Raw genomic sequence first — 56483 nt, forward strand, 5'->3', positions numbered from 1 at the left:
GGGCCGTAGCCGGGCGGGGGCGTCGGTATGGATGCGGGCCGTCCGGCGGGGGGCGGGGCGTGGGAGGCGAGCGGCCGACCGGCCGCGGGCGGGGCGGTCGCGGGCCGGGGGGTCGCGGGCGGCGCCGTCGACGGGCCGGGTGCCGCCGGAGCCGCGCCGTGCGCGCTCCTGCCCTCGGCCACCGCCTGCAGCATCTCGCGCGCCCGGCCGGCGGTGGGCCTGCTCTCCGGATCCTTCGCCATGAGGGCGTGCAGTACGGGCGTGAGCACGCCCGCCCGGCGGGGCTCCGGCAGCGGCTCGGTGACGATCGCCGACAGCGTGGACCAGGCCGACGTACGGCGGAACGGGTACGTGCCCTCGACCGCGGCGTACAGCGTCATGCCGAGCGACCAGATGTCCGACGCGGGGCCGGGTTCCCGGCCCTGTGCGCGCTCCGGCGGGAGGTAGTCCAGGGAGCCGATGATGTTGCCGCTGCGGGTCAGCTTGGCCATGTCCTCGTCGCCCGAGTCCTGCACGGTGGCTATGCCGAAGTCGGTGAGCACGACGCGGCCGTCGCGCTCCAGCAGCACGTTGGCCGGCTTGACGTCGCGGTGCAGGACCCCGGCCCGGTGCGCGGCGTCGAGCGCGTCCATCAGTTTGGCGCCGATCGCCGCGGCCTCGCGCGGTTCGAGCGGGCCGCGCTTGTCCAGCACGTCGTCGAGCGAGGGCCCGTCGACGAGTTCCATCACGATGACCGGGAGGCCCTCCTCCTCGGTCACGTCGTGCACGGTGACCACACCGCCGTGCCGGATGCGGGCGGCGGCCTGGGCCTCGCGCTGCATCCGCGCGCCCAGATCGGCGAGTTCGACCGCGGAGGCGTCGGTGTAGGCCCGCATGACCTTGACGGCGACTTCCCGGTTCAGCAGTTCGTCCACGGCGCGGGCGACCACGCCCATGCCGCCGCGTCCGATCATCGCGGTCACCCGGTACCGCCCGCCGAGCACCCTGCCGACCAGCTCCGCGCCGTTCGCCTCCCCCGCCGTCACCGCACGCCCCATCCATCGCCGTTCGTCAACTCGCGTACCGAGCAGGCCCAGCGTAGTGGTACACACATTCGGATCGGCGCAGGACGCGGACGACACCACGGGCGGTCCGCACGTCGTCAACGTGTCGGACCGCCCGGGGCCGGGGCCGGACCAGCGGTCAGTCGGTGCCGAACTCCATCGCCGCGCGGTCGAGCAGCTCGTCGTCCTCGGAGACCTCGCCACGGGAGGCGATGGCCTCGGCGCCGCCCTCCGGCATGGCGCCGATCAGGCCGGTCGCCGCCGCCTGCGCGGCGCCGATCAGCTCGGGGTGCGCGGTCCCGACGATGCCGAGGCCCGCGTACTGCTCCAGCCGGGCGCGCGAGTCGGCGATGTCGAGGTTGCGCATGGTGAGCTGGCCGATCCGGTCCACCGGGCCGAACGCCGAGTCCTCGGTGCGCTCCATGGAGAGCTTGTCCGGGTGGTAGCTGAAGGCCGGGCCGGTGGTGTCGAGGAGCGAGTAGTCCTCGCCGCGCCGCAGCCGCAGGGTCACCTCGCCGGTGACCGCGGAGCCGACCCAGCGCTGGAGCGACTCGCGGACCATCAGGGCCTGCGGGTCCAGCCAGCGGCCCTCGTACATCAGCCGGCCGAGGCGCCGGCCCTCGTTGTGGTAGTGCGCGAGGGTGTCCTCGTTGTGGATCGCGTTGACGAGGCGCTCGTACGCGGCGTGCAGGAGCGCCATGCCGGGCGCCTCGTAGATGCCGCGGCTCTTGGCCTCGATGATCCGGTTCTCGATCTGGTCCGACATGCCCATGCCGTGGCGGCCGCCGATGGCGTTGGCCTCCATCACCAGGTCGACCGGGGAGTGGAACGCCTTGCCGTTGATCGTCACCGGGCGGCCCTGGTCGAAGCCGATGGTCACGTCCTCGGCGGCGATCTCGACCGACGGGTCCCAGAACCGCACGCCCATGATCGGCTGGACGGTCTCCACGCCGGTGTCGAGGTGCTCCAGCGTCTTGGCCTCGTGGGTGGCGCCCCAGATGTTGGCGTCGGTGGAGTACGCCTTCTCCGTGCTGTCGCGGTACGGCAGCCCGTGGGCGACGAGCCACTCGGACATCTCCTTGCGCCCGCCGAGCTCGTGGACGAAGTCGGCGTCGAGCCACGGCTTGTAGATGCGCAGGTGGGGGTTGGCGAGCAGGCCGTAGCGGTAGAACCGCTCGATGTCGTTGCCCTTGAAGGTCGAGCCGTCGCCCCAGATCTGTACGTCGTCCTCGAGCATCGCCCGGACCAGCAGGGTGCCGGTGACGGCGCGGCCGAGCGGCGTGGTGTTGAAGTACGCACGGCCGCCCGAGCGGATGTGGAACGCACCGCAGGCGAGTGCGGCCAGGCCCTCCTCGACCAGCGCCGCCCGGCAGTCGACCAGGCGCGCGATCTCGGCACCGTAGGTCTTGGCACGGCCGGGGACCGACGCGATGTCGGGCTCGTCGTACTGGCCGATGTCGGCGGTGTAGGTGCAGGGGACGGCACCCTTGTCGCGCATCCACGCGACCGCGACGGAGGTGTCGAGGCCGCCCGAGAAGGCGATGCCGACGCGCTCGCCGGCGGGCAGGGAGGTGAGAACCTTTGACATGGGAAGAGTATGCACTGAAACGCATGGCTATGCAAACTCGCTCCGGCCCGGCAGCCGACGGGTACGGTTCGGCCCATGGACGTTTCCACAACTGCAGACGATGAGAACGCCGTGCGGCCGGAGGCCCTCAAGGCCACCGCGCGCCAACTGCTCGTAAAACTGGGCGCCCCGGGACTGTCCCTGGAAGCCGTCGCCGAGGACAGCGGCCTGGCCGTCGCCGACGTGGAGGGTGTCTTCCCGCACCGCGACGACCTGTTGACCGCGCTCGTGATCGACGCCTACGACGCATCCGCCGCCGCGATGGAGGAAGCCGACCGGAGCGCCGGCGCCGCCGGTGCGCCGGCCGGGGCGCGACTCCTCGCGGTGACGCGCGCCCTGCGGACGTGGTCCTTCGAGAACTCCGCGGAATTCACCCTGATCTACGGCTCCCCGGTGCCCGGCTACCACGCCCCGCAGGACACCGTCCCGGCCGCCTCGCGCACCCCCGTGGTACTGGCCGGCATCGTGCGTTCCGCGCTGGCGGCCGGTGAACTCACCCCGCCCCGCCGGGCGGTGCCCGGGCCGCCGCTGCTCCTGCCGGAGGCCGTGCAGCTCTTCGGCGGCACGCCCGAAGCCCCGTTCTCGGACCTCATCGAGCGCGGCATGGTGCTGTGGAGCAATCTGATCGGGCTCCTGGTGTTCCAGGTCTTCAGCCGTACGCACGACAGCGTCCGGGACGAGTCCGCCTACTTCGACTTCGCCGTCGCCGTGGCGGCCGAAAGCATCGGACTGGCCGTTCCCCTGGACGCGGCGGCGGAAGGCGAACGCGTCCGCCCGACGTAAGACCGGTCGAGCGGGTCGAGGGCTTCGGGGGGTGTGTTCCGGCCGGGCGGGCCCCCATCCCCCGAGGGCCGGCCCGAGCCGGGTCGATACGGCCGGCGACTCACTCGGCTACCCCCGTGAAGCAAAGTTAGCTGCCAGCTATCGACCGGGTCCACGGTGGCGGACTCGCGCCAGATTGTCAACTGACCGCTAATCTGCAAAACTGGAAAATAGCTGAGAGCAATATCGGGGAGGTGGCGGGAGGAAGATGCGCAGTGTCCGAGACTGACGACCGGCCCGCACTGGCAGCGCGCCTGGACGACCTCTTCAAGACGGCCCGCCCCAAGGGCAGGCGCTGGACCAACGCCGAGGTGGCCGAGGAGCTGAAGCGGGCCAACCCCGAGATCAAGGCCGGGGGCGTGTACCTCTCGCAACTGCGGACGGGCAAGCGGTCCAACCCCTCGCCGGACCTGCTGGCCGCCCTCGCCCGTTTCTTCGGCGTATCGGTCGCCTACTTCTTCGACGACGAGGCCGCCGAGCCGGTGCTCGACGAGATCGCCGTCATCGAGGCCCTGCGACAGGCGGGAGTGCGCTCGGTGGCGATGCGCGCGGCCGGCATGAAGGCGGAGAACCTCCAGGCCATCATGGCCATCATGGATCAGTACCGGCAGCTGCAGGGCCTCCCTCCCGTCACCGACCCCGCAGCGCCCCCGGGACCCGCGGGCTCCTCGGATCCGGAGTGACGGGCCGCCTTTCCGGCCCGGACGTCACCGGGTGGCTGCCACCCGCCCACGCCACCAGTCCACCGTCGCCTTGACCTGCTCGTCGACAGGGGTGGCGCGTGCGTCGAACTCGGCTTCGTACGCCGTCGAATCGACGACGAACGGGCGGTCGAACTGGTAGCGGACCTCCTTCAGTTCACGGAGCAGCGGCGAGAAGAGCGAGGCCGCACCCAGTACGGCGGACGGCAGCCGGCGCACCGCGACCGGTCCCGTTCCCGCCTCGGCGGCGAGCCGGTCCACCATCTCCCGGACGGACAGCGCGGGTCCCGTCGGGGCGTGCCAGGCACGCCCCCAGGCCCGCTCCTCGCCCGCGGCCTCGACCAGGGCCCTGGCCACGTCGGGCAGGTAACTCCAGCTGTGCGGGGCGTCCGGGTCGCCGAGGGTGGAGATGGGCTTGCCGCGGAGCAGCGGCGGCATGACCCGGCCCGCCAGGTGCCCGCCGTCGGTCACACCGGGCCCGAAGAAGTCCGAGGCCCGCACCTCGACCGCCTTGATGCGGCCCTCCTCGTGCAGCTTGCGGGCCGTCGCCCAACCGGCGGCGCGCACCCGCCCCTTGGTGCCGGTGGCCGCCAGGGGCAGCCCTTCGGTCAGGGGGCCGTCGACGGGTCCGTAACCGTAGAGGTTGCCCAGCATGACCAGAACGGCTCCGCTCCCCTCGGCCGCGGCGCAGACGGAGGAGACCAGCGGGGGCCATTGGCTCGCCCAGCGGTGATAGGGCGGGGCGGCGCAGTGGTGGATCGCGGCCGCGCCCCGCGCCGCTTCGGTCAGCCGCCCGCCGTCCGTGGCGTCCAGCGCGACGTGCTCGATGCCGGGCTCCGCGCCGCGGCCCGATCTGGTGACGACCCGTACCGAATGCCCCTCCTCCGCGAGGAGTCGAGCGGTGGCGGCCCCTGCGGGCCCGAATCCGATGACGACATGAAGGCTCACGGGCGAACACTAGCGCGACCGGGGCTATCCGGATGAGCCATCCAGTTACCATGTGCGCATGACGACGACGCCACTGCGCAAGGACGCGGCCCGCAACTGGGAGCGGATCATGGCCGTCGCCCGTGCCCTGGTCGACCAGGGCACGCCGCTGCAACTCAACGACGTCGCCCGCCGCGCCGGACTCGGCGTCGGCACCGTCTACCGGCACTTCGCCACGCCCGAGGCGCTGCTGGAGACCGTCGCCGCCCCCTGTCTGGAGGCCCTGACCGCCCACGGCGAGCAGGCCCTGTCCGACCCCGACCCCTGGCACGCGCTGGAGGGCTTCCTGACCCGCACCATCGAAGCGCAGGTCACCGATGCCTCCCTGGCGCCGGTCACGGCCGCACCCGAAGACGCCCTGCCGCGCACCACGGAACTCAAGACGGCACTCTGGTCGACCGGCCGGGTCCTGCTCGACCGGGCCCGCGAGGCCGGGGCCGTCCGCCCCGACCTGGCCCCGGGGGATCTGGTCCCGCTCATGTGCGGCATCGCCTACGCCGTGGACGTCCACGGCGGCGATCCCGCCGGCCGGATCGATACTGCCCACCGCTATCTGGCCACCCTGCTCGGAGGCCTGCGCGCCGCCGCACCGCCGAGCACGTGACCACCTGAGTCCGGTCAAGCGCCTGGTCTCCTCGACCAGCGAGCTGCCACTGTTCGTTCGGACGAACAACAGGGAGGGTTTGGGATGCGCATCACCGGATCAACCGTTCTCCTCACCGGGGTCACGGGCGGCATAGGCCTCACACTGGCCCGTACGCTCGCCGCGAAGGGCGCGAAGCTCGTGGTCACCGGGCGCCGCGAGGACGCGCTCAAGGCCGTGGCCGACGAACTCGGCGCCCGGGCCGTCCTCGCCGATCTCGCCGACGCCTCCGATGTCGAGCGGCTGGCCTCGGAGTGCCCCGAGACCGACGTCCTCATCGCCAACGCCGCGCTCCCGTCGAGCGGCGACCTGCTCGACTACACCCCCGAACAGATCGACCGGGCCCTCGCCGTGAACCTGCGGGCGCCGGTCATGCTGGCCCGGCTGCTCGCGCCCCGGATGGTCGGTGCGGGGCGGGGCCACATCGCGCTGATCGGCTCGGTCTCCGGGAAGGCCGCCACGAAGTCGTCCTCGCTGTACGACGCGACGAAGTTCGGCCTGCGCGGCTTCGCGCTGGCGTTCCGTCAGGACCTGCGCGGCACGGGCGTGGGGGTGTCCGTCATCCAGCCGGGATTCGTCCGCGACGCGGGCATGCACGCCGCGACCGGAGTCAAGACCCCCGGCGGCGCGCGGACTTCCTCCCCGGATCAGGTGGCGCGGGGCGTCATCCGGGCCATCGAGCGCAATCTGTGCGAAGTCAACATCGCTCCGGCCGAGTTGAAGGTGCTCATCGCGATCGCCGGGCAGTTCCCCGCCTTCTCGGAATGGGTGCAGAGCCGCGCCGGGGTGGACGACACGGTACGGAGCATCGTCGAAGCGCAGAAGAAGAGCCGCTGAGCGCTGACCGGTACCGGGCGAAGGGCGGCGGCCGGGACGGCCCGGCCGCCCGGCCGCCCGCCGCGGCGGGGGCGCCCCTTCCTCAGGCCTCGCCGGGGAGACCGGGGAGGCTGACGCCCTTCGCCTCGCCGTGCACCGTGACGGCGCCGGCGTCGACGGAGATCCCGGACGGGACGAGGCCGAGCGGCAGGGCCGGTATTTTGCGTTCCGCCGCCTTGAGTGCGGCCACGATCCGCGGATCGGCCGGGTCGAGGGGACGCCCGGCCAAGGACGCCGCCGTCGGTTCGAGCGTGACGGTGTCACCGGTGAGCGTGAGCGCGGCGGTCACGACGAGCGGTACTCCCAAGACGGAGCGGGTGATCTCCAGCCGCCCGTCGTGCCCGGTCAGCCGGACACCGGGACCGCGCTTCGCCCCGAGCGCGTCGAGGGGGACCGTGAACTCCGCCCGCGCCCCGGCCGCCGAGTAGCCGCCCGCCGTCTTGGACACGTCGTGCAGGTCGACGGAGGCGGTGACGGGCAGGCCGTCCTCCGTCCGTGCCCGGCCGTCGACCGCCACCTCCGGGTAGGTTCCCGACGCCGCATTCCACAGGAACGGGAAGCCGCCGATCGAGACGCTCGGCGCCGCCACCAGGGCGCTCTGCCGCGCGGCGATCCGGTCGGCCATCCGGCCCTCGACCACCCCGGCGGCGACGCGGTCGGCGAGTACGAGGCCGGCGAGCAGCGCGCACGCGCCGGCCAGCGCCCACCGCCGCCGCCGGGTCCGGTGCGGGCGGCGCACGGCAGCGCCGCGTACGGCAGTGGCGCGCGCGGTAGTCCCTCGTACTGCAGTCCCTCGTACGCCGGCCTGTGCGCGGGCGTCAGCCCGGGCGGTGCGGTGGTTCATGTGTTCCTCACGGGTTCGGGGACGGAGGAGGTACGGACGGCGTCCTCCTCGCCGCCTTCGATGTGCATCTGCGGCAGCAGCCGGTCGAGCCATGACGGGAGCCACCAGTTGGCCTTGCCGAGCAGGACCATCGTGGTGGGGACGAGGAGCCCGCGGACGACCGTCGCGTCGAGCGCGACCGCGGTGGCCAGGCCGATCCCGAACATCTTCACGACGGGGTCGTCCCACAGGAGGTAGCCGAGGAAGACGCACACCATGATGAGCGCGGCGGAGGTGATGATCCCTCCGGTCCTCGCCAGCCCCGTGATCACCGCGGTGCGGTTGTCGCCGCTCGCCAGCCACGCCTCACGGACGGCGCTCAGGAGGAAGACCTCGTAGTCCATGGAGAGCCCGAACAGGACCGCGAACATCAGCAGCGGTACGTACCCGGGGACCGGCACGGGTCCGCCGAGCCCGAGGAGTGCCGCTCCCCAGCCCCACTGGAAGAGCGCGGTGAGCACGCCGTAGGCGGCGGCCACCGAGAGGAGGTTGAGCACGGCCGCTTTGGCGGCGACCAGCGGGGAGCGGAAGGCCAGCAGGAGGAGCAGCCCGGCGATGGCGAGGACGACCCCGATGACGATCGGCAGGCGCTGCGCGAGCCGGTCGCCGAGGTCCGACTGCGTAGCGGGGATGCCGCCCACGTGGACTTCCCGGCCGGTGCCCTTCGTGACGGGAGGGAGGGTGCTGTCGCGCAGGCGGTGCACCAGGGCGGCGGTACGCGGATCGCCGGGCGCGGTGGTCGGGGTGACCTGCCAGCGCACGGTCCGGCCGTCGCGGCTCAGCTGGGCGGGGCCGACCGCGGCGACGCCGCTGGTGTCCTTCAGCGCCTCGGCGACGGCCGTGACGGCCGGGTCCGCCGGTCCGGACGCCGGCTTCGGCAGGGTGCCGGTCACCTGGAGCGGTCCGTTGACACCGGGGCCGAACGCGGATGCGAGCCGGTCGTAGGCCGTACGGCCGGCCGTGCCCGGGGACTTGTCGCCGCCGTCGAGCTGCCCGAAGGACAGCTGGGCCGCGGCGAGCGCCGGCAGGGCGAAGAAGGCCAGGCCCGCGAGCAGGTACCGCCACGGCCGGTCGGCGACGTGCCGGGCGATGCGCGCCCAGCCGCGGGGCGGCGGGGAGGTCCGCGGCCGGTCCGCGGAGACGGAGACGGAGACGGGGGCGGGAGCAGGGGCGGGAGCGGCGACGGGAGCGGGAGCGAGACGCCGTCCCAGCAGGCTGAGCAGCGCGGGGAGCAGGGTGAGGGTGGCCGCCATGGCGACCAGGACGGCGACGCCGGGGGCGAGCGCCAGCGCGCGGAGCAGGGGAAGACCGCCGAGGGCCAGACTGGCGAGTGCCGCGATGACCGCGGTGCCGGCGAAGGCCACCGCCTTGCCCGAGACGCCGATCGTCAGGGCCGCGGCGTCCTCGGTCTGCTTCCCGGTGGCCAGGAGTTCACGGAAGCGCGTGAGACAGAAGAGGCTGTAGTCGATGCCGACGCCGAGGCCGATCATCGCCGCGATGGTGGCGCCGGAGGACGGCATGTCCATCACGTGGCCGGTCAGGCCGATGACTTCGAGCGAGATGCCGAGTCCCACGACGGCCGTGGCCAGCGGTACGGCCGCCGCGATCGCCTTGCGGAACCCGAGGCAGAGGACGGCGAAGGCCGCGACGAGCCCGATGATCTCGCTGCTCCGGGTGGACTTCTTGTCGGCGGCTTCGGCGAGGTTGCCGCCGGGGGTCACCTCGATCCCGGCCGCTCGGGCCGGTTCGGCGGCGTCCATGAGGTCGTGGACGACGTCGGCGGTGATGTCCCGGCCCGCCAGGTCCAGTTCGACCGCGAGGTAGCCGGTGTGTCCGTCGGGGGCGAGGGCCGCGCGGCCGGCCGGCTCGTACGGGGTGGTCAGGGCGACGACGTGGTCGCGGGCGGCCAGGGCGCGGGCCGCCTCCTGGACGGCGCCGCGCGCGCGGTCCGAGGTGAGGGGCGGGCCGTCGGCGGGCGTGTGCAGGACGAGGGGCTGACGGCCGGAGGCGGAGTCGGCGAACGCACGGGCGGCGTCATGGGCGGCCTGGCTGTCGCTGCCGGGTATGGAGACCGTCTCGGTGGTGGCGCCGCCCAGCACGCCCACCGCCGCGGCCAGGGCCACCAGCAGCAGGAGCCAGGCGGCGACGACCCGCTTCGGCCGTCGGGCGCACCAGCGCCCCAGGGTGACGAACATGCGTACGGGATCCCCCTCGTCGGCGTGGCTTGCCCCCTCATCATTGCACTCGTGGTGCAATCAAATCAACGCGCGCCCCCCTTTGCGACAATGGGGACGAGCGAGACCGGGAGGGGTCAACGTGCAGCAGTCGGCGGGGCGGTCAGAGGGACGACTCGCGGACGGCCGCGCCGAGCGCGCCCGCCAGTCCCGCGTGAAGATCGCGGATGCGGTGCTGTCCCTGCTCGACGAGGGCGAGTCGCACTTCCCCGCGGACCGCGTCGCCGAACGCGCGGGGGTCTCCCGCCGCCTGGTCTTCCACCACTACGCCGACATGTCCCAGCTGGTGGAGACGGCGATCGCACGGCGCCTGGAGCAGCTCATGGAGCAGACCAGGCCCCTGCCGACCGACGGCCCGAGAGCCGCACGGGTCGCCGCGCTCACGGAACAGCGCTCGCGGATCCTGGAGTGGATCACGCCGGCCCAGCTCGCGCTGATGCGGCTGGAGCAGAACGGGGACCGGATCAGGGAGGTCACCCGGCAGGTCCTGGACTTCGCCCGGGGCCGGCTGGCCGACATCTTCCGCGAGGAGCTCGACCGGCTGCCCGCCGAGCGCAGGACCGAGGTGGCTCCACGGGCTGGACGCGGTGACCACCTGGGGCGCCTGGTACCACTGGCGCAGCAGCGGCCTGAGCGTCGAGGCGGCCGCCCGGACGATGGAGACGGCCGTACACGCCCTGCTGGCCAGTACGGACCCGGCCGGGCCGGCCCACCGGCCGTAAGGGCGCCCGTCGAGGTCGCCCATCCACTTGAGGGCGCCTATTCCGCGTCGGCCCCGGTCAGGACGCGGCGATCCGCCGGCGCGGGCCGCCGGCTCCTCGTACCGCCCCCGTCCCGCGCGAGCCGCCGGTGCAGGGCGGGACCGCCCGCCGCGATGCCCACGAACAGGACGGCCGCGGTGATCAGGCTCGGCTCGGAGACCCACAGGCCGAGCAGCTGGTCGAGGAGCAGGGCCGCCGCGACCAGCAGCACCTTCCCGAGGAGCAGGCCGGAGTGCAGCCGGCGGTCGACCGGCCGGCCGAGGCGGGCCCGGCGGCGGTGGGCCAGCGTCATCGCGACCGCGGCACACGCGACGAGCGCGAGGAGACGCAGTGCGTGTTCCCAGGCGGGCGCGCCCGAGCCCCACGCCCAGACCAGCCCCATGACGGCCCCCGCGACAACGTAGATCCGGCGCTCCGGCATGACTGCCTCCTGACCCTCCAGGGCCGTACGACACACAAACATCTTGCACTTTGAGTGTCATAACTTCGGACGCATCCGTCAAGCCCGGCCGCTTTCGGGCCGCCGGAGGCGTTCGACTAGGGTCGGCAGGGCAGCGCACCCCATGAATCACCATCGACCACGAGGAGCAGCCGTGAGCCGGCCGGCGTCCACCGTTCTGCAGCAGGAGATCGCCCGGGAACTCCAGGTGTCGGAGACCTTCGACGCACACCAGGAGATCGAGCGCCGGTTGGCCTTCCTGGCCGAGCGGCTCACCTCCACCGGCCTGCGCTCCCTGGTCCTCGGCATCAGCGGCGGCGTGGACTCCACCACGGCCGGACGGCTGTGCCAGCTCGCCGTGGAGCGGGCCCGCGAGGCCGGCCACGAGGCGACGTTCTACGCGATGCGGCTGCCGTACGGCGTCCAGGCCGACGAGAAGGACGCCCAGCTGGCCCTCGGCTTCATCGAGGCGGACCGGGTGCTGACGGTGGACGTGAAGCCCGCCAGCGACGCCGCACTGGAAGCCGCCCTCGCCGGCGGCACCGTGTTCCGGGACGCCCACCACCAGGACTTCGTGCAGGGCAACATCAAGGCCCGCCAGCGAATGATCGCCCAGTACGCGGTGGCCGGCGCCCACGACGGCCTGGTCGTCGGCACCGACCACGCGGCCGAAGCGGTCTCCGGCTTCTTCACGAAGTTCGGCGACGGCGCGGCCGACCTGGTCCCGCTGACCGGCCTCACCAAGCGCCGGGTGCGCGCCGTCGCCGACGCCCTGGGCGCCCCCGCGGAGCTGGTCTGGAAGACCCCCACGGCAGACCTGGAGACCCTCGACCCGGGCAAGGCCGACGAGGACGCGCTGGGTGTCACGTACGACGACATCGACGACTTCCTGGAGGGCAAGCCGGTCGACGAGCGCGCCTTCGACACGATCGTCCGCCGCTACCGCCTGACCGACCACAAGCGACAGCTCCCGATCGCGCCGTGACGACGACGGCTCGGCGCCATCGGTCATCCGACTCGGAACGGGGGGACAGCAGTGCCGCGAGGGGTCTGGCGTTGGGTCGTGGCGGGCTGGGTCGCCGTCGTACTGGCCGGCGGCGCGTACACGCTGTACCTCGATGACTCCCCGGGCCCCACATCGGAGCCGAAGCACTGGGAACGCGCCCCGGCACCGAGCGACGAGCCGTTCCCGTGCCCCACGCAGAGCGGCGGCGTGGCCCCCACGACGCACTCCTGCACCTACTGGGAACGCAGCTAGCGGGCTTTCACGTCGGCACGGGGAATCGCGGCGGGCCGGGGGCGCTCCTACGATGAGGGGAGCGCCTCGGGGGCTTCGGGGGTTCGTCGAGCCTGGGCAGGGGTGACCGGTCATGGGCAGGTGCCGTCCGTCGCGCGGGCGCCGGGTCCGGCGGGCCGGCGTGCCGGCCGGGGTGGCGCTGCTGCTGGCCGCCCTGTGCGCGGGTACCGGTCCCGCCGCCGTACGCGAGGACTTCGATCCCGCCACCGTGCAGAAGCTGGACGCGGCGATCACGGACATCATGAAGCAGACCGGTATGCCGGGCCTCGACATCGGCCTGTGGATGCCCGGCCGCGGCGTGTACGAGAAGTCCTTCGGCATCGCGGACAAGCGGACCGGCACGCCCATGAAGTCCGACCTGTACTCGCGGATCGGCAGCGTCACCAAGACCTTCACCGTCACCGGGGTCCTCCAACTGGTCGACCAGGGCAAGGTCGGCCTCGACGACCCCATCTCGCGGTACGTCTCCGGCGTCCCCGGCGGGAACTCGATCACGCTGCGCCAACTGGCCCAGATGCGCAGCGGCCTCTTCGACTACACGACGGACAAGGCGTGGCTGGCGGGCCTGCGCGCCGACCCGCACCGCACGTACACCCCGCGCCGGCTCGTGGACGTGGCCTTCCGCCATCCTCCGAACTTCCGGCCCGGCGCCAAGTGGCAGTACAGCAACACGAACACCGTCCTGCTCGGGATGCTGGTCGAGAAGGTCAGCGGGCAGAGCCTCGCCGACTACCTGCGGGAGCACGTGTTCGCGCCGCTGAAGCTGGACGACACCTCCCTGCCCGGCGACGGCGCCCTGCCCGACCCGCACGCCCACGGGTACACCGACTTCACGCCGGAGGGCACCGTCGCCGACGCCACGAACTGGAACCCCTCCTGGGCCTGGGCCGCCGGCGGGATCGTCTCCGACCTCGACGACCTGCACAGCTGGGCCCCGGCGCTGGCCGACGGCCGGCTGCTGACCCGCACGACGCAGGCCGAACGGCTCCGGACGCTCCCGGTCGGGGCGATCCCCGGCGCCTCGTACGGCCTCGGCATCCTCGACTTCAACGGCTGGCTCGGCCACAACGGGGAACTGCCCGGCTACGAGACGATCGCCGCCCAACTCCCCGCCGAGAAGGCCACCCTGGTGGTGCTCATCAACAGCGACATCGACCACCGGGGCAAGAACCTGTCCAGCATGATCGGGAACGCGGTCACCTCCATCGTGACCCCCGGCCACCTCTGGCCCGCGCCGGTGAGCACGGAGGCCGAGGCGGAGTAGCCCCGCGCGCGGTCCCCGGGCGCCGGTACGGGGGCTCGCGCGAGGGGCGGGCAGGGTCCGTGTGACCATGTCCTCCTTCGGCACATCCGTATTTCCGCATTTCCGCATTTCATGGGGGGACCATGCGCACCCGTACCACCACCGTCTCCGCCGGCCTCGCCGCCGCGCTCGTGGCGGTGCTCCTCCTGACCGGCTGCACGGCGTCCGGCGGCACCACGGCGGGCAAGGGCGGCAGCAGCAGCGCCGCGGCGCCCGCTCCCGTCGCTCCGGGCGGCGGCGGATCGGCGTTCGAGGGCCCCCGGCCGCAGGACCAGAACCTCCTCGCCTGGACGGGCGACCCGAACGACGCGGGGCACGTCACCGCCCAGTCCGCCGCGGGGGTCGGCGGACGGGTCACCCTCGTACGGATCGTGCTGCGCGAGCAGATCACCTGGTCCAACATCTGGCTCGGGCTCGCCGGCATCGACCCGGGCGCCCAGCTCTCCCAGAACTACCTCGGCGTCTACGACGCGAACGGCACCCTGCGCGCGTCCACCGCGGACATCTCCCCGCTGCTGATGACCGACGCGATCGCCAAGCCGTTCCCCCTCGCCAAGCCCTTCACCGCCGCCCCGGGCACCTACTTCATCGCCCTGCTCCTCAACGGCACCTGGGCCACCAACGCCCTCACCCTCAAGTCCACGGGCGCCGGGATCTCGGTGAACGCGGGCCTGACCCCGCCGAACCTCCGCTACAGCACCGTGCTGACCGGCCAGACCTCCCTGCCGGCCACCGTGAACCTCGGCGAGCAGTCCACCAGCACCATCAACACCGGCTGGGCCAGCCAGTGGTACGCCATCTCCTGAGCCGCCGCCACGCCGCCGCACCGGGCGCCGCGCCCAGCCGCCACGCCGCCGCACCGGGCGCCGCGCCGAGCCGCCGCGCCCGGCTCAGCGGGTGCGGGGTTCGGCCGGATGAGCGAAGCTGGGGAAGGTTGTAGCCACGAGGCGGCACCAGAACCCGGCCGCCGATGCGAGGAGGGCTGCGTGGACGCTTCACGAGTCAGTGGGACCGCACCCGCCACCCGAACCCGGGCACGGACGGCCACCCTGCTGTGCGCGGCCGCGGCCCTCGCGGCAGGCGCCGTACCCGCTTCGGCGCAGCCGGCCCGGGCCGTCATGGATCCGAATCCGGTCGTGGTCGTCGACTGCTTCTCCCAGGCCCAGGTGCGCCCGCAGGAGTACCTTCTGGCCTGCGGCGACGGGAACAACCGCCTCATCCGGCTGCGCTGGGACACCTGGGGGCAGCGGACCGCGACGGCCACCGGCACCGACATGGTGAACGACTGCACCCCGTACTGCGCGGCGGGCCGCTTCCGCGCCTACCCGGTCAAGGTGACCCTGAGCCACCCGCGGCCCTGGCCCGACCACCCCGACGTGCAGCGCTACACCACCATCCGGCTGCTCTACACCGACACCGCTCCGCCCCCGGTCGCCAAGGACGTGACGTACAAGCTCGTCTACTGACCGGTGCGATCGGCCCGTCCGCCGAGGCGGGCGCTGATCAGGTAGTCGGCCTCCTCCGACAGCCGGGCCCGCCGCTCGTCCTCCTGGGCGCGTGCGAGCTCCCCCCTCAGCGCCAGCTCGGTGCGCAGTACGGTCGCCCGCGGCACCGGGATCCGCTGCCCGGGTCTCTCGGTGAACGGCTGGAGCTCCGCCGCCGAGACCTGGGCGTCCTCGGAGGAGCCGCGGCGGAGCGAGAGGAACACCCGGGCCAGCCAGTCGGCCGGGATCTGGACCATCAGATCAGTCATGTCCGGGAAACGACGGGCCGCCCCCACCGTGACTGCCCCTCCCCCGACCGGCGCAGTCCTGACCTGCTCAGTGGACCTCCCCGGGCGCCTGGCAGGCGGTGGAGATCGACGACATCCATGCGATGACGGCGTCGCGCTGCTCCGGGGCCAGCCCGGCCTCCAGCTCGGCCTCGCGCCGCTGTACGGCCGGGAGCGCGTCCGCGTAGCGGGCGGCTCCGAGGTCGGTGAGGTGCAGCTGGTGCGTCCTGCGGTCGGTGGGGTGGGGGGAGCGGGTGATCAGGCCGTCGCGTTCGAGCGCCGCGAGCATCTCGTTGGCGGCCTGACGGGTGCTCCCGACCGAGCGGGCCAGCTGCGCGACCGACTTGCCCGGGGACTCCTTGACCATCATCAGGGTCGCGAACTGCGGCACGGTGAGCCCGAACTCCTCCAACTCGGCGCCGATCGCCGCCCGCATGCTGAGCCAGGTGTGGCGGACCAGGAAACTCAGCACTCGGTCGTGGCTCTTCTCGCCCACGAGGCGACCTCCGAACTCATATTGATTGACAGGAACTTGACGAGTTTGCCAGGATGACGCCGCGCTGGATCGTCAGGTCCTTGTCGATTCTAGCGCCAAACCCCTCCTGACCGAAGGTAGTCACCCATGCCATCCGCCACGCCACCGAGAGCCCGCCAACGGCTCATCCTGGGCGTCCTCGTCTTCGCCCAAGTCCTCATCTGGCTCGACGGCACGATCCTGTCCACCGCCTTCGAGACGCTGACCGACCCCGTGCGCGGCCTGGGTGCGACCCCCGGCCAACTCCAGTGGGCCACGGGCGCGTACACGCTGGCCTTCGCCGGGCTGATGTTCACCGGGGGCGCGCTCGGCGACCGGTTCGGGCACCGCAACACGCTGCTGGCGGGCATGGCCCTGTTCGGCGCCGCCTCGGGCTTCGCCGCGTACGCCGCCACACCCGGCCAACTCATCGCGGCGCGGGCGGTGATGGGCGTCGGGGCCGCCTTACTCGTTCCCGCCACGATGGCGGTGGTCAGCTGGACCTTCGAGCCCGCGCAACGGCCGGCCGCCTTCGGTACGTTGTCCTCGTTCGCCGGGGTCGGGATCGCCGCGGGGCCGATCCTGGCCGGCGGGCTGCTCTCGCGCTTCTGGTGGGGCTCGGTGTTCCTCGTCAACGTGCCGGTGGTCGTGCTCGGCCTCGGCTTCATCGCGCGGTACGTGCCGAACTTCCGCAGCCCGCAGGTCCGTCGCCTCGACCCGGCCGGGCTGCTCCTGTCGACCGGTGGCCTGGGCCTTCTCGCGTACGGCCTGATCCGCGCGGGCCAGGAGGCCTCGTTCACGGAGCCGGGCGTCTGGGGAAGCACCGCCGCGGGCATCGCGCTGATCGCGGCGTTCGTCGTCACCGAACTACGCATCGCCGAGCCGAGTTTCGACCCCCGGCTGCTGACGCAGCGCCGCTTCGCCGCCGGGAACGTCGCCCTGATGACGGTCTTCCTGGCGATGACGGCGGGCTCCTTCTACCTCGCCTTCTACCTGCAAGGGGCGCGCCAGTACTCGGCGCTGGACGCTTCCCTCCTCGGGCTGCCGGGCGCGCTGGGCGTCGTCGTCGGCTCGCCGATCGCGGTGCGGCTGACCCGCAGGACATCGGTCCGGCTCGTCGGCGCGACCGCGCTGACCGCCGCGGCCCTGGCGATGGGGGCGGTGGCGCTGTTCGACGCGACCACGCCGATCGTCTGGTACCCGCTGGTCATGCTGGTGCAGGGGACGTCGATCGGCATGGTGATCGCTCCCGTCACCGGCGCCGTACTGGGTTCCCTGCCCCTGGAGCGGGCCGGCGCGGGCAGCGCGGTCAACAGCACCCTGCGCCAGACCGGCAGCGTGCTGGGGATCGCGGCGGGCGGCACCATCACGTCGATCGTCTACCGGCACGCGATCGAGGGCTCGCTGACGGGCCTTCCGGATCCGGTGCGGGACCAGGCCCGGGTCTCGGCGGAGCTCGCCCGCCACGTCGCGGCCGCGACGCACGACCCCCGACTCGCCCGGGCGGCCGACGCCGCCTTCGTCCACGCCATGCACGTCGGCGCCCTCTGGACGGCGGGATTCGCCCTGATCGGCGTGGTGGTCCTGCTCATCGGGTTCCGCGCGACCCGCCGCCCGAACCCGGCCGACGAGGCCCGCCCGGCCCTGGCGACGAGCTCCACCGGGGCATGAGGGCGAGCCCGGGCCGCGGCCTGTCGGTGGGCCGCGGCCCGGGGTGCGGTGGGCTCAGCTCTTCTTGATCTCGTCGATGCAGAGGACGAACTGCTTGCCGGAGCTGCGCCGGGAGCCGCGCATCTGCTCCTCGTAGCCGATGTCCGACACGCCCTTGCACTGGTTCGTGTCGAGGCTGTCGGCGATCACCTTGACGACCTTGTACTGGGCGGTCGCGCCACCGCACTTCACCACCTGGAGGTCGGGGCTCACGGTGTTGCCCTTGTTCGTCAGGCAGTCGCCGACCTTGGCCTTGTCGGCGTCGTCGCGGCTGGCGTAGTAGCCCACCGCGGCCGCGATGACCACGACCACGGCGACGATGATCTTCAGGATCTTCATGACCCCCATGCGCTTGCGCGGCGGCGCCGGCGGGGCGGCGAACTGCTGCTGCGGGTAGGGGTACTGCTGCGGCGGGGCGCCGTACGGCGGCTGGCCCGGCTGCTGGGGCTGTCCGTATCCCGGCTGGGGCGGGTAGCCCTGCGGCGGCTGCGGGGCGTGCGGGGCGGGCTGGCCGTACGGGCCGGGGCCCGACTGGGGCGGGTAGGTCATGCGGGAATCCCCCGTGAGCGTGTGCACTGTGCGTTGTTTGACGTGCGCACGCTATCTCAACGCACTGACACGACCCTCATCACGCCCCGGCGTCCGCGGGCCTACCCGCGGAAGGCGGTCGCGCGAACAGTGGTGCCGCAGAGTGCGAACTCACTGCCGTCGCTGGGCGCCAGCTGGTGGCGCCCGCCCGCAACGCCCACCACCATCGACGGCGCGACGAAGGGATCCGCGCCGGAGGCGCAGTAGCCGTCCGCCTCACCGAGTACGGGCGTGAAGGTGAGCTGCGCCGAGGCCCGGCCTCCGGGCGCCAGCTTCACCGGCCGCGACTTGCCGACCCGGATCACCTGGAGCGGCTTGTTCTTGTCCGGCGAGCCCTGGCCCGCGAGCGCCACCGTCGGGAAGCCGTTCAGTACGCACGGCTTCGACCCCTTGTTGGTCACCGTGATCCGTACCTGGGCGGACCCGGTCGGCTGTGCGCTGTCGGCCACGACCTGGGTGCTCGTGCACGGGGCCACCGGCGCCCGGCCCGGCTCGTCCGCGCCGACGGCAGCCCCGGAACCGGTCACCAGCGTTCCGGACGCGAGGCCCGCCAGCAGGAGTACGGACGAGGCCTTGACCGCGACGCATCGCGTTGCGCGTTTCATGGGTTGTCCTCCACGGTTCGCCCCTCCCAGCGTCCCACCAACCCGCGTCATCGGCGCGGGCGGCTCACGCCCCCGCGTGGAGGTGCGCCGCCCACAGGAGCGGGGCCCGCCTGCGGTCACGGCCGGGCGGCAGGTCGTGGCCGTCCCGGACCTGGCGTACGGCGGCGTGCAGCGCGCGGGCGGCCCGGTCGGGGTCGATGGCCCCCGAATCCGTCGCCAGTCCGTCGTAGAAGGCCCGGGCGATGCGGACGGCGATCTCGTCGTCGATCTCCCACAGTGTGCCGATGACGTGGGGGAATCCGGCGAGCTGGAACGCGGTCGTGAGGTGGATGGCCTCGTCGGGCAGGTCGGCGGTGTCGACGGCCGCCGTGCGGCAGGCGGACAGGTAGGCCAGCCTGGCGTGGTCGAGGGTGACCGGGTCCAGGCTCTTGACGGTGAGCGGGTCCTGCGCGTGGTCGCGGAGCAGCAGCCGGCTCTGCGAGGGGTCGGCGGGATCGCTCGTTCCGTGGCAGGCGAAGTGCGCGATCGCGCAGTGGGGCAGGTGCGCCAGTACGTTGGCCTTGGTGGGGGCGGCGTCCTCCTCCGCCTCATCCCGCTCCCTGAGGACGACGCGGTGCGCGAAGCGCTCCTCCAGCACGGCGGCCTCGGCGTCGGCGAAGCGCAACCGGCCTCCCCCGGGCAGGCCGGGCGTGGTCGGCATGGCGACGATCAGCGCCCGCCCGGCAGCGGCGGTCGCACCGGCGCCGGTACCGGCGCCCGCGACGAGGCGCCGACCGCGTTCGCGGGCGTCGCGCAGCGCGCGTACGGTCGGGGTGTAGGAGGAGACGACCCGGTCCATCACGGTGCGCCGGTACGGGTCCTGCGGCGTGTCGGCGTGATGACCGGCGGCATGCAGCGGCAGGAGTCCCAGCAGTCCGCCCGGCGCCCACCACACGCGGGGCAGGGCCTCGGCGCCCTCCGCGTCGGACGGAGGCGGGCCCTTGTGCCCCAGGGCCTCCAGTACGGGGCCGGCGGCGGCGTCCCACAACCACTCCAGGACGTCGACGAGTACGGCCTGCGCCTGCGCCCGTTCGGCCGGGTCGTCCCCCGAGAGCGCCGCGTACCGCGCTTGCCGGAAGGCGTTGATCCGGTCGACCACGGTGGCGGGGTCGAGCCGCGGCAGCGGAAGGCTGGTGAGCCCCTCGGCCGTGAGCAGCAGCGCGTCGCTGCGGTAGCCGCTGACGTTGAACACGACGATCGGCCCGTGGGACGCCTCGGCCCTGAGTTCGTCGAGGGTGGGCGGAAGGGCGAAGGAGGTGAAACCCTCCCGTCGGCGGATCTCGGCCAGGAGGGCGGTGAACTCCTCCGCCAGTCGGCGCCGGTCGTGCGCCGCCCTGTCCGCGGGCCGGTCGAGACGGTCCCGCAACTCGGCGAATCCGAGAGCCAGTTCGGGGTGACGGTCGCGCAGGTCGGTCAGGTCGCCGTGACTGTCCAGTGCCCGGCCCAGCATGACGGCGCGCCCCACCTCCAGCAGACCCAGGGCGCGCTCCGCCCGCGCGTTCGCGCTCCCGCCCGGGGCCGCGAGCGCGAGCGCGGCGGCGGTACCGGCCAGGCCCGCCACGTCGCCGATCGCGTCCTGCCGGTCCCGGCGTTCCGGCCGGCGCCCGGCCATCTGCGGCATCAGGCGCACGGCCGCGTCCGCTGCCTGCGCCGCGCGTTCCGCCGCACCGGACTTCGCCAGCAGACGGGCCGCGGACAGCCCCGCCTGGATCCGGACGGACACCGTCGACTGCACCGTCGCCGACGCCGCCGTCCAGGCCGCGACCGCCGCGTCCCGGTCCGTCGCGTCCCGGTCCGCTCCGTCCGCGTCGTGCTCGAACCGTGCCGCGTCGTGCGCGAACCGTGCGAGCAGCGCGTCCCCGAGGTGCTTCAGGTGGACGGCTCGCTCGGGGTGGTCGGCGGGAGAGGCCTCCACCGCCTGCCGGCCCACGGCGATCGCCGCGTCCAGGTCCCCGGGGACACCGAGCCGCTCGAACCGGATCCGGAGCGCGGCCCCGAGGTTCGCCAGGAACATCGCGCGATGGAGGTGGGTGGCGGGCGCCGCATCGACCGCCTGCCGGCCCGCGTCCACCGCCTCGTCCAGGTCCCCGATGGTGCGGGTCCGTTCGAAGCGGAGCCGCAGGACGTTCCCGAGGTCGGACAGGAGCTCGGCGCGGCCGGGCTGGTCCACGGGGAAGACGGACGCCGCTTCCCGGTACCGGGCGATGGCGCCGTCCAGATCCGGCGGCGCTCCGGCCCGCTCGTAGCGGGCGCGCAGCGCGCCCGCGAGCCCGGCCAGGACCAGCGCGCGGTAGGGGCCGTCATCGAGGCCCGCCCGTACCGCCTCCCCGAGCAGGGCGATGGCGCTTTCGAGGTCCTCCGTCGCTCCGGCCCGGTCGTACCGGGCACCCAGCGCGTCCCCGAGGTTGTAGAGGTACATGGCGCGGCCGGGACCCTCGGGGACCGCCGACAGGGCCTCCCGGAACCGGTCGATCGCGGCGTCGAGGTCTGTCGGCGGGCCGCCCCGCCGCCACTTGATCCGCAGCACGTTGCCGAGGGCGGTCAGGTGGACGGCACGGTGGGGATGCCCGACGGGCACGGCCTCCACGATGCGCTGCCACAGGTTCGCCGTACCGGAGAGCCGCTCCGGGTCGTCCGACCCGTCCAAGCCCGCGAGCAGTCGCACGGCGTACCCGGCCGCGTTCTCCGCGAGGACGGGCACGAGCGGTTCCGGCAGGTCGTCGTCGCCGGCCAGGAAACACGCGGTGAGTGCCCGCACGGCGATCCGCAGGTCCGGCCGGTCCTGGCCGCGCCCCGGGTCCCGGTCCGTCCGCGCAGCTGTCGCCCGGTGGCGGAACCAGTGGAACCAGCCGAGCAGATGACGGACGGCGAGGTCGTCGTCCACGGGCAGCAGCTCCGCGAGCCGCCGCGCTTCGCGCAGGGCTTCGGCCTCCAATACCGGTGTCACGTCACGCAGTTCCACAACACGCCGCAACCGCGCCGCCATTGCGTCCATCGCCGTCTCCGCGGCCGGTCGTACCGTGCGCGCTGGGTCCCCCGGATGACTCACGTCGGGTGATGCTAGTCCTACGATCCCCGCACCGCCGGGTAGTTCCCCGGATACGCACCGCGACAGCGGCAGCCGCTCGACGCCGGAGCACCGGGCCGTGGGGCCGGCGGCACCCCGGGCCTCCACCTGGCGCCGGGCCCGCCGCCGCGACCGCATGACGGGGGCCCGTGACGCGCGGAGGTTCCGCTCAGACCGTCTCCACCGTCTCCCGGTCCCCGACGGCCTCCCGTGCCCCGGAGGCCGGTTCGTCACCGCCGGCGGGGACGAACACGAGCCGGGCGCCCGACGGCATCGGCGCATCCCAGGCGGTCTCCACGTCGGCCATCGGCACGGCGACCGTCTCGGTGGTCGGCACCACGTCCGGCAGCCGGGCGAGCAGTTCGCGCAGGGCGGCGTCGCGGCGTGCGCCCGAGATCGAGCCGAGTCCGCTCCCGCAGACACTGACGTCCGCCTTGCGGAGCCACGCGGACGGCACGGTCATGTCCGGCCCGGCCGCGGAGCCGACCTGCACCCACCGCAACGTACGGCTGAGATCGGCACGGTGGCGCAGGATGCCGTCGAGCGCCAGCTCGGCGGGGCGGTCCCACAGGTAGTCCAGGACGACGTCCACGTCGGCGGCCGCCGCGCCGAACGCCGCCGCGATCTCCTCGTCCGAACCCGCGAGCCGCACCGTACGGTGGGCTCCCAGCTCCGTCGCGGCCCGCAGCGCTTCCGGGTCGCGCCCGGCCGCCACGACCGCGCCCGCGCCCTGGTCGAGGGCGAGCCGGATGGCGGCCCGCCCGGCGTTGCCGGTGGCTCCGAGTACGAGCACCGACTCGCCCTGGCGCAGCCGGCCCCGTTCGCGCAGCGCGATCCATGCCGAGGACGCGGGGTTCATGGCGGCGGCGACGGCGACCGGATCGAGCCCGGCCGGTACGGGCATCAGCGCGGCGGCCGGTACGGCGACCCGCTCGGCCATCGTCCCGTGCGGGGGCTCCAGCCCCGGGATGTAGACGAGTTCACCGTCCTGGGTCCGGCCCACCCCGTCGAATCCGGGGATCAGCGGAAGCGCGTCGCCGCCCGTGTAGTGGCCGCCCGAGGCGAAGGAGCGCACCAGCGGGTACAGCGCGGCCGCCAGGACCTCGACGACCACCTCGCCGGCCGCGGGGACGGGTTCGGGCACGGACTCGTACCGGGGCGGCTGCCCCAGGGCGTGGACCAAGGCTGCGTACATGAACTGGCCCCCATATGGGTGAAAAGGCGGCATGACGGACAGTCTGATTGTGACGGCTGCCCGCCGGGCTCGCCGGCTGCGCCACGCGGCGGGGCTTCGGCGGGCCGGGCTCGGACGGGCTCCGGCCGCCCGGCTTCAGCGGACCGCCGTGGCGAGGCCGTGCGCGCCGCCCGAGTGGACGAAGTCCGTCAGGGAGACCGTGTAGTCACCCTCGCCGGGGCGGTACGCGGTGCAGTACTTCGTGGGATACCAGCCGGGGATCCGCCAGGCGGCCGGCTGGGGAATGGCCTCGCAGCTCCGGTGGGCGGGTACCGTGCGCTGCCGCTGGAGGAAGTCCCTGGTGAGCATGGGCTCCATGAAGATGAGGTCGCCCGCGTACGCCCCGTAGATGAAGGTCTGGCCGCTGAGCGTGCCGGTGGACGGGGGGCGGCTGTCCAGGTGCGCGCCCATGGCGCCTTCCGCGGTCTGGGGGCTGCTCGCGGGGTAGCCCGCCGGCAGGTACGCGGCCGGGACCGGCTCGCCCGCCGCGGCCAGCTGGTCGCAGGCGATCAGCAGGGCGCAGCCGCCGGTCTTGATCGCCGACCGGACCCCCTGGGGGGCGAGGTAGAAGTGCACGTCGAAGTGGGCGACGTCGTAGCGTCCGTGCGGGTTGTGCCCGTGCGGGTTCCAGTTGAACAGCACCCACTGGAAGGGCACCTTGGCCGCGGCCGCGGGGGTGGCCGGGAGCCCGAGTTCCAGGCTGTGGCCGCCGACGCATTCGTGCATGCCGTCGAGGTGCCCGTCGGCGTCCGCGTCGTAGCAGTGCTTTCCGTCGGTGGCGGCGGAGGTGGGCAGTCCGGAGACGGCCGGGGCGGTCAGGGCTATGCCGAGCGTTCTGGGTATGCCGCCCTGGTACTCGCTGTACGTACGGACCGTGCCGCCGCCGAGCCGGGCGGCGCGGCCGTACACGGAGCAGGCCGCGCTCCCGGTGTCCTCGGCGCAGGCGGGCATGCGCGCGGCGGAGCCGGAGGGCGGTGCCGGGGCCGCGGGCCGCCCGGTGGCGGACAGGAGCGCCGCCAGCAGAGCGGCGGAGCCGAGCACGGCGAGGGAGGTGGAACGCATGCGGGAGACGTTCATACGGCGACGCTCCAGGAGGTGCGGGCGTTGAGCGCGGTGGCGTCGACGCCGGTGACCTGGCGGGTGCAGGACCTGATGCCGTCGAGGCTGTACTCGGGCAGGACGTGGCGTATGTCGTGGAAACCGTCCGGGGCCAGGGCTTCCACCTGGCGGAGCACCGGGTCGGGTTCCAGCCGGCGGTGGGCCGCGAGGAGCTTCGTGGTCTGCGGCCTGCGGTCCGCCTCGTAGCGCGCCGGCGCCTCGTCCACGCCGTGGCGGGCCAGCTCGTACGCCAGCACGCGGGCGTCGACGATCGCCTGCGAGGCGCCGTTGGAGCCGGTCGGGTACAAGGGGTGCGCGGCGTCGCCGAGCAGGACGACCCGGCCGTCCGTCCAGGTGGACAGCGGGTTCCGGTCGATCATCGGGTACCGGCCGATGCGGGGCGCCCGGGTGATGATGCCGTGGAGATCGAGGAAGCCGCTGCGCCAGCCCTCGATGTGGGTGAGGACCTCCTCCGGGGGGACCGCGCGGTCCCAGTCGGCGCCGCCGCGCGCGTCCTCCTCGCCGAGGCCGTCGTCGGTGCGGCTCTCGACGACCCAGTTGAGCAGGCACCGCCCGCTCTCGTCGGGTCGGGTGACCGGGTAGGCGACGGCCTTCACCCGGGCGTTGCAGCCGAGGATCACCATCGTGCGTCCGTCGAGGAAGGGCGGGCCCTCGGTGACCCCGCGCCACATGCATATCCCGTTGCCGAGGGGCGGTCCTTCGTTCGGATGCATGGTCGCGCGCACGGCCGAGTTGATCCCGTCCGCGCCGATGAGCAGGTCGCAGGTGTACGGGCTCGGCCGGTCCGCCACGTACGCCCGGACGGGGTGCCCGTCCGGCTCGCGGCCGCTCGCCCGGTCCTGCTCGTACCGTATGAGGCGGCCGCCGGTGACCAGGGCTTCGGGGCCGAGCCGGGCCAGGACGGCCGACAGCAGGATGTCCTGGAGGTCGGCCCGGTGCACCGAGTACTGCGGCCAGTTGTAGCCGGCGGCGCGGCCGCGCGGCTCCGACCAGATCAGGCCGCCGTAGCGGTGGTGGTACTCCAACCGGGCGGTCGCCACGGCGGCCTTGTCGAGCGCCGGCGCCAATCCGAGTTCGGTCAGCTCCCGGACGGCGGCGGGCTGGAGATTGATCCCCGCTCCGACGGCGCGCATGTTGGGGCACGCCTCCACGATGAGCAGATCGTCCAGCCCTGCCGCGTGAAGGCTCAGGGCCGTCGTCAATCCGCCAATTCCGGCACCGGCTATGAGGATGCGCGGAGAATTCTTTCGGCCGTACGGAGACATGCCCTCTACCTCCTGGGAAAGACGCCTTCCGTGGAATGTGCGGCGTTGAAAGCGGGGTGTTGAAAGCCGGGGGTTGCAAGCCAGGTTTTGAAAGTGCAGGTCAGGCGCCGCCGTTCACCCGATCAGGCTACGGCCAAGTGCCGCCTGATGGGTGACGTGGCTTTAATCGGGTGTCGGCAACAGAAAGGCTGCGACATGCCTGAAGTGACGTTCGAACCGTGCGACGTCCAGCGCCTCCAGCATGCTGTTGACTACGCCCTCCACGCCTCCAAGAAATCACTGGACGCTCTCCTGCCACCCTGGATGCCGGGCGATCTCAAACGGGAAATCAAGAGCGGATGCGTTGTATCGCATTGCGCAACGCTACTGTTCCCGGAAACGGTGGAATCCGCTCTCGCGTACTTCGACGAAAACGGCTGGCCCGCGTCGACCACGATACCGAGCGTGCTGGTCAAGCGCCGTCTGGTGGAGCGCCACTGGCTTCCGGACGATGCGGACATACGGGTGACGCGGCTGCGCGTCACGAGCGGACTGGCGCCGGAGGTCGAGGTCTTCCTCTTCCCCCGGTGCAGCCCCGGGTACACGGACGCCGTGGGCGCGCAGGAGCGCGTCCACGGTTTCGAGAACCACGTCGGCCTGTTCATGGACCGGCCCGACGCGAGGGCCCTGACCCGCCTGGCGGACCGGCTGGAGACCAGCGGCCGGATGGTCTACGAGGGTTCGGCCCACAACCCCCACGAGAACACCACGATGCTGTACTTCGCCCCCAGTGCCGCCGTGGCCATGTCACGCCGCCGCTTCCCGCGATGGGAGCTGCAGTGCGCGGGAGATCTGACGGCGTGCGCGGACCTGCGCCCGGTCCGGACGGACGCGGTGTGCAGCGCGTACGCGGCGCTCAAGGCGAACCACGTGGACGGCGGCAGCGCGGCGATGCCCGCTCGCCGGCCCGTTCCGGTGGCGGCCCGCGAAGGCTGACCGTCGGCGCTCGGACTCCCCGCCCGCGATTCCGGTTCCGGACGCGGCGGGGAGTCCTTTCGCGTTCCGCGGTGGTCGATGCGGCTCCGGCGAATTAGATGGATGGGGCACTGATCAGGCGTTCCGGCCGTTCTGATACCTCTTCAGGCCATGAAGAAGATCACCCGCCGACAGGCTTTGGGTACTGCTGCCGGCGCGCTCACCGCCGCCGGAGCGACCGCTGCCGTCATCAAGGTCTCCGGCTCGTCCTCGCCGGGCGCCGACCCCAAGGGGGCGGCCGCGGCCTCGTCGCCCGGCCCCATACCCACGGGCACCATCGACGAGGTCTACGAGGGCCGCCGCATCCAGATCGGTTTCGGCGGCGGCGAGCACCAGGGCGGCCACCACTCCCCCGGGCTGCCCACCGTCCGTATCGACGGCAACGAACTGCACGTGATGCGCAACGCCGACGGCAGCTGGGTCAGCGTCGTCAACCACTACCAGACGTTCCCCGATCCGGTCGCGGTCGTCCGCGCCGCCGTACGGGACCTGCAAGGCGCCGCCCTCGCTCCGTTCGGCCCCACGGGGAGCACGTCATGACCGTCCGCAAGAACCAGGCCAAGCTGACCGCGGACGAGAAGCGCGCCTTCACCAACGCACTCCTCGAACTGAAGCGGAACGGCACGTACGACCGCTTCGCCGCCGTCCACAACACCTTCCTCATGACCGACAGCGACTTCGGCGACCGGGTCGGCCACCGCTCCCCCTCCTTCCTCCCCTGGCACCGCCGCTTCCTGCTGGACTTCGAAGCCGAGCTGCAGAAGGCGGACCCCAAGGTCTCGCTCCCCTACTGGGACTGGACGGAGGACCGCACCCCGGCCTCCTCGCTCTGGGCCGCCGACTTCCTGGGCGGTACCGGCCGGGAGCGTGACGGGCAGGTCGTCGACGGTCCGTTCGCCTACGGAGGAGGCAAGTGGGCCGTCACCGTGGGGGTGGACAGGCGCACGTACCTGCGCCGCACCCTGGGGACGGGCGGCACCCAGCTGCCGACCAAGGCCGAGGTGAACGCCGTACTCGCCATGCCCGTGTACGACGCGGCCCCCTGGAACAGCGCCTCGGACGGCTTCCGCAACCATCTGGAGGGCTGGCGCGGCGCCAACCTGCACAACCGGGTCCACATGTGGATCGGCGGTCAGATGGCCAGCGCGGCCTCGCCCAACGACCCGGTGTTCTGGATGCACCACGCCTTCATCGACCTGCTGTGGTCCGAGTGGCAGCGCCGGAACCCGAAGTCCGGCTACCTGCCCACCGCGGCCACGCAGGACGTCGTCGACCTGCACAGGCCGATGCGGCCGTGGAACAACGTGACGCCCGCCGACCTGCTGGACCACCGGAAGTTCTACACGTTCGACACCGAGCACTGACCGCGGCGGCGCGCCGGCCCGGTCCGGGGCAGGCGCGCCGCGGCGTGGCACGTGGTGCGGGGGGCGGTGTCAGCCGAGCCGCCATTGCTGGGCCTTGCTCCCGGAGCAGTCGACGACCGTCAGCTGGTTTCCGGCGCCGTTGTCCGTCAGGCATCCGCCCTGGAACGCGATGTCCTTGATGTAGTAGGCGCCCGCCGTGGGGGCCTTCTCCAGGTTCCACCACACGCCTCCGTCGAAGGGGCCCGCGAGCTCGACGCGCGTGGTGTCCCCGAACTGCGTCAGCGCCCGCGACATCGCGGAGCCGGACGGGCCGCAGGTCTTGAAGCTGTCGTAGCTGTTCTTCTCGTGGAACCAGCCGAACGCGGTGGTGCCCCCCATGATCACCTTGCTGTTCGCCTGCGGGGCGGAGCCGCTCAGGCCGATCTTGAGCCCGTCGCCGACATTGGTGATGGCGCTCCAGCCGGCTCCGCCGCAGCCCTGCGGCGGGTTGGTTCCGCCGTTGCCGGAGCCTCCGGGCGTCGAGCTCCCGCCGCCGGGCGCGGCCCCGCCTCCGGCGGCGCCGCCGCCCGGTCCCGAGCCGGGCTTGTTCCCGGTGTTCCCGGAACCGCCCGCGGCCGGCGGGGGGTTCGGTACGGGTGCCGCGCCTCCGATGCCGCCCGCGGCGGCGCCCGCGCCGCCTGGCGCGCCGGCGTCCCCGCCCGCGTTCCCGCCCGCGGCCGGGGCCGAGGCATCGGGCGTACCGGCCGGCGCGCCCTGCGCGGGGGCCGCGCCGGGGCTCTGGCTCCCGGCGCCGGACGCCGGGGCGGACGCGGAGGTGGAGGGGTGCCGTCCCGGGCCGCTCGCGTCGCTCTGCCGCGCGCCGGCGTCGATGTAGAAGACGGTGACGGCCACCGAGACCGTGATCGTCACGCTGAACCCGATCGCGAGCGGTGCGGAGACGGACGCGGGGATGCGCAGCCGGTCCCGCCAGGACCGCCGCAGCTCGGTGGCGGCACCGGCCGGCTCCCGGCCGGCCCCGGCGACGACCGGTCCGGCCGGGGCGTCGAGCTCGCCGAGCGGCCGGCCGGCGGCCGCGCGCCGCGCCGCGGCGGCCATCACCGAGGCGTCGGCGTACCGCTCCTCGGGCCGCTTGGCCAGCGCCCTGGCGACGAAGGCGCGGACCGGCGCGGGGAATTCGGCGGGGAGGTCCGGCACCGGTTCCCTGATGTGCTTGAGCGCGATCTCGACCACCGACTCACCCGTGAACGGCGGTTCTCCGGTGAGCAGTTCGTAGCAGACGACGCCCATGGAGTAGAGGTCGGACGCCGCGACGGCCCCGAGCCCCTCCGCCTGCTCGGGAGCCATGTAGAGCGCCGTGCCCAGTACCGCGTGCGAGTCGGTGATGCCGGTGCTGGCCGCGCTGGAGCGGGCGATGCCGAAATCGGTGACCGTCACCCGGCCGTCGTCGCCGAGCATGAGGTTCGACGGTTTGATGTCGCGGTGCGTGACCCCCTGGAGGTGCGCGGCGTGCAGCGCGTCCAGGGCCTGGCCGGCGATGTCGAGCGCCTGCTCGACGCCGAGGGGCCCGCCCTGGGCCCGCACCTCGGTCAGCGTCCGTCCCTCGACGAGGTCCATGACGATGTACGCGACCTGCTCACCGGAGTCGATCCGGCTCTCGCCGTAGTCGTGCACGTCGACGATGCCCGGGTGGCTGAGGGAGGCGAGGACCGTGGCCTCCCTGCGGAAGCGCGCGGCGAACGAGGCGTCGTCGAGCAGCGCGGGCAGCAGGACCTTCACCGCGACCTGCCGTCTGAGCACGTCGTCGTCGGCGCGCCAGACCTCGCCCATGCCGCCACCGCCGATCCGCTCGGCCAGTGTGTATCGGTCCCCAAGGACCGTCCCCCGCCCCCACATGTGTCCCCCTCGTGGTCCGGTGCGCGCTGGTGGTCAGCCGAAAGCCCGTCCGGCTGAGGATACTTGGGCGTCCGGGAGCGCCCGGCCCGGGCTAGGGCCGGGCTTGCGGCCAGTGCTGCCGGCCCGCGTGGATCAGGCGGAGCTGGCGGCGGGCGGTGCGCGTGACCGCCGCCCGCTCCCCGTCGTCCGGGCCCGCGGCCAGGTAGGCGGACACCGTCATCACCATGTGGTCGACGTAGAGCCGCGCCAGCATGAGCAGGTCCTCCGCGCTCCATCCCCTGCTCAGGGGATCCGCGCCGAGCCGTTCCGCCACCTCGCGGGCGAAGGCGTCGAGCTGTCCCGCCACCGCCTCGCGCACCCTGCGTACGCCGCCGTGCCGTTCGCGCACGATGAAGCGGATGTGCGCGGGGTACTCCCGTACGAGTTCGGCCATCAAGTCCACCGTCGTGTCGATCCGCTGCGCCGCGTCGCCGGACGCGGCGAGGGTCGAGCGTACGGCGGCGTGCAGGCTCTGGAGCGCTTCGTCCACCAGGGCGATGCCCAGCTCCTCGGTGTCCCGGAAGTGCCGGTAGAACGCCGTCGGGGTCACCCCGGCGGCCCGGGTCACCTCGCGCAGGCCGAGGCTGCCCAGGCTCTGTTCCTCCAGCAGCGACAGGGCCGCGTCCAGCAGGGCCCTGCGGGTTTTGTGGCGTTGGGCCTGGCGCGCCCCGATGGTCTCACTCATGACGAAAAGTCAACCCCCGATTCCCGAAATCCGCGCGCTTGCATTTAGACTGAGCAGTCAGTGCACAACTGTCACCCATTTTGGAGGAAGCACGATGCTCTTCCTGATAGCGGCCCTCATGCTGATGGGGATCGCCCTGGGAACCGTGGCCCACGTGCCCGTTCACGTATCCCTCGCCGCCGCTGCCGCCATCGCCTGCTGGCTGCTGGTCTTCGCGGTCCGCGAGCGGACGACCCGCCGGCACCGGCCGGCCGGCCGACAGGAGGGATGATCATGAACGTACGCGACACTGCGCTCCGCTCCCCCGCCGACGCCCGCACCCCCGAACCCGAACCCACTCCCGAACCCGCCCCTGCCCCTGCCCCCACCCCCGCCGTTCGTCAGGCCGACGGGATGGCGGTGGCCTCCTTCGTGTTCGGCCTCATCGGCCTCCTGGCGATGAACCTGCTCCTCGGCCCGGCGTCGATCGTCCTCGCCGCCCTCGCCCTGCGCCGCGGTACGAGCCGACCCGGCCGCGCCCGGCTCGGTCTCGCCCTGGGCGTCGCGGACCTCGCCGTCCTCGCCTGGGTGGTCAGCGCGGACCAGACCTGGTCGTGGAGCATCGGCTGAACCACCCGCCCGCCGGCACCGCTACGGGAGCGGAGCCCCGCGGGCGGTGAGCCACAGGTCGTACCACTCCTCGTGCGTGAGGTCGGGCTCGCGCAGCGCGGCGTCGCGGCAGGCACGGATGCGCTCGGGGCGGCCGCTGCCCACCACGGGGGCGATCCGCGCCGGATGGCGCTGGAGCCACCACAGCAGGACCGTCTCCGGCGTCGTGCCCTTGGCGTCGGCCAGCTCCCGTACGAGACGGGCCGTCGCCCGCTCCTCGGGGCTCTCCTGCCGTCCGGTGAAACGGCCCTGCGCCAGCGCGCCCCAGGCCTGGAGGCGGACCCCGTACTCCAGGCAGTACTCGACGGTCCCGGACGGGAACCCGCCCGCCGCCGCCGCGGGCGTGTTGACGAGGACGCCGTCCTCCAGCCAGTCCCTGCGGTCCAGGCTCATCTCCAACTGGTTGGCGACCAGCGGGAACGCGAGGTGCCGCTGGAGGCGGGCGATCTGCGCGGCGTTCATGTTCGAGACGCCAAAGCGGCGGACGAGCCCCTGCTCGCGCAGCGAGGTGAGCGCCGCCGCGACGTCCTCCGGGTCGGCCAGCGGATCGGGCCGGTGCAGGAGCAGGACGTCGACGGCGTCGGTGCGCAAGCGCGCGAGGCTCTCCTCCACCCGCCGCACGATGGCGGAGCCGCGCAGGTCGTAGATGCCGGGGCGGTCCCCGTCCGCCAGCCGGATCCCGCACTTCGTCTGCAGCACGATCCGCTCCCGCAGGCCGGGGGTGCGGGCCAGCACCTCGCCGAAGACGGCTTCCGCCTTGCCGCGGCGGTAGATGTCGGCGTGGTCGAAGGTGTCGATGCCGCTGTCCAGCGCCGCCTCGATCGCCGCCTCGGCCGCGTCGATGTCGGCCGGCCCGTACGCATCCGTGTCCCAGCCGCCGCCGAGCGCCATGCATCCGTACAGCAGCCGGGTGCCGTCCTTCTCCGGTGGTGTGATCGCCATGCCTCTCACCCTACGAGGCCGCCGGTTTCGTGGCGGGCCGGGGGCGGGGGGCCTCCACCGGCTTCTTCTGCGGCGGAGGCGTCCTCGGCGGGTAGGAGGGCGGCACCTTCGGTCCGCTCGTACGGGTCGGCGTCGTCGTCATGCGACCACGCTACGGGCTGGGGCGCCTTCCGGGCCGGTGAGCGCCGGTGAGTTCCCGAGGGGTACCGCGTCGGGGCCCACCGCCGCGCGGGCGGCGCGGTGGTGGGCCCCGACGGCCCTTGCGGCTCCTGCGGCGTCCTCGTTACGGGGCCATCTCGTACGCCCCGGACAGCGCCTCGACGCGGTCCCAGACCCGGGCCGAGCGGGCGGCGTCGACGACCGGGCGCCGGACCGCGCCGAGCGCCCAGCTCTGCTGCTGCTCGGTGGCGGAGTCCTTGCCGTGGAGTTCGACGGCGTGGGCCGAGAAGTCCCGTACGAGGACGGCGAACAGCTCGTCCAGCACGTCCTCGTCGAGGCCGGTCAGCCGCGCCTGCTCCAGGATCAGCTGGCCGTGGACGACGAGCGCGAAGAGCTGGCCGACGGCGAGCAGGAGGTCGAGGTCGCGGCTCTGCTCCTCGTCCGGGGCGGCGGTGGTGACGAACGCGCAGAGCGCGTCGGCCTGTTCGCGGAACCGGGCGACGTTCGGCAGCGCGGCGTACGCGTCGAAGGCGGGGCGCCAGTCGTGGAAGCGGACGGAGCCGAGGCCGCGGGCCGGGCCCTGCCGGAAGAGGAAATCGTCGTCGGCCGCGTCGAGGCGGGTCGGCACGGCCGGGTAGTCCACCGGGTCCAGCAGGTGGTTGCGCATGAACTTGAGGATCAGCGCGAGGTTGACGTGGACCGTGCCCTCCAGCTTGGGCAGTCCGCGGATCTCGACGGCGGCCTGGGCGAAGTAGTTGTCCTTCTCGAAGCCCTTGGCGGCGATGACGTCCCACATCAGGTCGATGACCTTCTCGCCCTCCGTGGTCACCTTCATCTTCGTCATCGGGTTGAAGAGCAGGTAGCGGCGGTCGTCGGGGCCGGCGGTGCGGAAGTAGTCGACGGCGCGGTCGCTGAACAGCTTCATGCCGACGAGGCGTACGTACGCGTCCGCCAGCTCGCGGCGCACGTGCGGGAAGGCGGTGACGGGGCGGCCGTAGAGGATGCGGTTCTGCGCGTGGGTGACGGCCTCGTACATCGCGTGCTCGCAGATGCCGATCGAGGCGGTGCAGAGGTTGAACTTGCCGACGTTGACGGTGTTCAGGGCGGCGTCGAAGGCGGCGCGGCCGGTGTGCAGGACGTCGTCCGCGCCGACCGGGTACTCCTCCAGGCGGAACTCGCTGACGTACTTGGAGGAGTCGACGACGTTCTTCACCAGGTGGTAGGCCGGGTGGCGGCTGTCGGCGGCGAAGAAGACGTACCCGTCCGGGCCCTCGACGTCGGTGCGGCGGCCGAAGACGGAGACGAGGCCGGCGGCGTTGCCGTTGCCGATGTAGTACTTGGAGCCGGTGGCGCGGAAGCCGCCGTCACCGTCGGGCTCCAGCAGCATGTCGGTGGAGTAGATGTCGGCGCCGTGGGTCTTCTCGGAGAGGCCGAACGCGAACACCTCGCCCTGGGAGAGGAGTTCGGCGGCGCGGGCGCGGGCGGCGGCGTTGTCGCTCTGCCAGACGGGGCCGAGGCCGAGGATCGTCACCTGCCACGCGTACCAGTAGTCCAGGCCGTAGAACCCGAAGATCTCGTTGAGGGCGGCGATCCGGGCGGTGTCCCAGCGCTTGTCCGGTGCGCCCCCGGCGTCGGCGGACGGGGTGAGGAAGGTGGCGAACAGGCCTTCCTTGGCGGAGAAGGCGATGAAGTCGCCGAGCCAGGCGCGGGTGCGGTAGTCCTCGATCAGCTTGCGCTTGCCGCGCTCCTCGAACCAGTCGACGGTGGCGCGCAGCAGCCTGCGGGTCTCGGGGTCGAAGTGCTGCGGGTCGTAGGTGCGCGGGTTGAAGAGGAGGGAGTCGGCCATGGAGGTTCGCCTTCCGGAGCGGGTCGAGGGGTGGAGGTGCTGGTTCCGAAGGTGCTGGTGTCGAGCTGAGGGGGTGGCGGCTCAGGCGCGCGGGCGGGGCGCGGCGAGCCGGTGGACGGTGGCGAGTACGTCGTCGAGCCAGGCGATCGTCATGCGCTCGTACGCGATGCCGCCGCGGAGGACGACGTGCTGCAGTTCCTGGCCGGCGTCGAGCGGTGCGGGCGCCTCGGGTCCGGTGAAGTCGCGCAGTTCCCCGGCGAGGTAGCGGGCGAGCCGGTCCGCGTGGGCCCGGCGGTGCCGCTCGACCTCGCGGACCAGCGCGGCCGGGTCGTCGAAGGCCGCGCCGCGGATCTTGACGGCGAGGTCGTGGCGGAGGCTCTCGGGTTCGATCGGCTCGTGCAGCCACCGCGCGAGCGCGGCGCGGCCCGGGTCGGCGACGGAGTACTCCTTCTTGTCCGGCCGGCCCTGCTGGGCCACCTCGCGGACGGCGAGCAGGCCGTCGGTCTCCATGCGCTTGAGGACGCGGTAGATCTGCTGGTGGGTGGCGGTCCAGAAATAGCCGATGGACCGGTCGAAGCGCCGGGCGAGCTCATAGCCTGACCCCGGCTTCTCCAGCAGCGAGACGAGGATCGCGTGTTCGAGCGCCATGCCCCCGATCCTTCTATGCAACTCGTTGCATAGACAAGTCGCAGCGCCCGGGTGAGACGCGGCTCACCCGGAGCGCGGGTGGAGCGGACGAACCTTTACCCGCCCCTGATGGCATGCCCAGGTCAAATCTGCCAGGCTCTTCCGGCAGTCGTCGCCCCGACCCAGGGGGACACGGCACAGACACGCACGGCACAGCAGATCTCACCCAGCGTTCGTGCACACGACACGCACAGCCCGCGGCTGCCCTCCGGCGCACCCGAGCCGACCGGGCGGCCACCGAGCAGGCCGGAATCCGGCCGCCTCAAAGGAGTTCCGCGTGAGACCGACCCCCCACAAGGCCCTCGCAGCGTGCATATCCGCCTTCGCCGCGCTGGCCACCGCCGCACTGTCCATCACCCCGGCCACGGCCGCGCCGCACCGGGCGCCCGCGGCGGCCGCCGCCTGCACCCCGGGCCAGGTGGTCGCCAACGGCGGCTTCGAGAGCGGCACTTCGCCGTGGACCCAGTCGCAGACCGGCATCATCACCAGCCGTGCCGGCCAGGCCGCGCACGGCGGCACCGCCTTCGCCTGGCTGAACGGTGTGGGCCGTACCCACACCGACACGCTCTCCCAGAGCGTCACGGTCCCGTCCGGATGCAGCACGGCCACCCTCACCTTCTGGCTGCACATCGACACCGCCGAGACGACCACGTCGACGAAGTACGACAAGCTGACGGCGAAGATCGGCAGCACGACACTCGCCACGTACTCGAACCTCGACAAGAACACCGGCTACGCCCAGAAGTCGTTCGACGTGTCCGCCTTCGCGGGGCAGACCGTCACCGTCGCCTTCACCGGCACCGAGGACTCCAGTCTCCAGACGAGCTTCGTCGTCGACGACGTCGCGCTCGACACCTCCGGAGGCACCACCCCGCCCGGGGACTCCACGCGCACCCCGGCCGCCCCCTCGTACACCGTCAACCTCAGCAGCAACACCAGCGGCACCGTCTGGACCGGCCACGAGAGCGCGAGCTTCACCAACGCCTCCCCCACCCCGCTCAGCGAGGTGTACCTGAGGCTGTGGGACAACTACCACGGCACCTGCTCCGCCATGCCGATCGCGGTCAGCAACGTCACCGGCGGCACGGCGGGCGCCCTCTCGGTCGCCTGCACCGCCCTCAAGATCGACCTGCCGACGCCGCTGACTCAGGGTCAGACCACCACGATCGGCTTCGACCTGGGCATCACGGTGCCCAGCGGAGCCGACCGCTTCGGCTACGACGGCGCCTTCAGCATGCTCGGCAACGCCCTGCCCGTCCTCGCGGTCAGGGACGGGGCGGGCTGGCACCTGGACCCGTACACCAACAACGGAGAGTCCTTCTACTCACTGGCCTCCGACTTCCGCGTGGCCCTCGACCACCCGAGCACCCTGCTCGTCCCGGCCACCGGCGCCTCGGTGGACACCCCCGGCACCAGCGGGCGTACGGTCACCACGGCCACCGCGACCAAGGTCCGTGACTTCGCCTGGGCGGCCGGCCCGTTCAGCAAGATCTCCGGCACCTCGGCCGCCGGCACCCCGATCAACATCTACTCCGTCTCCGGCATCAGTTCGGCCGACTCGCAGTCGATGCTGACCACCGCCACATCCGCCGTGGACGCGCACTCGGCGCGGTTCGGCGCCTACCCGTACGGCGAACTGGACGCCGTCATCGACAACAACTACTGGTTCGGCGGGATGGAATACCCGGGGTTCGTCCTCGACCTGGTCAGCACCACGGCACTCACCCACGAGATCGGCCACCAGTGGTGGTACGGCATCGTCGGCGACGACGAGTACACCAGCCCGTGGCTCGACGAGGCGTTCACCGACTACGCCACCGACCTCGCCCTCAACAAGACGGGAACCAACTGCTGGAGCAGCGTCTCGTGGGCCTCGTCCGCCGAGAAGATCACCAACTCCATGGGGTACTGGGACGCCCACTCCTCCCGCTACTCCACCGTCGTCTACGGCTACGGCAAGTGCGCCCTGCACGACCTGCGGCGCACCCTCGGTGACACGGCCATGGCCAAGCTGCTGAAGGACTACGCCACTTCGCACTGGTACGGCGTCTCCACGACCGCCGAGTTCAAGGCCGCCGCGCAGGCCGCCACGACCACGGACCTGACCGCGTTCTGGACCCAGCACCGGATCGACGGCTGACCTGACGAAGGCCGGGAGCCGGCCTGACGACGATTCGCCGCGGTGGGCGCCTTTCCGGCGCCTGCCGCGGCGAACTCATGCGTGCCGTCGGCACCCTAGCCGTCACCTGTGACATGTGAAATATTACCTGCGCTTCGACTCCGACCGAACTCCTCGAAAGGTCCGTCACGTTGCGCAGACTCCCAGCGGTGGTAGCGGCGATATCCCTCGCCCTCCTCGCCACCCCCGCGCTCGCCGCGCCCGCCGCCCCGCCCCCCGCGGCGCAGCAGGCCCCCGAACTCTCCCCCGCCCCGCCGTCCGCGCCGCTGGAGGTCCAGCGCCAGAGCCTGCGCCGCCAGGCCCTCGAAGGCGTCGCCGCCGGCACCACGGCGGCTGAGGCCGACGGCACGCTCCCCCGCAAGGCCGCGGTCGGCAAGCGGTACGTCGAACTCGCCCAGGAGCGCAAGGACAAGATCTTCGTGATCCTGGCCGAGTTCGGCGACCAGGTGGACAACACCACCGAGTTCGAGGGCAAGCCGCGCTTCGGCGGCACCCCCGGCCCCCGGCACAACACGATCGCCAAGCCGGCGAAGACCGACAACCACACCCTGTGGCGCAAGGACTTCGGCCAGGCCTCCTACCAGCAGCAGTTCTTCGGCGCCGATCCCGGAGCCGACTCGCTCCGCAACTACTACCGCCTGCAGTCCTCCGGCCGCTACGACATGGACGGCCAGGTCAGCGACTGGGTGCGGCTGCCGTGGAACGAGGCCCGGTACGGGTCGGACAACTGCTCCGAGCCCGGCCAGTGCCGCACCAACTGGGACCTCGTACGCGATGCCACCAACGCCTGGTACCACACCGAGCGCGCCAAGGGCCGTACGCCGGAGGAGATCAAGGCACAGCTCGCCGAGTACGACGTGTGGGACCGCTACGACGCCGACCACGACGGCAACTTCGACGAGCCGGACGGCTACCTCGACCACCTCGTCGTCGTCCACGCGGGCAAGGACCAGACCTGGGGCGGCGGGGACCAGGGCAAGGACGCCGTATGGGCGCACCGCTGGTTCGCGTACTGGGACCAGGCCGGCAGCGCGGGGCCCGCGGGCAACAAGGCGGGCGGCGTCCCGGTCGGGGACTCCGGCATCTGGGCCGGCGACTATCTGACGGGTGGCGAGAACAGCGGAGTGGGGCTGTTCGCCCACGAGTTCGGGCACGATCTGGGACTGCCCGACCTGTACAGCTCCGACGGGGACAACAGCGTCAACTTCTGGTCGCTGATGTCCACGGCCTCCTACCTCGGCAAGGGGCGGAACACCACCGGGGACTACCCCGGCGACCTCGATCCCTGGAGCAAGCTGCAACTGGGCTGGCTGGAGTACACGGAGGCCGACGCGGGCCGCAAGACGCGGGCCGTGCTCGGGGTCTCCGGCTACAACACCGAGGATCCACAGGCCCTGTTGGTGCACCTGCCGCCGTCGGTGACCCGTACCGATCTGACCGACCCGTACGAGGGCGGCAGCCAGTGGTGGAGCGGTACCGGCGACCTCATGGACAACACCCTGACCCGGACGGTCGACCTCTCCGGCGCCGCGGGGCAGCCCGCCCGGCTCGACGCCCGCGTCTGGTACGACATCGAGCAGGACTTCGACTTCCTGACCGTGGAGGCGTCGACGGACGGCGGCACCGCGTGGTCCCCCCTGCCGGGCACGGTCCGCGGCGCGGCGATCCCGCCGAAGGGGATCTCCGGCACGTCGGGCGGATGGGCCGAACTCGCCGTACCGCTCGACCAGTTCGCGGGCCGCTCCGTCCAACTGCGGCTGCGGGTGACCTCGGACGGCAACACCCACGGCAAGGGGGTCACCTTCGACGACATACGGATCACGGCGGGCGAGCGGGAGCTGCTGCGCGACGGCGCCGAGGCGGGCGCGAACGGCTGGACCGCGCTGAAGTGGTCGCGCACGCAGGGGCGTACGGGCTCCGCCGAGCACCCGCGCGCGTACCTGGTCGAGAACCGTCGCTACACCGGCTACGGGGCCTACCTCAAGACCGGGCCGTACAACTTCGGCGCCGGGAACGACACGGTGGAGTTCTACCCGTACCAGCAGGGCGTGCTCATCTGGCTCTGGGACACGGCGTACAGCGACAACACCACCAAGGCGCACCCGGGCGCGGGCCTGCTCCTGCCCGTCGACGCGCGTCCGGAGCCGCTGCGAAACGCCGACGGCACGCTGCTGAACGCGCGGGCGCAGACCTTCGACGCGACGTTCTCGACGCGCCCCAGCGACGAGATCGTGCTGCACAAGGCCGGCGTGCCGGTGCTGATCCCGTCCCGTCCCGGGGTCCCGGTCTTCGACGACCGGCGGGGCGGCTACTGGAACGCCGACCTGCCGCAGGTGGGCGTGAAGGTACCGGACACCGGGACGCGGATCGCGGTGGTGAAGGAGGCCTCGGGCGGCGCCCTGACCACCGTCCAGGTCAGCCCTTCCCCCTGACGGACGACTGCGGGCAGCCGTCCGGGCCGGACGGCTGCCCGCACGAGAACGGCTTCGCCGGCCGGGGGGATTACAGGGCGAAGGGGCCGCTCGGGCCGAAGGCCCGGTCGGCGAAGCGGGTGCCGATGCGGTGGTGGGAGGCGGCGTCCGGGTGGAGGTCGTCGGGGAGCGGCAGTTCGGCGAAGTCCGCCTCGCCGTACAGTTCGCGGCCGTCCAGGTAGTGGAGGTTCGGGTCTTCGGCGGCTCGCTGCTCGACGATGCGGGCCAGTTCGTCCCGGATGACGCCCAGCGTCAGCTTTCCGGCGGCGCGCTCCGCCGGATCGCCCGCTGCGCGGAACCGGAGCCTGCCCTCGCCGAGGGTGCTGAAGTCCGGGGCCGTAGGGCCGGGGGTGTCCTCGTGGATGGGGCACAGGACGGACGAGACGACCAGCAGGGGCGCGGTGGGATGGCCCTCGCGGAGGGTGTCGAGGAAGCCGTGCACGGCCGGGGTGAAGGCGCGCAGCCGCATCAGGTCGAGGTTGACCAGGTTGATGCCGATCTTGACGCTGACCAGGTCCGCCGGGGTGTCCCGCATGGCCCGGGCGACGAACGGGTCGAGCAGGGCGCTGCCGCCGAATCCCAGGTTGACCAGGTCCACGCCGCCGAGGGAAGCGGCCAGCGCCGGCCAGGTCGTGGAGGGGCCGGCGGCGTCCGATCCGTGGCTGACCGAGCTGCCGTGGTGCAGCCATACCCGGCGGCTGCCGTGCGGTACGGGCTCGACGGGGGCGTCGGTGCGCAGCGCGACGAGCTCGGTGAGCTCGTTGTACGGGAGCCAGATCTCGACGTCCTTCGGGCGGTCGGGCAGAGCGCCGAACCGGACGGTGCCGACCGGGCCGGGCCGCGTCTCCACGGCCCCGGTGGTCATGTCGACCGTACGGACGTTGCCGCCGGTCACACCGGCCTGCGCGGCGAGGCGGCCGTCGACGAGCAGGTCGTACGCGCCGTCGGGCCGCGGCGGGGCGCCCACGTACGCCATCTTGGTGCGGAGCGCGTCGAGCTCGATGACGGTGGCCCGGGTGCGGAACACCAGCCGTACGCCGGAGGGCTGCGCCTGCGCCATCGCCAGTTGCCCGTCGGTGTTCTGCGCGCGGGCCCACGCGGGGAGCCGGTGCGGGAGCAGCCCGTGCTCGGTGCGCTCCAGGTCGAGCGCGCCGCGCAGGAGGTCCGCGGTGAGGGGTGTGGTGAGGGGTGCGGTGGTCCCGTGGGAGGGGCCGGGCACGGAAGCGGGCTGGTGGTTCATGTCCCCAGCCTGTCAACCGGATGCCGGATCCGCACATGACTTTCCGCGCCCTGCCTCAGCCGATGTCGACCACGCCGGCCCACGCGGGTGGCCTATCCGGGACGTAGTCGGGGTCGTCCTCGTCCCAAGAGCGCTGCCGCGCGAACAGGCCGATCACCGTGCGGCACGGGGGACGGGTGGTGGGCCACGCCGTCTGGCCGTCGGTCAGGACCACGATGACGTCCGGCCGCGCCCCCGACCCCAGCGCCTTCGCGAAGCCCGTACGCAGATCCGTACCGCCGCCGCCCACCAGTGGGATGCCCTCGGCGCGGCACAGTGGGTGGGCGATCCGGGCCGCCGCGTCGCACGGCACCACCGTGACCAGGTCCCGGCGGCCGCCCACCGCACGGGAGATCGCGGCGACCTCCAGCAGTGCGCTGCCCAGTTCCGCGTCGCTGACCGACGCCGAGGTGTCGATGACCACGCAGACCCGGGGCGGCCTGCGCCGCAGGCTCGGCAGCACCACGCCCGGCACCCCGGCCGAGCGCCGCGCGGGGCGGCCGTACGTGTAGTCCTCGCCCGCGCCGGAGCCGGTGGCCGCCGAGCGGACCGCCGCCCCCAGCAACTCCCGCCACGGCTGCGGCGGATGGAAGGCCTCCTCCGCCCACCGCCGCCACCCGCTCGGGGCGCTGCCGGGACGGCCGGTGATGCCCTGCGCCACCCGGAACCGCACCGCGTCCCGCTCCTGCTCGCCGAGCCCGTGCGCGCCGTCCTCCCCGAGGTCCCACTCCCGTTCCAGCCCGTCGGCGCCGCTGCCGCAGTCCAGCCACGCCATGTGCTGCGTGGCCGGTCCGAGCCCGAACTGCCGCAGGTAGTCCTCCATGAGCTGCCCCTCGGGCAGCCCCAGGGCGGCCGGCTGGACGGCGCCCTCGGGCCGGACCAGTCCGTCGCCGTACACGTCGTCGTTGATCTCGAAGTCCGCCGCGATGTTCATCCGCAGCCGCTCCGCCGGGCCGTGCAGCCCGCGCTCCCGCGCGACCCGGTCGCCGCGCCCGTGGTGGTCGCGCAGCAGGTGCGACACCTCGTGCACCCATACGGCGGCGAGTTCCTCCTCCGGCGTACGGTCCACGAACGACGGCGAGACGTAGCACCGCCAGTGCCGGTCAACGGCCATCGTCGGCACCCGGCGCGACTCCACCGTGTGCAGGGCGAACAGCGCGGTCGCGAGGTACGGCCGGACGCGGGCGGCGTGCAGCCGGGCGGCGAACAGCTTGTCGCGGTCCAACGTCCCCGAACCCCCGCTCATCGCGTGCCGTTCGTGGCCGCCACGGCCCGGGCCGTCGCCCGGTCCGCCCGCCGGGACAGGCTCACGAGACCGGCGAGCCGCTCGATCGCCTCCGGTACGTCCCACTCCTCGCGGCGCAGCGCGGCGAGCGCGGTGGCCGGTACGACGACCAGGTCCGGGGCGCCCGTCTCCAGCGCCCGGACCAGCAGCGCCCAGGCCGCGTCCCAGCGCGCCTTCTCCGGACGCCCCCGGACCGCCTCGACCACGCCGTCGAGGACCGCTTGCCGCAGATCGCCCCGCTCTGGCAGGGCGGCGGCGGCCGGATCGGCGAGCAGTTCCTCGGGGTCCGGGAGCTCCATCCGGTCCAGGGCCGCCAGCAGCTCCAGCCCGGGCCCGTCGCCCACCGTGCCCCTGACCAGCAGGGAGAGTACGTCGCGGGAGGAGCCGGCCGCGGTCGCGAAGGCGATCAGGTGCAGGGTCATCTCCCAGCTCCGCGGTGACGGCCAGGGGCCGCCGCGGCGGGTTTCACCGGTGGGGAGCCGGTGTACGAGTGTGGGGCGTGCGGCGAGCAGTCCGCACACGGCGCGGCGAGCGTGGTCCACGGCATGCGGCAGCACGGTGGGGTCGAGGCGCGGCAGCGTGGCCCGGGGCCACGTCCCGCCGAGACCCCGTACGACGACATCGTGGTCGTGGGTCCACTGGAGGTGGACGAACCGGTTGGCCAGCGGCGGGCTCAGCTCCCAGCCGTCGGCGGCCGAGGAGCGCGGGTTGGCGGCGGCCACGATCCGTACCCCGGGCGGGAGTCGGAGCGCGCCGATCCGCCGTTCGAGAACGAGGCGGAGCAGGGCGGCTTGTACGGCCGGCGGGGCGGTGGACAGCTCGTCCAGGAACAGCAGTCCCCGGCCGGCCCGTACCAGGCGTACGGCCCAGTCCGGCGGGGCCATCGGAACACCGTGTTGCGCGGGGTCGTCTCCGATGATCGGCAGGCCCGAGAAGTCGGACGGCTCGTGCACGCTGGCGATCACCGTGGTCAGCGGCAGGTCCAGGGAGGCCGCGAGCTGGGTCAGTGCCGCGGTCTTGCCGATGCCCGGCTCGCCCCACAGGAGTACGGGCAGGTCGGCGGCAACGGCCAGGGTCAGGGCCTCCAGTTGGGTGTCGGGGCGCGGTTCGGTGGTGGTGTCGCGCAGCAGGGACAGCAGCGCGCCGGCGATGTCGAGCTGGGAGGCGGGAGCCGGGTCGGAGGGGGCGTCCGTGACGGCGAACGGGGTGTATGCGGGCATGTTCGAGCACCTTTGGGGTTCGTGGTGTACGCCGGGTCAGCGGCGCGGGCGCGAGCGGCGCTCGCGCGGGGGGCGGATGCCCGGGAGCAGATCGCCGGGCTTGGGTCTGGGCCGGGGGCCGGTCAGGTCCGCCCTGTACAGCCCGTACGTGATCCGGCGTCGCGCGGCCGCCTCCAGTTCGTCCCGGAGGGCTCCGTCGCGCAGCAGTGCGTCGGGGCCGAGCAGCCGCTCGACGACGGCCAGCGCGCCGGCGGTGTCGCCGTGGTCGAGGCGTTCGCGTACGCCGGAGAGGCAGTCCGGCCGGCGGTGTGCCTGGTCGATCGCCTGGAGGCAGGGCAGCGGGGTGCCGGTCAGGGCGACCAGCAGTTCCTCCCGCCGAATCTCGTCCGAATCGTGGTCGAGCGGGGCCAGTACCCCGTCGACCAGGCCGATCCGGTGCTGAGAGCCCCTGCACTCGACGAGGTGAGGCTGTCCCGCCCGGTCCGGGACCCGGGACGGACCGGGCGGCGCGTGGTCCGGTACGAGCGCCGGGGCGACGAGCGGGTGCAGTCGGTCGGGCTCGATCCACCCGCTGCGCAGCAGGTCCAGGTCGGGCAGGACCCAGGTCGCCGCGTCGGGCAGGACCGGCGGCGCAGGGGCGCCGGAACCGTTGGCGGCTGCCGAGATCCGCACGTCCGGCGGCCGGCCGCCGCCCTCCCCCACGAGCTCCAGGTCCAACCGGCGCCGGGACCCGAGCCGCACGCCGACGGTACGGGTGGCACGCTCCTCGGCGTCGAGCAGGATCGCCGCCTCGGCCGCCCAGCGGTCCACGGCACAGCGAAGCCCCTGAGGCACAAGTCCCGCTAGACCGGCCTTTCTTGAGGGGAGATCGGCGCCGGATCGGATGCGGAGCTCATCGGCCTGCCGTGCGTCCCAGAGGTGGCGGTGCAGGTCGAGGCGGAAGCGCGGGTCGGGGTGCGGGTGCGGATGCCGGCGGGTGCCGGGCCCGGCGCGGGACCCGTCCCACAGCGCGAGGCTGATCCGCTGACCGGCATCGGCCCACGCCGGCGGGGTCCGGGCCACGATGTGTACCGGATACGCGCCCCCGGCCCGGCCGTACCGGGCCAGGGTGAGGGTCAGGCCCGGTCGCAGCAGCCCGTCGGGAGCGATCCTGGGCATGTGCCAGCGCAGCAGGTCGGGTGCCAAGTGGCGGAGATCGGCGCGGAGTCGGGCGGTGAGTTCGCGCCCGTGGGTGCGTGCCGCGGAACGCAGGTCGAAGTCGAGGTCGATGCCTGCGGCGGCGCACGCCCCGGCCCAGTCCCCGGCAAGGCGGCGGGCGGTGGCGGTCGCGATCATGGAGGGCGGCACGGCGAACTCGCGCACGCGCAGCCAGAGGGAGAGACGGGAGGAGCCGTCGGCGGCGGAAGTGAGCATCAGCACTCACCTTGCGCGGACGGGACCCCCATTCCGTGAGCGGTCTGAGTGATCATCGCGATGACCATAGCCCCCCGTTTGCCGGATCTGCCAGGGTTTTTTTGGGGGCTGCCGCCACGCACCGGGTGCGACTCGGGTCGCAGGGGTCACCAGACCTGAGGGGGACGCCGAGGTGTGGGCGGGGCTCGGACCATGGCGGGGTGGATGCGATGAACACGCTCGTGCAGATGTCCCCTTGGGAAGCCCTCCTCGTGCTGGGCGCCTTCGCGCTCGTGCTGGTGCGGTGGCTTCCTCCCCGCCCCCGGCGGCCGGTCACCTTCGGCGCGGCGGCCTCGGTCGCGCTGTCCGGGGCCGTGCTCGGCGTACTCGGGCTGCGCTGGCAGATGGTGCCGGTGCTGGCCGGCGCGGCCGTCGTCCTGCCGTTCGCCCTGTCGCCCCTCCTGCGGAGCGCGAGGCGCAGGGCTCCTTGGTGGCTGGCGCTGCCGGGGTCGGCGGTGTGCCTCGCGCTGGTCGCCGCGGGTCCGGCGACGGTCTGGGCGCTGCCCACGCCGGTGTTCCCCGCACCGACGGGCCGGTTCGCGGTCGGCACCGGGGTCCTGGAGCTGACCGACCCGGAGCGCCCCGAGACCGCCACGACCGCGCCCGACGACCGGCGTACGGTCGTCGTCCAGTACTGGTATCCCGCACGCAAGCCCCCCGCCGGCGGTCGCCCCGCCCCCTACCTCGGCCGCACGGAACACGAGGCCCGCGTGGTGTCCGGCGCGCTCGCCGACTACTCCGGTCTTCCCGGGTTCCTGCTGGACGGCCTCCCGCGCGCCCGTACGCACGCCACCTTCGGCGTTCCCGCGGCGGACGGCGCGGGCCGAGACGGCGCGGGCGGCGAGGGCGGCGAGGGCGGCGCGGACCGGTTCCCCGTCGTGCTGTTCTCCCCCGGCCTCGGCGGGGTGCGCACGCAGAACACGGCCTGGGCCGAGGAGCTGGCCGGGCACGGCTACGTCGTCGTCGGCCTCGACCACCCCTACGACTCCGCCGCGGTCGTGCTCTCCGACGGCCGCACGATCCGTACGGAGGTCTCGGCGACGGGCGACGACGCCGAGGACGAGAGGCGTGCGGCGGCGTGGACCGCGGTCCGCGCCGCCGACCTGAGCTTCGTACGGGCCCAGTTGGGCCGCATCGACAGCGGAGAGATCGCCGGCCCGCTCACCGGGCACCTCGACACCGCCCGCGTCGCGGCGGCCGGCCACTCCCTCGGCGGCGGCGCCGCCCTCCAAGCCGCGCGCCAGGACCCCGCCATCGCCGCTGTCATCGACCTGGACGGCTTCCCCCACGACCCGACCCCCCAGCCCTTCCGCCAGCCGGTGCTCGCGCTCACCCAGGCCATCGGCCCGGACACCGACCCGGAGTACCTCCCGAAGCTCACCCGCGTCCTCAGCCTCAGCGCCGCGACGACCTACCGGCTCACCGTCCCCGGAGCCGCCCATCTCACCTTCACCGACGCCCCGCTGTACCTGCCGCCCCTCCCCTCGCTCGTCGGCTCCCTGGACCGGACCGAGGGCCCGCGCATCACGGCCGGCGCGAGCCTCGCCTTCCTCGACGCCGCCCTGCGCGACGGCCGGGGCGATCCGGCCGCCGCCCTGTCGGCGTACGGCGCCCTCACCGTCCACCGGCCCGGGGGTTCCTGAGGGCCCAAGTCGACTGCGTGAACAGTCGGTTGAACTCCGGGGCGGGCCGGTCGCACCGTGCATATGCTCCCCCCGTACGCCGTACGCCAGTACCTCGAAACCTAAGGGGACCGCTTCGTGAGTGTCCGCATCCAACCCTCCTCCCAGGTCGACGAGAGCGCCGAACTCGGGGACGGGACCACGATCTGGGATCTGGCGCAGGTACGGGAGGACGCGCGGCTCGGGCGCGACTGCATCGTTGGACGGGGCGCGTACGTGGGGCCCGGCGTACGGATCGGCGACAGCGTGAAACTCCAGAACTACGCGCTCGTCTACGAGCCCGCCGAACTCGGCGACGGGGTGTTCATCGGCCCGGCCGCCGTGCTCACCAACGATTTCTACCCACGGGCCGTGGACCCGGACGGCAAGCAGAAGCGCGGCGGTGACTGGGAGGCCGCCGGTGTCGTGGTGGCCGAGGGGGCGTCGCTGGGAGCCCGGTCGGTGTGCGTCGCCGGGGTGCGGATCGGGCGGTGGGCGCTCGTCGCGGCCGGCGCGGTCGTGTCCCGGGACGTACCGGACTTCGCACTGGTCGCAGGGGTACCGGCCCGCCGCATCGGCTGGGTGGGCCGGGCCGGTGTCCGCCTGGTGCAGCGCGAGGGCGAGCCGGGCGTGTGGGAGTGCCCGCGCACCGGCGCGCTGCACGAGGAGAAGGACGGAACCCTGGCCGAACGGACCTGACGGTACGTCGGCAATTTAGGTCAGCGGCATTTCCGCAAAACCGCAATCAGCGAACATCCTTGGGCATACCTTGTCCCTGTACACGGGATCTGAGCAGGCAACAGGCTTTGTTCAGTGGGGGGTTGTACACGACGAGGGCATCGCGGACCAAGTGACGACGGACGGCGCGCAACGCGCCCGCCCGGCGCTGCCGTTCGCGCGTGCTCCGGTCCGGGGCATCGCTGGGGGGATCCAGTGGGCGGCCCCGGACGGTTCGTGCCATCGGGGGGAACCACACCGCCGGCACGTGCGCCGTCATGCGCGATTCCCTCCGCCGAACGACGACCGCCGGGTCTGTCCGAGGAGCGATCAGAGGGGGTAGGTGTGTTGGAGCCGTACAGCTCGGACATACGAAGTGCGCGCAGCACACGGGAAGCCGGGGTGGGGACCCGGTGACCGAGACACGAGCAGCACGATTAGGAGCACTGGCCCACGAGGACCCGTCGCTGCACGCGCTCGCCGAGCGGCTGCTCGCGCTGGCCGAGGCGGGACTGCCCGAGATGTACCTGCCGGGCGCCGACACCTTCGTGTTCACCCGGGTGGGCAAGGTCACCTCCGACGGCGTCCGCCGCATGGAGGCTCGCGGGACCAGCACCCGGTACGCGGCCATCACCGCGCTGGGGGCACGGTTCCTGCCCGAGGACCGGCAGCGCGCCCTGTTCGGCGGACACAGCGTCGAGGAGTACGCGGGTCTGCTGGTGGAACGGCTGCCGGCGGTGACGAACCTCGGCGACGCGGCGCTCATCGCCTGGGCGGCCGCCGAGACCGGCCACCCCAAGCTGGCGGACGCCCTCGCGCGGGTGGCCGTACTGGACGTCCCCGGACGTCCGCAGTACACGGTCGAGGCGGCCTGGGTGCTCTCCGCCCTCGCCGCGGCCCGCGGCGCGGCGGACGTGGAGGACCGGCTGGCGGTCGCCCGCGACCGGCTGCTGGCGGCCAGGGAGCCCGGCGCTCCGCTGTTCCCGCACGCCACCGGTCCGGGGCTGGTCCCCGGATACCGCTCGCACGTGGCCTGCTTCGCCGACCAGACCTATCCGCTCCAGGCGCTGGCCCGGCTGCACGCGAGCGGCCCGGACCCGGAGGCCCTCGCGGCCGCCGACGCCTGCGCCGCCCGGATCTGCGAGCTCCAGGGGGACGGCGGACAGTGGTGGTGGCACTACGACGCCCGCACGGGCGGCGTGGTGGAGGGCTACCCCGTCTACAGCGTGCACCAGCACGCCATGGCGCCGACCGCCCTGTTCGACCTCGCCGAGGCGGGCGGCACCGACTTCGGCGCCGCCATCCGCCGGGGGCTGCGCTGGATGACGGACGTGCCCGAGATCAGCGGGCCCGACGGCACCCCGCGCGAGCCCATGATCGTCGAGAAGTACGGGGTCACCTGGCGCAAGGTCTACCGCGGGGACCCCGCCAAGGCCGTCCGCGCCGCCCGCGGGCTCACCACCAAGGTGGCCCCGCAAGCCCGGCTGACCCCGCTCGACCGGGTCTTCCGCCCCGACGTGATCGACCGCGAGTGCAGGCCGTACGAGTTCGGCTGGCTGCTCCACGCCTGGCTCGGGGGGCTGGAGAGATGACCCGACGGCAGAACCCCCAGGGCCGGCCGTCCCGGCACACCCTGTTCGGGGTCACGCTCGACGCCCTGACCATGGACGAGACCGTGCAGCGCTGCCTCGACGCGGTGCGGCACGGCGAACAGATCGAGATCGGCATGGTCAACGCCGCCAAGCTGGTCAACATGCGGCGCGACCCCCGCCTCGCGGCGGCGGTCTCCGGCTGCGACCTGGTCCTGGCCGACGGCCAGGCCGTGGTGTGGGCCGGCCGTGTCCTCGGCGTCCGGCTGCCCGAACGGGTCGCGGGAATCGACCTGTTCATGCGGCTGCTGGCCGCCGCCGAGACCGCCGGCGTACCCGTCTACCTGCTCGGCGCCCGGCAGGACGTACTGGAGCTGATGCTCGGCCGGATCGCGGAGCGCTTCCCGGCGCTGCGCGTGGCCGGCAGCCGCAACGGCTACTTCGACGACGCCGACCAGCCGGCCGTCGCCGACGCCGTCGCGGAGAGCGGGGCCCGGCTGCTCTTCCTCGGCATGACCTCGCCCAAGAAGGAGATCTTCACCGCCGGCTACGGCGAACGCACCGGCGCCCGCGTCGTGCACGGCGTCGGCGGCTCGTTCGACATCCTCGCCGGCGTCACCAAGCGGGCCCCCGTGGTCTGGCAGCGCATGGGCCTCGAATGGTTCTACCGCGCCCTCCAGGAGCCGCGCCGCCTCGGCAAGCGCTACCTCACCACCAACACCGCCTTCCTCCTCATGACGGTCCGCGAGCTCATCCGCCGCACGCCGTCCGCACTGCCGCCCGCCACATCGTCTGCCGGTTCCGCGAACAGGAGTCACTGATGCGCGTCGTCGTCGTGGGACAGGGATACGTCGGCCTCCCGCTGGCCATCAGGGCCGCCGAGGTCGGACACCAAGTGATCGGGTACGACGTGGACGCCCGGCGGGTCAAGAGCCTCGCCGCCGGCGAGTCGTACGTGGAGGACGTCTCCTCCGAACGGCTGACCCGGGCGCTGGAGCGCGGCGCGTACCAGCCCAGTGAACTCGCGCGCGACTGCGGCGGCTTCGACGTCGCGGTCGTCACCGTCCCGACCCCGTTACAGGACGGTGCCCCCGACCTGCGGTACATCGAGGAGTCGGCGCACACGCTGGCCCGCTTCCTGCGGCCCGGCGCGACCGTGATCCTCGAATCCACCACCTACCCGGGCACCACCGAGGAGCTGTTCGGCCCGATCCTGGAGGACGGTTCGGGCCTCACCGCCGGCGCCGACTTCCACCTCGGCTACAGCCCCGAGCGCATCGACCCCGGCAACACCGTCTGGGGCTTCCAGCAGACGCCCAAGGTCGTCTCGGGCGTGGACGCCCGCTCGCTCAAGGCCGTCGAGACCTTCTACGCCGACCTCGTCGACAAGACGGTGCCGGTGAGCTCGCCCAAGGAGGCCGAGCTGGCGAAGCTGCTGGAGAACACCTTCCGGCACGTCAACATCGCCCTGGTCAACGAGATAGCCATGTTCGCCCGCCACCTCGACATCGACGTGTGGCAGGCCATCGAGGCGGCGTCCAGCAAGCCGTTCGGCTTCATGAAGTTCACCCCGGGCCCCGGGGTCGGCGGCCACTGCCTGCCGATCGACCCGTCGTACCTGTCCTGGCGGGTCCAGCGCGAGCTCGGCCAGAGCTTCCGCTTCGTCGAGCTGGCCAACGACATCAACAGCCACATGCCCGAGTACGTGGCGCGCCGCGTCATGGACGCGCTCAACACCAAGCGCCGCTCCGTCAACGGCTCGAAGATCCTGCTGCTGGGGCTGGCGTACAAGAAGAACACCGGAGACGCCCGCGAATCGCCCGCGGTGCGCATCTCCCAGCTGCTCCTGGACATGGGTGCCAAGGTGCGCGCGGCCGACCCCCACGTGGTGGAGGGCCTCAAGGTCGACTCCCGCCTCGTACGGGTGGAGCCGACCCGCAAGGAGCTGGCCGCGGCCGACGTGGTCGTCCTGCTCACCGACCACGATTCCTTCGACTACGCGATGGTGACCGAGCACGCCTCGTTCGTACTCGACTGCCGCAACCGGCTCTCCGGACCCACCGTGGAGGTGCTCTGACACCATGCCCAGGATCATCTGCGTGGCCGGAGCACGGCCCAACTACATGAAGATCAAACCGGTGATGGACGCACTGGAGCGCCGCGGCGCCGAAGTGGTCCTCGTCCACACCGGCCAGCACTACGACGAGTCCATGAACGACGTCTTCTTCCGCGACCTGGGCATCCGCCCGCCCGACCGGTACCTGGGCGCCGGGTCCGGTACGCACGCCCAGCAGACCGGCAGGGTGATGGCGGCCTTCGAGCCACTGCTGGACGAACTGGCCCCGGACGCCGTGGTGGTGGTCGGGGACATCAACTCCACGCTGGCTTGCGCCCTGGTCACCGCGAAGGCCGGCCCGCTGCTCGCCCACGTGGAGGCGGGTCTGCGCAGCCGGGACTGGAGCATGCCGGAGGAGGTCAACCGGGTCGCCACCGACCGCGTCAGCGACTACCTGCTCGCTCCCTCCCCCGACGCGGCCGCGAACCTGCGGGCGGAGGGGTACCGGGAGGACCAGATCCACGTCGTCGGCAACGTCATGATCGACACCCTGCTCGCCAACCTGGACCGGGCCAGGGCCTCGGACGTCCTGGACCGCTACGGGCTCACCCGGGGCGGGTACGGACTGCTCACCCTGCACCGGCCGGCCAACGTGGACGATCCCGCGGCCCTGCGCGGTCTGCTGAAGGCACTGGGCGAGGTCGCCGACCGCTGCCCGCTGCTGCTGCCCGTGCACCCGCGGGCGGCCGAGCGGCTGGCCGAGATCGGAGTCCCGGGCGGGATCCGGATGGTCCCGGCCGCCGGATACCTGGACTTCATCGCGCTCCAGGACGCAGCCCGGGTGGTGCTGACCGACTCGGGCGGTGTCCAGGAGGAGACCACCGCCCTCGGCGTGCCCTGCGTGACGCTGCGGGAGAACACCGAACGGCCGATCACCGTCGAGGAGGGCACCAACGTACTGGCGGGCACCGACCCGGAGCGCATCACGGCCACGGTGAACCGGGTGCTCGACGATCCGCCCGCGCCGCGCTGCCCCGGGCTCTGGGACGGCCGCGCGAGCGAGCGCATCGCGCAGGTCCTGCTGGTGGGCGGGACGGCGGGGACGCGGCCGCGGCCCACCGATCTCGCCCCGTAGGACGGGCGGGGGCGACCGGCGACCCGCGACCGGCGACCGGCGACCGGCGACCGGCGGGACCGCACCACCGCGAAGAACACCGCACCACCGGAACAACCCAAGAAGAGCAAGAACCGTCATCGCACATGAAGAGAGCGGCGGCGCGTGGACGACACGACGCCGCCGCGAGGGGGAAGACCATGGATCTCGCGGAGATCTGGCGGGTCATGCGCAGGCGCTGGTACGTGCTGCTGCCCGGACTGCTGCTCACGGCCGCGCTCATCGCGGGCGTGTACGTGCTCGTCCCGGTGGAGTACCGGTCGCAGAGCACGGTGACGCTGCTGAACTCGAAGAAGGCCACGGTGGCCTTCGACGGCAACCCCTTCCTGAGCACCCAGGCCTCGCTCACCGGCATGGCCGACGGCCTGGCCCGCAACCTCAACTCCGACGACTCCCGGGCCGACCTCAAGACCCGGGGCGTCACCGGGACGTACGAGGCGAAGATCGCCGACAACGCGCAGGGGCCCTTCATGTGGCTGAGCGTCACCGGAACCGATCCGGCCGCCGTCCTCAAGTCGGACCAGGTCTTCACCGCCTACGCCGAGAAGCGGCTCCAGGAGTTCCAGACCCAGCAGTCGGTGACGCCCGAGGCCATGATCCGCATGGCCACGATCGTCCCGCCCCAGAAGCCGGAGGCGCAGACCAAGACCCGGCTCCAGTACCTGATCATGGCGGGGGCGCTGGGCTTCGTACTGAGCCTGGTGGCCACCTTCTTCGTCGAGGCGCGGCGCCGCAGGTCGGACAAGCCGGGCCGGCACCGGCCCGCGCCGGCCGAGACCGCCCCCGCCGGGGACTCCGGGCCGGCGGCGGAGCCCGGCGCCGCCGACTCCGGAGCCGGCGCCTCCCGTACCGCCCGGACGTCCGCCGGAGCCTCGCCGTGAGCGGGACCGGGGCCGGGACCGGGACGGACGCCGGTGTCCGGGCCGCTCCGTCCGAGGCGCCCTCGCTGGGGCGCAAGGTCGGCTCCGCCGCCCGGTGGAGCCTGGTCAACACCGTGGTCATGCGCCTCGGCAACTTCGTCACCGGCATCATCCTCGCCCGCTTCTTCCTCGGCCCCGAGGCCTGGGGCGTGTACGGGATCGCCCAGACGGTGCTGCTGGTGCTGCTCTCCGCGAACGAGCTCGGCGTCTCCCTCGCCCTCGTGCGCTGGGAGGGCGACCCGCGCCGCTTCGCCCCGACCGTGCTCACCCTGAGCGCCACCTCCAGCTGCCTGCTGTACGCCGTCCTGTTCGCGGCGGCTCCCGCCGTGGCCCGGGTGCTCGGCTCGCCCGAGGCCTCCGGGATCCTGCGGGTGATGTGCGTGTGCGTGGTCCTGGACGGTCTGTCGCAGGTGCCCGCCGGGTTCCTCACGCGGGAGTTCGCGCAGGGCAAGCGGATGGCCATCGACGGCGTCAACTTCGTCCTCAGCACCGGTGTGACCCTGCTGCTGGCCGTCCAGGGGTGGGGCGCCATGAGCTTCGCCTGGGGCTCCGTGGCCGGCAACGCCGCCGCCCTCCTCGGCTGCTGCCTCGCCGCGCCCGGCACCCTGAGGTTCGGCTGGGACCGGGAGCAGGCGAAGGCGCTGCTCCGCTTCGGGCTCCCGCTCGCCGGGGCCAGCATGCTCGCCCTCGGCGTCGTCAACGTCGACACCATGGTGGTGGGTTCGGCCCTGGACCAGCTGGCCCTCGGCTTCTACGTGCTCGCCTTCAACATCTCCGGCTGGCCCGTGCGGATCATCTCCGAGGCCGCCCGCCGCGTCTCCTTCGCCGGGTTCTCCCGGCTGGCCGATGCGCCGGGGGCGCTGGCCGGCGGCTTCGGCCGCGCCCTGGGCGTCGTGATGACGGGCACCGTCCCGCTGTGCGTGCTGCTGGCCGCGCTGGCCGCTCCGATCGTGGGGCTCGTCTACGGAGACCGCTGGCTGCCCGCGGCCGCCGCGCTGCCCTGGCTGATGGCGCTCGGCCTGGTCCGGATCGGCTGCGAGCTGGCGTACGACTGCCTGGTGGCCATCGGCCGGCGCCGCTCCCTCATCGGAGTGCAGGGACTGTGGCTCGCCGTCCTCGTCCCGGCCCTGGTGATCGGCGCCGGCGCGGGCGGGATCGTGGGGGTGGCCCAAGGACACGTCCTGGTGGCCTGCGCCGTCGTGGTACCGGTGTTCCTCTACGCGCTGCACCGCGGCGGCGTGACCTTGCGGACCGTGGCACGGGCCTGCGCCTGGCCGTTCCTCGGGGGCGCCGTGATGGCCGCGGTGGTCCTCGGCCTGGAGCGGGTCCTGGGCGATGGTGTCCTCGCGCTCCTCGCGACCGGAGCCGCGGGCACCCTCTGCTACGTCGTGTGCGTGCTGCCGAGCCGCGGGTTCCTGCGCGGCTCCGCGCCGGCCGGTACGACCGCGGCGGCGGGGGCGTAGCCGCCGTGGCACGCGACCGGAGGCGCCTGACGGCCTGGCTGCTGGCCGGGCTCGTACTGGTCGTCGTACTGGCGCTGTACGACGCCGACCGGACCGGGGTCGGCGAGCCCTCGGCCGGGCCCTGCCCCGACAGCGCCCTCCAGTGCCCCGGCGGCACTCCCCCGCCCGGGCCCACACCGTCCGCCTCGCCCTCCGCGGACCCCTCCGCGGATCCCTCCGCATCGGGCGGTCCAAGTCCATCCGCCAGTACGCCTCCGGGCTCGGCCACGCCCTCCCCGGGGACGAGCCCGGGCCCCGGGGGCCCCTGCTCCTCGCCCGGCGCCTGCGGATTCCCCGACGCCCGCACCACCGGTCCGCGGATCGCGCTGGAGCGGCACGACACGGGCGACATGTCCGTGAAGACCGACGGCATGGTCATCAAGGGCTGGGACATCCGCGGTTCCCTGGACGTCTACGCCAACGACGTCACCGTCATCGACAGCCGGATCACCTCCACGAACTGGTGGGGGATCAACCTCCGCCCCGGCTTCGGCGGCCTGCGCGTCCTGCACACCACCATCACCGCCGTACCGGGCAAGGGCCCCGACAACGGCGGCGTCGACTACGCGGTCTCCAACATGGGCGGCAGCCCGATCGAGGTCGGCTGGTGCGACATCTCCGTGTTCGGCAACGCCCTCTCGATGGGCCAGGGCGAGATCCACGACAACTACGTGCACGACATCGTCCCCTTCCGCAACCAGGGTGGCGAGTGGCAGCACACCGACGCCGTCATCAGCGGCGGCGGCAACAAGGGCCGCCTCACCGTCCGTCACAACACCCTCCTGAACCCCGTCCCCGTGCACCAGGGCGCCAGCGCCGCGATCGGGCTCTTCGCGGACACCGGCAACGTCTCCTCCGTGGTCGTGGACGGCAACTGGCTGGCCGGCGGGGCGTACGCGCTGTACGGCGGCGGGCCCGGCGCGACCGGCATCCAGGTGACGGACAACGTGTTCTCCGCCCAGTACCACGCGAACGCCGGCGCCTACGGGCTGGTCGCCGCCTGGAACGCGGGCGGCGCCGGGAACGTGTGGCGCGGCAACCGTACGGCCGACGGCCGGCCCGTCGTCCCCGAGCCATCCCCCTGACGCTCGAAATCGAGAGGACCATCATGCGCCGCATCGCCCGGGCCCCCTGGGAACTGCTCAAGCGGGCCTTCGGCTGGCTGGTGCTCTTCGAGGCCAGGAACAAGGTCCTGCTCGCCCCCTCCGCCGTGCGGTTGCGGTTCTTCGAGGACGCCGAGACCGCCCGGCTCGCTGCCGTCCTGGGCAGCCCGCCGAGCGCCCTGGTGGCCACCGTGATCGCCACCCACCGGCGTCCCGAGGCACTGCGCGCGGCGGTCCGCTCGGCTCTCGGGCAGAGCGTCGCCGATCAGGTGGTCATCGTGGTCGACGACGGCGCCGGTCTGCCCGAACTGCCGCATGACCCGCGGCTGTTCGCGGTGTCGCTGGCGCGCAACACGGCCACGGCCGGAGTCGTGCGCAACGTGGGGATACGGCTGACCCGCTCGCGGTACGTGGCCTTCCTGGACGACGACAACCTGTGGGAGCCCGACCACCTGGAGCAGGCCCTCGCGGTGCTGGAGCCGCCCGGCGGCCCCGCGGCGGTGTACACCGCGCTGCGGCGGGTGCTGCCCGACGGCTCCGAACGGGACGTGCTGTCGGTGCCGTTCGACCGCCACCGGGCCGCGCACGAGGCGTTCCTCGACACGAACGCCTTCGTGGCGCGCCGCACCCGGTCCCTGTACTTCAGCCGGCTGCGGCGTACGCCCGAGGTGCTGCCGCGCGAGGACTGGGAGCTCGTACGCCGCTACGCGCGCCGCCACGAGGTCCGGCACGTGCCCCGGCCCACGGTCCGCTACCTGGTCAACCCGGAGAGCTTCTACACCGCCTGGGACGGGCAGACGCCCACCGGGTGACCCGGTTTCCGGTTCAGGGGCCGGGCGTGGCGCGCAGCGCGGACGGGCTGACCAGGGCCCGCGCGGCCGCCAGGCTCGCGGGCCGGCCGAGCGCGGCCCGGGTGGTCTCCCGCAGCAGTACGGCCCCGCGGAAAGCGGCGGTCGCCGCCGCTCCGTGCCGACGGCCGTACAGCCGTACCCGGTTGAGGGTGAGCAAGGTCCACAGGCGGGGCGAGACCTGCGAGTCCCCGCCGAGGTGGACGGCGCGGGCGCCGGGTT

General features: G+C 73.1%; 55 protein-coding genes (1 of these 55 running past the window's edge). 28 read left to right on the top strand and 27 right to left on the bottom strand.

Translation table 11 applies throughout. The features are described 5' to 3' along the window. A partial coding sequence (locus ADK52_RS23955) for a serine/threonine-protein kinase (RefSeq protein WP_420714928.1) occupies positions 1 to 1025 on the bottom strand: 1025 nt, incomplete at its 3' end. A 157-nt stretch (positions 1026 to 1182) separates the two neighbouring features. Continuing rightward, positions 1183 to 2631 (bottom strand): argininosuccinate synthase, encoded by a 1449-nt coding sequence (argG, locus tag ADK52_RS23960; RefSeq protein ID WP_053691903.1) that lies wholly within the window; start codon positions 2629 to 2631, stop codon positions 1183 to 1185. A gap of 75 nt (positions 2632 to 2706) precedes the next feature. Here argG and ADK52_RS23965 point away from each other — a divergent pair, with 75 nt between their 5' ends. After that, the gene (locus ADK52_RS23965) at positions 2707 to 3453 is read left to right on the top strand and encodes a TetR-like C-terminal domain-containing protein (protein ID WP_053691904.1); all 747 of its coding nucleotides are present in this window, start codon (positions 2707 to 2709) and stop codon (positions 3451 to 3453) included. Positions 3454 to 3707: 254 nt separating this feature from the next. Next, positions 3708 to 4175, top strand: coding sequence for a helix-turn-helix domain-containing protein (locus ADK52_RS23970; protein ID WP_053691905.1), 468 nt, complete (start codon positions 3708 to 3710; stop codon positions 4173 to 4175). A 24-nt stretch (positions 4176 to 4199) separates the two neighbouring features. On the opposite strand, the gene ADK52_RS23975 is transcribed toward ADK52_RS23970, so the two are convergent. Next, positions 4200 to 5141: an NAD-dependent epimerase/dehydratase family protein gene (locus ADK52_RS23975; RefSeq protein ID WP_053691906.1), complete on the bottom strand. Its 942-nt coding sequence runs from the start codon at positions 5139 to 5141 to the stop codon at positions 4200 to 4202. A gap of 58 nt (positions 5142 to 5199) precedes the next feature. On the opposite strand from ADK52_RS23975, the gene ADK52_RS23980 reads away from it, so the two are divergent. Both ADK52_RS23980 and ADK52_RS23985 read left to right on the top strand, forming a co-directional pair. Further along, the gene (locus ADK52_RS23980; RefSeq protein ID WP_053691907.1) at positions 5200 to 5784 is read left to right on the top strand and encodes a TetR/AcrR family transcriptional regulator; all 585 of its coding nucleotides are present in this window, start codon (positions 5200 to 5202) and stop codon (positions 5782 to 5784) included. Between the two features lie 84 nt (positions 5785 to 5868). Beyond that, positions 5869 to 6660 carry an SDR family NAD(P)-dependent oxidoreductase gene (locus tag ADK52_RS23985; RefSeq protein WP_053691908.1) on the top strand — a complete coding sequence of 264 codons (792 nt, stop codon included), beginning with the start codon at positions 5869 to 5871 and terminating at the stop codon, positions 6658 to 6660. Positions 6661 to 6742: 82 nt separating this feature from the next. On the opposite strand, the gene ADK52_RS23990 is transcribed toward ADK52_RS23985, so the two are convergent. From ADK52_RS23990 to ADK52_RS43915, 4 genes are all read right to left on the bottom strand, one after another. Continuing rightward, entirely contained in the window at positions 6743 to 7438 is a 696-nt protein-coding gene (locus ADK52_RS23990; protein WP_053691909.1) for a DUF2993 domain-containing protein, read from the bottom strand. A gap of 101 nt (positions 7439 to 7539) precedes the next feature. Continuing rightward, entirely contained in the window at positions 7540 to 9777 is a 2238-nt protein-coding gene (locus ADK52_RS23995) for an MMPL family transporter (protein WP_053691910.1), read from the bottom strand. Positions 9778 to 9919: 142 nt separating this feature from the next. Continuing rightward, complete coding sequence (locus ADK52_RS43910; RefSeq protein WP_234344196.1) at positions 9920 to 10081, bottom strand: hypothetical protein; 162 nt, start codon at positions 10079 to 10081, stop codon at positions 9920 to 9922. Further along, positions 10081 to 10293, bottom strand: a complete 213-nt coding sequence (locus ADK52_RS43915) for a hypothetical protein (RefSeq protein WP_234344198.1) — start codon at positions 10291 to 10293, stop codon at positions 10081 to 10083. The genes ADK52_RS43910 and ADK52_RS43915 overlap by 1 nt, the downstream gene beginning before the upstream one ends. Positions 10294 to 10403: 110 nt before the next feature. On the opposite strand from ADK52_RS43915, the gene ADK52_RS44580 reads away from it, so the two are divergent. Then, entirely contained in the window at positions 10404 to 10538 is a 135-nt protein-coding gene (locus ADK52_RS44580; protein WP_267887285.1) for a hypothetical protein, read from the top strand. Positions 10539 to 10575: 37 nt separating this feature from the next. Here the strand turns inward: ADK52_RS44580 and ADK52_RS24005 are convergent, their stop codons facing one another. Continuing rightward, positions 10576 to 10998 carry a hypothetical protein gene (locus ADK52_RS24005; protein ID WP_053691912.1) on the bottom strand — a complete coding sequence of 141 codons (423 nt, stop codon included), beginning with the start codon at positions 10996 to 10998 and terminating at the stop codon, positions 10576 to 10578. Between the two features lie 172 nt (positions 10999 to 11170). On the opposite strand from ADK52_RS24005, the gene nadE reads away from it, so the two are divergent. The 5 genes from nadE (at position 11171) to ADK52_RS24030 (ending at position 15082) form a co-directional block, all read left to right on the top strand. Continuing rightward, positions 11171 to 12001: an ammonia-dependent NAD(+) synthetase gene (gene nadE, locus ADK52_RS24010; protein WP_053691913.1), complete on the top strand. Its 831-nt coding sequence runs from the start codon at positions 11171 to 11173 to the stop codon at positions 11999 to 12001. A 78-nt stretch (positions 12002 to 12079) separates the two neighbouring features. Then, entirely contained in the window at positions 12080 to 12274 is a 195-nt protein-coding gene (locus tag ADK52_RS24015) for a hypothetical protein (protein WP_053691914.1), read from the top strand. 112 nt (positions 12275 to 12386) lie between these two features. Then, positions 12387 to 13577 (top strand): serine hydrolase domain-containing protein, encoded by a 1191-nt coding sequence (locus ADK52_RS24020; protein WP_053691915.1) that lies wholly within the window; start codon positions 12387 to 12389, stop codon positions 13575 to 13577. A gap of 122 nt (positions 13578 to 13699) precedes the next feature. Then, the gene (locus tag ADK52_RS24025) at positions 13700 to 14422 is read left to right on the top strand and encodes a hypothetical protein (protein ID WP_053691916.1); all 723 of its coding nucleotides are present in this window, start codon (positions 13700 to 13702) and stop codon (positions 14420 to 14422) included. A gap of 180 nt (positions 14423 to 14602) precedes the next feature. Beyond that, entirely contained in the window at positions 14603 to 15082 is a 480-nt protein-coding gene (locus tag ADK52_RS24030) for a hypothetical protein (RefSeq protein ID WP_107090159.1), read from the top strand. Here ADK52_RS24030 and ADK52_RS42530 read toward each other — a convergent pair. Both ADK52_RS42530 and ADK52_RS24040 read right to left on the bottom strand, forming a co-directional pair. Next, positions 15076 to 15369, bottom strand: a complete 294-nt coding sequence (locus tag ADK52_RS42530; RefSeq protein ID WP_147420075.1) for a hypothetical protein — start codon at positions 15367 to 15369, stop codon at positions 15076 to 15078. The two genes, ADK52_RS24030 and ADK52_RS42530, sit on opposite strands and share 7 nt — an antisense overlap. A gap of 67 nt (positions 15370 to 15436) precedes the next feature. Further along, positions 15437 to 15883: a MarR family winged helix-turn-helix transcriptional regulator gene (locus ADK52_RS24040; RefSeq protein WP_053691918.1), complete on the bottom strand. Its 447-nt coding sequence runs from the start codon at positions 15881 to 15883 to the stop codon at positions 15437 to 15439. A 126-nt stretch (positions 15884 to 16009) separates the two neighbouring features. Here ADK52_RS24040 and ADK52_RS24045 point away from each other — a divergent pair, with 126 nt between their 5' ends. Then, a complete protein-coding gene (locus ADK52_RS24045; protein WP_053691919.1) occupies positions 16010 to 17572 on the top strand; it encodes an MFS transporter in 1563 nt (520 codons plus the stop codon). Positions 17573 to 17626: 54 nt separating this feature from the next. Here the strand turns inward: ADK52_RS24045 and ADK52_RS24050 are convergent, their stop codons facing one another. The 6 genes from ADK52_RS24050 to ADK52_RS24075 form a co-directional block, all read right to left on the bottom strand. Beyond that, the gene (locus tag ADK52_RS24050; RefSeq protein ID WP_053691920.1) at positions 17627 to 18160 is read right to left on the bottom strand and encodes an LppU/SCO3897 family protein; all 534 of its coding nucleotides are present in this window, start codon (positions 18158 to 18160) and stop codon (positions 17627 to 17629) included. 101 nt (positions 18161 to 18261) lie between these two features. Next, positions 18262 to 18804 (bottom strand): DUF4232 domain-containing protein, encoded by a 543-nt coding sequence (locus ADK52_RS24055; RefSeq protein WP_078988557.1) that lies wholly within the window; start codon positions 18802 to 18804, stop codon positions 18262 to 18264. Between the two features lie 64 nt (positions 18805 to 18868). Further along, entirely contained in the window at positions 18869 to 21790 is a 2922-nt protein-coding gene (locus tag ADK52_RS24060) for a CHAT domain-containing protein (RefSeq protein WP_159046015.1), read from the bottom strand. Positions 21791 to 22079: 289 nt separating this feature from the next. Continuing rightward, positions 22080 to 23105, bottom strand: coding sequence for a quinone oxidoreductase family protein (locus tag ADK52_RS24065; protein ID WP_199828542.1), 1026 nt, complete (start codon positions 23103 to 23105; stop codon positions 22080 to 22082). 135 nt (positions 23106 to 23240) lie between these two features. Then, positions 23241 to 24206 carry a hypothetical protein gene (locus ADK52_RS24070; RefSeq protein WP_159046016.1) on the bottom strand — a complete coding sequence of 322 codons (966 nt, stop codon included), beginning with the start codon at positions 24204 to 24206 and terminating at the stop codon, positions 23241 to 23243. 11 nt (positions 24207 to 24217) lie between these two features. After that, positions 24218 to 25528, bottom strand: coding sequence for an FAD-dependent monooxygenase (locus tag ADK52_RS24075; protein ID WP_053691923.1), 1311 nt, complete (start codon positions 25526 to 25528; stop codon positions 24218 to 24220). Positions 25529 to 25909: 381 nt separating this feature from the next. On the opposite strand from ADK52_RS24075, the gene ADK52_RS24080 reads away from it, so the two are divergent. The 3 genes from ADK52_RS24080 (at position 25910) to melC2 (ending at position 27906) form a co-directional block, all read left to right on the top strand. Continuing rightward, positions 25910 to 26503 (top strand): hypothetical protein, encoded by a 594-nt coding sequence (locus ADK52_RS24080; RefSeq protein WP_053691924.1) that lies wholly within the window; start codon positions 25910 to 25912, stop codon positions 26501 to 26503. Positions 26504 to 26653: 150 nt separating this feature from the next. Next, positions 26654 to 27082, top strand: a complete 429-nt coding sequence (gene melC1, locus ADK52_RS24085; protein WP_053691925.1) for an apotyrosinase chaperone MelC1 — start codon at positions 26654 to 26656, stop codon at positions 27080 to 27082. After that, positions 27079 to 27906: a tyrosinase MelC2 gene (gene melC2, locus ADK52_RS24090; RefSeq protein ID WP_053691926.1), complete on the top strand. Its 828-nt coding sequence runs from the start codon at positions 27079 to 27081 to the stop codon at positions 27904 to 27906. The genes melC1 and melC2 overlap by 4 nt, the downstream gene beginning before the upstream one ends. A 69-nt stretch (positions 27907 to 27975) precedes the next feature. Here melC2 and ADK52_RS24095 read toward each other — a convergent pair whose 3' ends face one another. Together ADK52_RS24095 and ADK52_RS24100 are read right to left on the bottom strand one after the other, a co-directional pair. Further along, the gene (locus ADK52_RS24095; protein ID WP_078988558.1) at positions 27976 to 29799 is read right to left on the bottom strand and encodes a protein kinase domain-containing protein; all 1824 of its coding nucleotides are present in this window, start codon (positions 29797 to 29799) and stop codon (positions 27976 to 27978) included. A gap of 91 nt (positions 29800 to 29890) precedes the next feature. Next, positions 29891 to 30523: a TetR family transcriptional regulator gene (locus tag ADK52_RS24100; RefSeq protein WP_053691928.1), complete on the bottom strand. Its 633-nt coding sequence runs from the start codon at positions 30521 to 30523 to the stop codon at positions 29891 to 29893. A 94-nt stretch (positions 30524 to 30617) separates the two neighbouring features. Here ADK52_RS24100 and ADK52_RS43080 point away from each other — a divergent pair, with 94 nt between their 5' ends. Together ADK52_RS43080 and ADK52_RS24105 are read left to right on the top strand one after the other, a co-directional pair. After that, complete coding sequence (locus tag ADK52_RS43080; protein WP_199828543.1) at positions 30618 to 30794, top strand: hypothetical protein; 177 nt, start codon at positions 30618 to 30620, stop codon at positions 30792 to 30794. A 2-nt stretch (positions 30795 to 30796) separates the two neighbouring features. Further along, positions 30797 to 31132, top strand: coding sequence for a hypothetical protein (locus tag ADK52_RS24105; protein WP_420714929.1), 336 nt, complete (start codon positions 30797 to 30799; stop codon positions 31130 to 31132). 21 nt (positions 31133 to 31153) lie between these two features. On the opposite strand, the gene ADK52_RS24110 is transcribed toward ADK52_RS24105, so the two are convergent. The 4 genes from ADK52_RS24110 to ADK52_RS24120 all read right to left on the bottom strand — a co-directional run bounded on the left by ADK52_RS24110 (position 31154) and on the right by ADK52_RS24120 (position 34766). Then, positions 31154 to 32113, bottom strand: coding sequence for an aldo/keto reductase (locus ADK52_RS24110; RefSeq protein ID WP_234344202.1), 960 nt, complete (start codon positions 32111 to 32113; stop codon positions 31154 to 31156). A 10-nt stretch (positions 32114 to 32123) separates the two neighbouring features. Continuing rightward, on the bottom strand, positions 32124 to 32255 hold the full coding sequence (locus ADK52_RS44585) for a hypothetical protein (RefSeq protein WP_267887286.1): 132 nt from the start codon (positions 32253 to 32255) through the stop codon (positions 32124 to 32126). Between the two features lie 141 nt (positions 32256 to 32396). Then, complete coding sequence (locus tag ADK52_RS24115) at positions 32397 to 34118, bottom strand: acyl-CoA dehydrogenase family protein (protein ID WP_053691930.1); 1722 nt, start codon at positions 34116 to 34118, stop codon at positions 32397 to 32399. An 81-nt stretch (positions 34119 to 34199) separates the two neighbouring features. Next, on the bottom strand, positions 34200 to 34766 hold the full coding sequence (locus ADK52_RS24120; RefSeq protein ID WP_053691931.1) for a PadR family transcriptional regulator: 567 nt from the start codon (positions 34764 to 34766) through the stop codon (positions 34200 to 34202). Between the two features lie 316 nt (positions 34767 to 35082). On the opposite strand from ADK52_RS24120, the gene ADK52_RS24125 reads away from it, so the two are divergent. Continuing rightward, a complete protein-coding gene (locus ADK52_RS24125; protein ID WP_053691932.1) occupies positions 35083 to 36945 on the top strand; it encodes a M1 family aminopeptidase in 1863 nt (620 codons plus the stop codon). A 188-nt stretch (positions 36946 to 37133) separates the two neighbouring features. Continuing rightward, the gene (locus ADK52_RS24130; protein ID WP_107090162.1) at positions 37134 to 39416 is read left to right on the top strand and encodes an immune inhibitor A domain-containing protein; all 2283 of its coding nucleotides are present in this window, start codon (positions 37134 to 37136) and stop codon (positions 39414 to 39416) included. 70 nt (positions 39417 to 39486) lie between these two features. Here the strand turns inward: ADK52_RS24130 and ADK52_RS24135 are convergent, their stop codons facing one another. Genes ADK52_RS24135 through ADK52_RS24150 form a run of 4 tightly spaced genes read right to left on the bottom strand, consistent with a single transcriptional unit; the run spans position 39487 to position 44652 of the window. Further along, positions 39487 to 40695 carry a GDSL-type esterase/lipase family protein gene (locus tag ADK52_RS24135; protein ID WP_053691934.1) on the bottom strand — a complete coding sequence of 403 codons (1209 nt, stop codon included), beginning with the start codon at positions 40693 to 40695 and terminating at the stop codon, positions 39487 to 39489. A 55-nt stretch (positions 40696 to 40750) separates the two neighbouring features. Continuing rightward, positions 40751 to 41980: a DUF2201 family putative metallopeptidase gene (locus ADK52_RS24140; RefSeq protein ID WP_053691935.1), complete on the bottom strand. Its 1230-nt coding sequence runs from the start codon at positions 41978 to 41980 to the stop codon at positions 40751 to 40753. Then, entirely contained in the window at positions 41977 to 43239 is a 1263-nt protein-coding gene (locus ADK52_RS24145; protein WP_053691936.1) for an AAA family ATPase, read from the bottom strand. Before ADK52_RS24145 ends, ADK52_RS24140 begins: the two co-directional genes overlap by 4 nt. 36 nt (positions 43240 to 43275) lie before the next feature. Further along, positions 43276 to 44652 carry a hypothetical protein gene (locus tag ADK52_RS24150; RefSeq protein ID WP_053691978.1) on the bottom strand — a complete coding sequence of 459 codons (1377 nt, stop codon included), beginning with the start codon at positions 44650 to 44652 and terminating at the stop codon, positions 43276 to 43278. Positions 44653 to 44861: 209 nt separating this feature from the next. Here ADK52_RS24150 and ADK52_RS24155 point away from each other — a divergent pair, with 209 nt between their 5' ends. From ADK52_RS24155 to ADK52_RS24200, 10 genes are all read left to right on the top strand, one after another. Then, a complete protein-coding gene (locus ADK52_RS24155; RefSeq protein ID WP_053691937.1) occupies positions 44862 to 46334 on the top strand; it encodes an alpha/beta hydrolase family protein in 1473 nt (490 codons plus the stop codon). Positions 46335 to 46451: 117 nt separating this feature from the next. Continuing rightward, complete coding sequence (locus tag ADK52_RS24160) at positions 46452 to 47051, top strand: acyltransferase (protein ID WP_053691938.1); 600 nt, start codon at positions 46452 to 46454, stop codon at positions 47049 to 47051. 431 nt (positions 47052 to 47482) lie between these two features. Further along, positions 47483 to 48661, top strand: coding sequence for a hypothetical protein (locus tag ADK52_RS24165; RefSeq protein WP_053691939.1), 1179 nt, complete (start codon positions 47483 to 47485; stop codon positions 48659 to 48661). Continuing rightward, a complete protein-coding gene (locus ADK52_RS24170; RefSeq protein WP_053691940.1) occupies positions 48658 to 49479 on the top strand; it encodes a WecB/TagA/CpsF family glycosyltransferase in 822 nt (273 codons plus the stop codon). The genes ADK52_RS24165 and ADK52_RS24170 overlap by 4 nt, the downstream gene beginning before the upstream one ends. Then, on the top strand, positions 49479 to 50735 hold the full coding sequence (locus tag ADK52_RS24175) for a nucleotide sugar dehydrogenase (protein ID WP_053691941.1): 1257 nt from the start codon (positions 49479 to 49481) through the stop codon (positions 50733 to 50735). Before ADK52_RS24170 ends, ADK52_RS24175 begins: the two co-directional genes overlap by 1 nt. Before the next feature lie 4 nt (positions 50736 to 50739). Next, the gene (wecB, locus tag ADK52_RS24180; protein ID WP_053691942.1) at positions 50740 to 51849 is read left to right on the top strand and encodes a non-hydrolyzing UDP-N-acetylglucosamine 2-epimerase; all 1110 of its coding nucleotides are present in this window, start codon (positions 50740 to 50742) and stop codon (positions 51847 to 51849) included. Between the two features lie 179 nt (positions 51850 to 52028). After that, positions 52029 to 52769 (top strand): chain length determinant protein, encoded by a 741-nt coding sequence (locus tag ADK52_RS24185; RefSeq protein WP_234344203.1) that lies wholly within the window; start codon positions 52029 to 52031, stop codon positions 52767 to 52769. Continuing rightward, the gene (locus tag ADK52_RS24190) at positions 52766 to 54271 is read left to right on the top strand and encodes an oligosaccharide flippase family protein (RefSeq protein ID WP_053691943.1); all 1506 of its coding nucleotides are present in this window, start codon (positions 52766 to 52768) and stop codon (positions 54269 to 54271) included. The genes ADK52_RS24185 and ADK52_RS24190 overlap by 4 nt, the downstream gene beginning before the upstream one ends. Before the next feature lie 5 nt (positions 54272 to 54276). Continuing rightward, on the top strand, positions 54277 to 55395 hold the full coding sequence (locus ADK52_RS24195) for a hypothetical protein (RefSeq protein ID WP_053691979.1): 1119 nt from the start codon (positions 54277 to 54279) through the stop codon (positions 55393 to 55395). A gap of 23 nt (positions 55396 to 55418) precedes the next feature. Continuing rightward, complete coding sequence (locus ADK52_RS24200) at positions 55419 to 56225, top strand: glycosyltransferase family 2 protein (protein ID WP_053691944.1); 807 nt, start codon at positions 55419 to 55421, stop codon at positions 56223 to 56225. A 13-nt stretch (positions 56226 to 56238) separates the two neighbouring features. Here the strand turns inward: ADK52_RS24200 and ADK52_RS24205 are convergent, their stop codons facing one another. Next, positions 56239 to 56483, bottom strand: partial view of a glycosyltransferase gene (locus ADK52_RS24205; protein WP_053691945.1) — the final stretch only. It continues 718 nt past the right edge of the window; the window shows 245 of its 963 coding nt (coding positions 719-963); its start codon lies beyond the right edge, outside the window; it ends in the stop codon at positions 56239 to 56241.

Source organism: Streptomyces sp. WM6372 (genome assembly GCF_001279655.1).
In the GTDB taxonomy this organism is placed as follows: domain Bacteria; phylum Actinomycetota; class Actinomycetes; order Streptomycetales; family Streptomycetaceae; genus Streptomyces.

Bases quoted from the DNA above. Each gene is read 5' to 3' on its own strand.
- argG (WP_053691903.1), bottom strand. From the start codon at position 2,631: ATGTCAAAGGTTCTCACCTCCCTGCCCGCCGGCGAGCGCGTCGGCATC.
- ADK52_RS23965 (WP_053691904.1), top strand. From the start codon at position 2,707: ATGGACGTTTCCACAACTGCAGACGATGAGAACGCCGTGCGGCCGGAG.
- ADK52_RS23980 (WP_053691907.1), top strand. From the start codon at position 5,200: ATGACGACGACGCCACTGCGCAAGGACGCGGCCCGCAACTGGGAGCGG.
- ADK52_RS23985 (WP_053691908.1), top strand. From the start codon at position 5,869: ATGCGCATCACCGGATCAACCGTTCTCCTCACCGGGGTCACGGGCGGC.
- ADK52_RS23995 (WP_053691910.1), bottom strand. From the start codon at position 9,777: ATGTTCGTCACCCTGGGGCGCTGGTGCGCCCGACGGCCGAAGCGGGTC.
- ADK52_RS24005 (WP_053691912.1), bottom strand. From the start codon at position 10,998: ATGCCGGAGCGCCGGATCTACGTTGTCGCGGGGGCCGTCATGGGGCTG.
- ADK52_RS24020 (WP_053691915.1), top strand. From the start codon at position 12,387: ATGGGCAGGTGCCGTCCGTCGCGCGGGCGCCGGGTCCGGCGGGCCGGC.
- ADK52_RS24025 (WP_053691916.1), top strand. From the start codon at position 13,700: ATGCGCACCCGTACCACCACCGTCTCCGCCGGCCTCGCCGCCGCGCTC.
- ADK52_RS42530 (WP_147420075.1), bottom strand. From the start codon at position 15,369: ATGACTGATCTGATGGTCCAGATCCCGGCCGACTGGCTGGCCCGGGTG.
- ADK52_RS24045 (WP_053691919.1), top strand. From the start codon at position 16,010: ATGCCATCCGCCACGCCACCGAGAGCCCGCCAACGGCTCATCCTGGGC.
- ADK52_RS24050 (WP_053691920.1), bottom strand. From the start codon at position 18,160: ATGACCTACCCGCCCCAGTCGGGCCCCGGCCCGTACGGCCAGCCCGCC.
- ADK52_RS24055 (WP_078988557.1), bottom strand. From the start codon at position 18,804: ATGAAACGCGCAACGCGATGCGTCGCGGTCAAGGCCTCGTCCGTACTC.
- ADK52_RS24065 (WP_199828542.1), bottom strand. From the start codon at position 23,105: ATGTACGCAGCCTTGGTCCACGCCCTGGGGCAGCCGCCCCGGTACGAG.
- ADK52_RS24070 (WP_159046016.1), bottom strand. From the start codon at position 24,206: ATGCGTTCCACCTCCCTCGCCGTGCTCGGCTCCGCCGCTCTGCTGGCG.
- ADK52_RS24075 (WP_053691923.1), bottom strand. From the start codon at position 25,528: ATGTCTCCGTACGGCCGAAAGAATTCTCCGCGCATCCTCATAGCCGGT.
- melC1 (WP_053691925.1), top strand. From the start codon at position 26,654: ATGAAGAAGATCACCCGCCGACAGGCTTTGGGTACTGCTGCCGGCGCG.
- melC2 (WP_053691926.1), top strand. From the start codon at position 27,079: ATGACCGTCCGCAAGAACCAGGCCAAGCTGACCGCGGACGAGAAGCGC.
- ADK52_RS24095 (WP_078988558.1), bottom strand. From the start codon at position 29,799: ATGTGGGGGCGGGGGACGGTCCTTGGGGACCGATACACACTGGCCGAG.
- ADK52_RS24100 (WP_053691928.1), bottom strand. From the start codon at position 30,523: ATGAGTGAGACCATCGGGGCGCGCCAGGCCCAACGCCACAAAACCCGC.
- ADK52_RS43080 (WP_199828543.1), top strand. From the start codon at position 30,618: ATGCTCTTCCTGATAGCGGCCCTCATGCTGATGGGGATCGCCCTGGGA.
- ADK52_RS24105 (WP_420714929.1), top strand. From the start codon at position 30,797: ATGAACGTACGCGACACTGCGCTCCGCTCCCCCGCCGACGCCCGCACC.
- ADK52_RS24110 (WP_234344202.1), bottom strand. From the start codon at position 32,113: ATGGCGATCACACCACCGGAGAAGGACGGCACCCGGCTGCTGTACGGA.
- ADK52_RS44585 (WP_267887286.1), bottom strand. From the start codon at position 32,255: ATGACGACGACGCCGACCCGTACGAGCGGACCGAAGGTGCCGCCCTCC.
- ADK52_RS24115 (WP_053691930.1), bottom strand. From the start codon at position 34,118: ATGGCCGACTCCCTCCTCTTCAACCCGCGCACCTACGACCCGCAGCAC.
- ADK52_RS24120 (WP_053691931.1), bottom strand. From the start codon at position 34,766: ATGGCGCTCGAACACGCGATCCTCGTCTCGCTGCTGGAGAAGCCGGGG.
- ADK52_RS24135 (WP_053691934.1), bottom strand. From the start codon at position 40,695: ATGAACCACCAGCCCGCTTCCGTGCCCGGCCCCTCCCACGGGACCACC.
- ADK52_RS24140 (WP_053691935.1), bottom strand. From the start codon at position 41,980: ATGAGCGGGGGTTCGGGGACGTTGGACCGCGACAAGCTGTTCGCCGCC.
- ADK52_RS24145 (WP_053691936.1), bottom strand. From the start codon at position 43,239: ATGCCCGCATACACCCCGTTCGCCGTCACGGACGCCCCCTCCGACCCG.
- ADK52_RS24150 (WP_053691978.1), bottom strand. From the start codon at position 44,652: ATGCTCACTTCCGCCGCCGACGGCTCCTCCCGTCTCTCCCTCTGGCTG.
- ADK52_RS24155 (WP_053691937.1), top strand. From the start codon at position 44,862: ATGAACACGCTCGTGCAGATGTCCCCTTGGGAAGCCCTCCTCGTGCTG.
- ADK52_RS24170 (WP_053691940.1), top strand. From the start codon at position 48,658: ATGACCCGACGGCAGAACCCCCAGGGCCGGCCGTCCCGGCACACCCTG.
- ADK52_RS24175 (WP_053691941.1), top strand. From the start codon at position 49,479: ATGCGCGTCGTCGTCGTGGGACAGGGATACGTCGGCCTCCCGCTGGCC.
- wecB (WP_053691942.1), top strand. From the start codon at position 50,740: ATGCCCAGGATCATCTGCGTGGCCGGAGCACGGCCCAACTACATGAAG.
- ADK52_RS24185 (WP_234344203.1), top strand. From the start codon at position 52,029: ATGGATCTCGCGGAGATCTGGCGGGTCATGCGCAGGCGCTGGTACGTG.
- ADK52_RS24200 (WP_053691944.1), top strand. From the start codon at position 55,419: ATGCGCCGCATCGCCCGGGCCCCCTGGGAACTGCTCAAGCGGGCCTTC.